53 protein-coding genes, 3 tRNA genes and 1 pseudogene (2 of these 57 only partly in view) are annotated in these 55707 nt (G+C 62.7%); 25 read left to right on the top strand and 32 right to left on the bottom strand.

The features are described from left to right. The 14 genes from NJLHNGOC_RS06215 to rfaD all read right to left on the bottom strand — a co-directional run. Positions 1-148: the 5' portion of a 23S rRNA (pseudouridine(1915)-N(3))-methyltransferase RlmH gene (locus tag NJLHNGOC_RS06215; protein WP_206059727.1), read on the bottom strand. The gene continues 305 nt to the left of window position 1, outside the view; the window shows 148 of its 453 coding nt (coding positions 1-148); the start codon lies at positions 146-148; the stop codon falls past the left edge of the window. A 15-nt stretch (positions 149-163) separates the two neighbouring features. Beyond that, positions 164-649: a ribosome silencing factor gene (gene rsfS, locus NJLHNGOC_RS06210; protein WP_110527671.1), complete on the bottom strand. Its 486-nt coding sequence runs from the start codon at positions 647-649 to the stop codon at positions 164-166. A 93-nt stretch (positions 650-742) separates the two neighbouring features. Further along, entirely contained in the window at positions 743-1369 is a 627-nt protein-coding gene (locus tag NJLHNGOC_RS06205; protein WP_113595584.1) for a nicotinate-nucleotide adenylyltransferase, read from the bottom strand. A 9-nt stretch (positions 1370-1378) separates the two neighbouring features. Then, positions 1379-2686: a glutamate-5-semialdehyde dehydrogenase gene (locus NJLHNGOC_RS06200; RefSeq protein ID WP_113595583.1), complete on the bottom strand. Its 1308-nt coding sequence runs from the start codon at positions 2684-2686 to the stop codon at positions 1379-1381. Positions 2687-2748: 62 nt separating this feature from the next. Further along, a complete protein-coding gene (gene ychF / locus NJLHNGOC_RS06195) occupies positions 2749-3843 on the bottom strand; it encodes a redox-regulated ATPase YchF (protein ID WP_113595582.1) in 1095 nt (364 codons plus the stop codon). Between the two features lie 4 nt (positions 3844-3847). After that, positions 3848-4420: an aminoacyl-tRNA hydrolase gene (gene pth, locus NJLHNGOC_RS06190; protein WP_110527680.1), complete on the bottom strand. Its 573-nt coding sequence runs from the start codon at positions 4418-4420 to the stop codon at positions 3848-3850. A 31-nt stretch (positions 4421-4451) separates the two neighbouring features. Further along, positions 4452-5069, bottom strand: coding sequence for a 50S ribosomal protein L25/general stress protein Ctc (locus NJLHNGOC_RS06185; RefSeq protein WP_113595581.1), 618 nt, complete (start codon positions 5067-5069; stop codon positions 4452-4454). 146 nt (positions 5070-5215) lie between these two features. Next, positions 5216-5806 carry a histidine phosphatase family protein gene (locus tag NJLHNGOC_RS06180; protein WP_110527686.1) on the bottom strand — a complete coding sequence of 197 codons (591 nt, stop codon included), beginning with the start codon at positions 5804-5806 and terminating at the stop codon, positions 5216-5218. Between the two features lie 122 nt (positions 5807-5928). Next, positions 5929-6912 (bottom strand): ribose-phosphate pyrophosphokinase, encoded by a 984-nt coding sequence (locus NJLHNGOC_RS06175; protein WP_113595580.1) that lies wholly within the window; start codon positions 6910-6912, stop codon positions 5929-5931. 198 nt (positions 6913-7110) lie between these two features. Beyond that, complete coding sequence (locus tag NJLHNGOC_RS16140; RefSeq protein ID WP_206059725.1) at positions 7111-8607, bottom strand: hypothetical protein; 1497 nt, start codon at positions 8605-8607, stop codon at positions 7111-7113. Positions 8608-8641: 34 nt separating this feature from the next. Then, positions 8642-9442, bottom strand: coding sequence for a peptidoglycan editing factor PgeF (pgeF, locus tag NJLHNGOC_RS06165; RefSeq protein WP_239021365.1), 801 nt, complete (start codon positions 9440-9442; stop codon positions 8642-8644). 11 nt (positions 9443-9453) lie between these two features. Then, complete coding sequence (locus NJLHNGOC_RS06160; protein WP_113595578.1) at positions 9454-10542, bottom strand: class I SAM-dependent methyltransferase; 1089 nt, start codon at positions 10540-10542, stop codon at positions 9454-9456. Continuing rightward, positions 10542-11396 carry a prolipoprotein diacylglyceryl transferase gene (lgt, locus tag NJLHNGOC_RS06155; protein ID WP_113595577.1) on the bottom strand — a complete coding sequence of 285 codons (855 nt, stop codon included), beginning with the start codon at positions 11394-11396 and terminating at the stop codon, positions 10542-10544. Before lgt ends, NJLHNGOC_RS06160 begins: the two co-directional genes overlap by 1 nt. Before the next feature lie 90 nt (positions 11397-11486). Then, positions 11487-12467: an ADP-glyceromanno-heptose 6-epimerase gene (gene rfaD / locus NJLHNGOC_RS06150; RefSeq protein WP_113595618.1), complete on the bottom strand. Its 981-nt coding sequence runs from the start codon at positions 12465-12467 to the stop codon at positions 11487-11489. Positions 12468-12691: 224 nt separating this feature from the next. Between rfaD and NJLHNGOC_RS06145 the strand changes: the two genes are divergently transcribed. From NJLHNGOC_RS06145 to NJLHNGOC_RS06125, 5 genes are all read left to right on the top strand, one after another. After that, entirely contained in the window at positions 12692-12985 is a 294-nt protein-coding gene (locus NJLHNGOC_RS06145; RefSeq protein ID WP_113595576.1) for an accessory factor UbiK family protein, read from the top strand. 233 nt (positions 12986-13218) lie between these two features. Next, complete coding sequence (locus tag NJLHNGOC_RS06140; protein ID WP_110527696.1) at positions 13219-13722, top strand: type III secretion system chaperone family protein; 504 nt, start codon at positions 13219-13221, stop codon at positions 13720-13722. Then, positions 13722-14552: a pyrroline-5-carboxylate reductase gene (gene proC, locus NJLHNGOC_RS06135; protein ID WP_113595575.1), complete on the top strand. Its 831-nt coding sequence runs from the start codon at positions 13722-13724 to the stop codon at positions 14550-14552. The genes NJLHNGOC_RS06140 and proC overlap by 1 nt, the downstream gene beginning before the upstream one ends. A gap of 123 nt (positions 14553-14675) precedes the next feature. Next, entirely contained in the window at positions 14676-15332 is a 657-nt protein-coding gene (locus tag NJLHNGOC_RS06130; RefSeq protein ID WP_113595574.1) for a TetR family transcriptional regulator, read from the top strand. 100 nt (positions 15333-15432) lie between these two features. Then, positions 15433-15507, top strand: a tRNA-Gln gene (locus NJLHNGOC_RS06125). Between the two features lie 3 nt (positions 15508-15510). Here NJLHNGOC_RS06125 and NJLHNGOC_RS16135 read toward each other — a convergent pair. After that, positions 15511-15771 carry a hypothetical protein gene (locus NJLHNGOC_RS16135; protein ID WP_206059724.1) on the bottom strand — a complete coding sequence of 87 codons (261 nt, stop codon included), beginning with the start codon at positions 15769-15771 and terminating at the stop codon, positions 15511-15513. A 921-nt stretch (positions 15772-16692) separates the two neighbouring features. Between NJLHNGOC_RS16135 and dosP the strand changes: the two genes are divergently transcribed. Further along, positions 16693-19251 carry an oxygen-sensing cyclic-di-GMP phosphodiesterase DosP gene (gene dosP / locus NJLHNGOC_RS06120; RefSeq protein WP_113595573.1) on the top strand — a complete coding sequence of 853 codons (2559 nt, stop codon included), beginning with the start codon at positions 16693-16695 and terminating at the stop codon, positions 19249-19251. Positions 19252-19317: 66 nt separating this feature from the next. Here dosP and NJLHNGOC_RS06115 read toward each other — a convergent pair whose 3' ends face one another. Next, positions 19318-20361, bottom strand: coding sequence for an alpha-E domain-containing protein (locus NJLHNGOC_RS06115; RefSeq protein ID WP_113595572.1), 1044 nt, complete (start codon positions 20359-20361; stop codon positions 19318-19320). Further along, positions 20343-21815 carry a circularly permuted type 2 ATP-grasp protein gene (locus NJLHNGOC_RS06110; RefSeq protein ID WP_113595571.1) on the bottom strand — a complete coding sequence of 491 codons (1473 nt, stop codon included), beginning with the start codon at positions 21813-21815 and terminating at the stop codon, positions 20343-20345. Before NJLHNGOC_RS06110 ends, NJLHNGOC_RS06115 begins: the two co-directional genes overlap by 19 nt. A gap of 258 nt (positions 21816-22073) precedes the next feature. On the opposite strand from NJLHNGOC_RS06110, the gene NJLHNGOC_RS06105 reads away from it, so the two are divergent. The 3 genes from NJLHNGOC_RS06105 (at position 22074) to NJLHNGOC_RS15615 (ending at position 24631) form a co-directional block, all read left to right on the top strand. Beyond that, positions 22074-22997 carry a transglutaminase family protein gene (locus NJLHNGOC_RS06105; RefSeq protein WP_239021364.1) on the top strand — a complete coding sequence of 308 codons (924 nt, stop codon included), beginning with the start codon at positions 22074-22076 and terminating at the stop codon, positions 22995-22997. Between the two features lie 75 nt (positions 22998-23072). Continuing rightward, a complete protein-coding gene (locus tag NJLHNGOC_RS06100) occupies positions 23073-24149 on the top strand; it encodes a zinc-binding metallopeptidase family protein (RefSeq protein WP_113595616.1) in 1077 nt (358 codons plus the stop codon). A 203-nt stretch (positions 24150-24352) separates the two neighbouring features. Continuing rightward, on the top strand, positions 24353-24631 hold the full coding sequence (locus NJLHNGOC_RS15615; RefSeq protein ID WP_133258674.1) for a hypothetical protein: 279 nt from the start codon (positions 24353-24355) through the stop codon (positions 24629-24631). 75 nt (positions 24632-24706) lie between these two features. Here the strand turns inward: NJLHNGOC_RS15615 and NJLHNGOC_RS06090 are convergent, their stop codons facing one another. Beyond that, positions 24707-25645, bottom strand: coding sequence for a LysR family transcriptional regulator (locus tag NJLHNGOC_RS06090; RefSeq protein WP_113595569.1), 939 nt, complete (start codon positions 25643-25645; stop codon positions 24707-24709). Positions 25646-25748: 103 nt separating this feature from the next. Here NJLHNGOC_RS06090 and NJLHNGOC_RS06085 point away from each other — a divergent pair, with 103 nt between their 5' ends. The 3 genes from NJLHNGOC_RS06085 to NJLHNGOC_RS06075 are packed head-to-tail and all read left to right on the top strand — an operon-like array spanning position 25749 to position 28476. Then, positions 25749-26492 (top strand): (Fe-S)-binding protein, encoded by a 744-nt coding sequence (locus tag NJLHNGOC_RS06085; RefSeq protein ID WP_113595568.1) that lies wholly within the window; start codon positions 25749-25751, stop codon positions 26490-26492. Continuing rightward, positions 26489-27895: a lactate utilization protein B gene (locus NJLHNGOC_RS06080; RefSeq protein ID WP_113595567.1), complete on the top strand. Its 1407-nt coding sequence runs from the start codon at positions 26489-26491 to the stop codon at positions 27893-27895. Before NJLHNGOC_RS06085 ends, NJLHNGOC_RS06080 begins: the two co-directional genes overlap by 4 nt. Then, a complete protein-coding gene (locus NJLHNGOC_RS06075) occupies positions 27892-28476 on the top strand; it encodes a LutC/YkgG family protein (protein WP_113595566.1) in 585 nt (194 codons plus the stop codon). Before NJLHNGOC_RS06080 ends, NJLHNGOC_RS06075 begins: the two co-directional genes overlap by 4 nt. 74 nt (positions 28477-28550) lie before the next feature. Here NJLHNGOC_RS06075 and NJLHNGOC_RS06070 read toward each other — a convergent pair whose 3' ends face one another. The 3 genes from NJLHNGOC_RS06070 to NJLHNGOC_RS06055 form a co-directional block, all read right to left on the bottom strand. Then, a complete protein-coding gene (locus NJLHNGOC_RS06070) occupies positions 28551-28820 on the bottom strand; it encodes an HU family DNA-binding protein (RefSeq protein ID WP_110527733.1) in 270 nt (89 codons plus the stop codon). Positions 28821-29243: 423 nt separating this feature from the next. After that, entirely contained in the window at positions 29244-30614 is a 1371-nt protein-coding gene (locus NJLHNGOC_RS06060) for a hypothetical protein (protein ID WP_165837856.1), read from the bottom strand. Between the two features lie 247 nt (positions 30615-30861). After that, positions 30862-32910: an NAD(+) synthase gene (locus NJLHNGOC_RS06055; RefSeq protein ID WP_113595563.1), complete on the bottom strand. Its 2049-nt coding sequence runs from the start codon at positions 32908-32910 to the stop codon at positions 30862-30864. A gap of 235 nt (positions 32911-33145) precedes the next feature. Here NJLHNGOC_RS06055 and NJLHNGOC_RS06050 point away from each other — a divergent pair, with 235 nt between their 5' ends. Next, positions 33146-33322: a DUF1328 domain-containing protein gene (locus NJLHNGOC_RS06050; RefSeq protein WP_003617451.1), complete on the top strand. Its 177-nt coding sequence runs from the start codon at positions 33146-33148 to the stop codon at positions 33320-33322. Here the strand turns inward: NJLHNGOC_RS06050 and NJLHNGOC_RS06045 are convergent. From NJLHNGOC_RS06045 to NJLHNGOC_RS06015, 7 genes and pseudogenes are all read right to left on the bottom strand, one after another. Continuing rightward, a complete protein-coding gene (locus NJLHNGOC_RS06045) occupies positions 33279-33764 on the bottom strand; it encodes a disulfide bond formation protein B (RefSeq protein ID WP_113595562.1) in 486 nt (161 codons plus the stop codon). The two genes, NJLHNGOC_RS06050 and NJLHNGOC_RS06045, sit on opposite strands and share 44 nt — an antisense overlap. A 28-nt stretch (positions 33765-33792) precedes the next feature. Beyond that, positions 33793-35145 (bottom strand): alpha,alpha-trehalose-phosphate synthase (UDP-forming), encoded by a 1353-nt coding sequence (locus tag NJLHNGOC_RS06040; RefSeq protein ID WP_113595561.1) that lies wholly within the window; start codon positions 35143-35145, stop codon positions 33793-33795. Continuing rightward, positions 35133-35885, bottom strand: a complete 753-nt coding sequence (gene otsB / locus NJLHNGOC_RS06035; RefSeq protein WP_113595560.1) for a trehalose-phosphatase — start codon at positions 35883-35885, stop codon at positions 35133-35135. The genes NJLHNGOC_RS06040 and otsB overlap by 13 nt, the downstream gene beginning before the upstream one ends. Positions 35886-35991: 106 nt before the next feature. Further along, entirely contained in the window at positions 35992-36654 is a 663-nt protein-coding gene (locus NJLHNGOC_RS16595) for a DUF2155 domain-containing protein (RefSeq protein WP_113595559.1), read from the bottom strand. After that, positions 36651-36911: a hypothetical protein gene (locus tag NJLHNGOC_RS06025; protein WP_165837855.1), complete on the bottom strand. Its 261-nt coding sequence runs from the start codon at positions 36909-36911 to the stop codon at positions 36651-36653. Before NJLHNGOC_RS06025 ends, NJLHNGOC_RS16595 begins: the two co-directional genes overlap by 4 nt. A 2-nt stretch (positions 36912-36913) precedes the next feature. Beyond that, positions 36914-37507: an outer membrane lipid asymmetry maintenance protein MlaD gene (gene mlaD, locus NJLHNGOC_RS06020; RefSeq protein ID WP_113595558.1), complete on the bottom strand. Its 594-nt coding sequence runs from the start codon at positions 37505-37507 to the stop codon at positions 36914-36916. A 58-nt stretch (positions 37508-37565) separates the two neighbouring features. After that, positions 37566-37943: pseudogene (locus NJLHNGOC_RS06015) on the bottom strand (NADH:ubiquinone oxidoreductase subunit NDUFA12); the annotation flags it as partial. 206 nt (positions 37944-38149) lie between these two features. Here NJLHNGOC_RS06015 and NJLHNGOC_RS06010 point away from each other — a divergent pair. The 5 genes from NJLHNGOC_RS06010 to NJLHNGOC_RS05990 all read left to right on the top strand — a co-directional run bounded on the left by NJLHNGOC_RS06010 (position 38150) and on the right by NJLHNGOC_RS05990 (position 44747). Continuing rightward, positions 38150-39739, top strand: a complete 1590-nt coding sequence (locus tag NJLHNGOC_RS06010; RefSeq protein WP_113595557.1) for a TSCPD domain-containing protein — start codon at positions 38150-38152, stop codon at positions 39737-39739. Positions 39740-39793: 54 nt separating this feature from the next. Continuing rightward, positions 39794-40261, top strand: a complete 468-nt coding sequence (locus NJLHNGOC_RS06005; protein WP_110527768.1) for a RidA family protein — start codon at positions 39794-39796, stop codon at positions 40259-40261. Between the two features lie 87 nt (positions 40262-40348). Further along, entirely contained in the window at positions 40349-41515 is a 1167-nt protein-coding gene (locus NJLHNGOC_RS06000) for a GNAT family N-acetyltransferase (RefSeq protein WP_165837854.1), read from the top strand. A gap of 282 nt (positions 41516-41797) precedes the next feature. Further along, complete coding sequence (locus NJLHNGOC_RS05995) at positions 41798-42784, top strand: zinc-dependent alcohol dehydrogenase family protein (protein WP_113595613.1); 987 nt, start codon at positions 41798-41800, stop codon at positions 42782-42784. A gap of 184 nt (positions 42785-42968) precedes the next feature. After that, positions 42969-44747: a DEAD/DEAH box helicase gene (locus NJLHNGOC_RS05990; RefSeq protein WP_113595556.1), complete on the top strand. Its 1779-nt coding sequence runs from the start codon at positions 42969-42971 to the stop codon at positions 44745-44747. A 286-nt stretch (positions 44748-45033) separates the two neighbouring features. Here the strand turns inward: NJLHNGOC_RS05990 and NJLHNGOC_RS05985 are convergent, their stop codons facing one another. Then, entirely contained in the window at positions 45034-45516 is a 483-nt protein-coding gene (locus NJLHNGOC_RS05985) for a hypothetical protein (RefSeq protein ID WP_113595555.1), read from the bottom strand. Between the two features lie 407 nt (positions 45517-45923). Here NJLHNGOC_RS05985 and NJLHNGOC_RS05980 point away from each other — a divergent pair, with 407 nt between their 5' ends. The 6 genes from NJLHNGOC_RS05980 (at position 45924) to NJLHNGOC_RS05960 (ending at position 50223) form a co-directional block, all read left to right on the top strand. Then, positions 45924-46139, top strand: coding sequence for a hypothetical protein (locus tag NJLHNGOC_RS05980; RefSeq protein ID WP_110528474.1), 216 nt, complete (start codon positions 45924-45926; stop codon positions 46137-46139). Positions 46140-46155: 16 nt separating this feature from the next. Continuing rightward, positions 46156-46821, top strand: a complete 666-nt coding sequence (locus tag NJLHNGOC_RS05975) for a helix-turn-helix transcriptional regulator (RefSeq protein ID WP_113595554.1) — start codon at positions 46156-46158, stop codon at positions 46819-46821. Between the two features lie 95 nt (positions 46822-46916). Then, positions 46917-48722 carry a translation elongation factor 4 gene (lepA, locus tag NJLHNGOC_RS05970; RefSeq protein WP_113595553.1) on the top strand — a complete coding sequence of 602 codons (1806 nt, stop codon included), beginning with the start codon at positions 46917-46919 and terminating at the stop codon, positions 48720-48722. A gap of 133 nt (positions 48723-48855) precedes the next feature. Then, a tRNA-Ser gene (locus NJLHNGOC_RS05965) sits at positions 48856-48946 on the top strand. A gap of 74 nt (positions 48947-49020) precedes the next feature. After that, positions 49021-49170: a DUF6538 domain-containing protein gene (locus tag NJLHNGOC_RS16675; RefSeq protein WP_408890611.1), complete on the top strand. Its 150-nt coding sequence runs from the start codon at positions 49021-49023 to the stop codon at positions 49168-49170. A gap of 696 nt (positions 49171-49866) precedes the next feature. Further along, complete coding sequence (locus NJLHNGOC_RS05960; protein WP_113595552.1) at positions 49867-50223, top strand: hypothetical protein; 357 nt, start codon at positions 49867-49869, stop codon at positions 50221-50223. Between the two features lie 489 nt (positions 50224-50712). Here the strand turns inward: NJLHNGOC_RS05960 and NJLHNGOC_RS05955 are convergent, their stop codons facing one another. The 3 genes from NJLHNGOC_RS05955 to NJLHNGOC_RS05945 all read right to left on the bottom strand — a co-directional run bounded on the left by NJLHNGOC_RS05955 (position 50713) and on the right by NJLHNGOC_RS05945 (position 53965). Then, the gene (locus tag NJLHNGOC_RS05955) at positions 50713-51279 is read right to left on the bottom strand and encodes a DsbA family protein (protein ID WP_206059723.1); all 567 of its coding nucleotides are present in this window, start codon (positions 51277-51279) and stop codon (positions 50713-50715) included. Between the two features lie 355 nt (positions 51280-51634). Further along, positions 51635-51709, bottom strand: a tRNA-Thr gene (locus NJLHNGOC_RS05950). Positions 51710-51793: 84 nt separating this feature from the next. Continuing rightward, the gene (locus NJLHNGOC_RS05945; RefSeq protein WP_113595550.1) at positions 51794-53965 is read right to left on the bottom strand and encodes an AsmA family protein; all 2172 of its coding nucleotides are present in this window, start codon (positions 53963-53965) and stop codon (positions 51794-51796) included. Between the two features lie 198 nt (positions 53966-54163). On the opposite strand from NJLHNGOC_RS05945, the gene ilvD reads away from it, so the two are divergent. After that, positions 54164-55707, top strand: the 5' portion of a protein-coding gene (gene ilvD, locus NJLHNGOC_RS05940; RefSeq protein ID WP_113595549.1) for a dihydroxy-acid dehydratase. Its footprint extends 319 nt past the window's final position; 1544 of the gene's 1863 nt are visible here — the first part of the coding sequence; its start codon is at positions 54164-54166; the stop codon falls past the right edge of the window.

The following is a 55707-nucleotide window of genomic DNA, read 5'->3' as shown; positions in this document are numbered from 1 at the left end:
GGGCCTGCCCCTCCCGTCGCTTGATTTCCGCCGTCGCCCCGCGTCCCTCAGGCAGTTCCGTCAGCCTGAGGCGCGGCGAAAGACGTTCGGCGTAACGACTGAACAGATCCTTTTCGACCCGATCCTTCATCCGCCCGATGGCGATCATGTGCAGCAAGGCTACCTAGCCCAGCGGTTCGGCAGATTCCTCTGGCGGGACATCCAGTTCCTTGCCCCACATCCGTTCCAGGCCATACATGGCGCGGGCTTCGGCCTTAAACAGGTGGACAATGATGTCGCCCGCGTCAATCAGCACCCAGTCGGAGCCATTCGCGCCCTCGATCAGGACACGCTTCAGCCCTACCTCGCGCAGCTTGCGTTCGATATGGGAGGCCATGGCCGTGATCTGACGGTCGGCAAGGCCGGTGGCGATCACCATCCGGTCGGCAAACGCGGCACGCCCCGTCAGGTCGAGCACCACGATATCCTCTCCCTTATCATCGGAAAGGCTGTTCGTGATGATTTCCAGATAGGTATCGACCATCGGATCATTCACCGGCTCGCGCCGTCCGGATGCGACAGGACCTGCGACGGCCGCTTTCTTGCGTGGGGTTCCCGGCGCCGTAACCGCGCTGCCCAGGGGGGCAACCGATGCGCCTGCGGTTTTCATGCCCGTACGGCGTTTTGCACCCGTTTCGGCTGAAGGCTTCCTGATGATGGCTCTCACTCCTGTCGGGGTGCCTGCGCATGTCCCCGGACATGATCAGGCCGGGCCTCGGCCCGATGCACGTATTTCTGTCGCTGATATAGCGTTCTGCGGCGCGGGAAGAAAGACCCATACGCATCCTCCCTGCCGCGCCAGTACCGGCGCCTCGCGCGCGGGACGTCGCCACGATGCCATGTACCGCGCGACCCGCCCGTGCAATGCCGCCGGATTGTATCCGGGCCGGGGCAGGATCGCGATCGGCACCAGCTTCATGATGCGTTTCCATCGCCGCCAGCGCGCCATCTGCGCCAGTCCGTCCGCCCCCATCAGCCATACAAAGTGCGCGCGGGGAAAACGTTGCCGCAACTGTGTAATCGTATCGACGGTATAGCGGGTTCCCATGCGGCTTTCGATATCCGTGGCGATGATCCGTCGCCCGAATGGCGCGACACGCCTGCGGGCCTGTTCCAGCCGCTGCGATGCCGGCGCCATGCCCGCCACCGGCTTCAGCGGATTTCCCGGCGACACCAGAAGCCATACCTGATCGAGGCCAAGCTGCCGCAACGCGCGACAGGCCAGCTGTATATGTCCCTCGTGAATCGGGTTGAACGAACCACCCAGCAGCCCGATACACGCGCGCCTGCGGTCGCCATGCACGGGAATCGTGGAAGAAGACGCCCCCATCGGAATGTATCAGGGACGGACCTGTCCGTTGCCGAACACCTCGTAACGGAAGGTGGTCAGCTGCTCCAGCCCGACGGGACCACGGGCATGGAAACGGCCGGTCGCAATCCCGATTTCCGCGCCGAAGCCGAACTCCCCCCCGTCGCAGAACTGGGTGGAGGCATTCCACATGACCACCGCGCTGTCCGTTTCGTTAAGGAAACGGGTGGCCACGGCTTCATCCTCGGTAATGATCGCCTCGGTATGGGAACTGCCATAGCGCACGATATGGGCCAGCGCATCGTCCACCCCGTCCACCACGGCGATGGACATGACCGCATCCAGCCATTCCGTGGCGAAATCCTGCTCCGTCGCGGGGGGCAGGTCCGGCACGATGGCGCGCGCGCGCGCATCGGCGCGGAACGTGCAGCCCTCTGTCGCCAGATCCTCCACCAGTCCGGGCAGCAGGACCGGCGCGATCGCGTTATCGATCAGCAGCGTCTCCGTCGCGCCGCAGATCCCCGTGCGCCGCATCTTGGCATTCAGGACAATGCGCCGCGCCATTTCCAGATCGGCGGCGGCATGGACATAGGTGTGGCACAGCCCTTCGGCATGGGACAGGACCGGCACCCGGGCCTCCCGGCAGACACGCTCGACCAGTGACTTGCCCCCGCGCGGGATCAGCAGATCGATCAGGCCCGATGCCGCCAGCATGTCCGCGACATGGCGACGGTCGGTGTCGGGCGGGATCTGCACCGCATCGACCGGCAGGCCCGCCGCGCGCAGGCCCGCCTGCATCGCCGCATGGATCACGCGCGCGCTGTTGATGCTGTCGGATCCGCCACGCAGGATCACCGCGTTCCCCGACTTGATGCACAGGGCGGCGGCATCCGCGCCGACATTGGGGCGGCTTTCATAAATCATGCCGATCACCCCCACCGGGGTGGCGACACGCCGTATCTTCAGTCCGTTGGGCCGCGTCCATTCCGCCAGGACCCGTCCCAGCGGGTCAGGCAGCTTCGCGACATCCTCCAGCCCCCGGGCCATGGCCTCGATCCGGGCTTCATCAAGGATCAGCCGGTCGCGAAACGACGCAGCGCCCGAAAATGCCGCAACATCACGCGCATTCGCCGCCAGCAGTTCCGCCCTGGCATCGCGCAGGGCCGTCGCCGCATGGCACAGGGCTGCATTACGCTGTTCCGCGCCGGCATGGCCCAGCACGCGTCCCGCGACGCGGGCACGCCGCGCCATGTCCGCGACCGCCGTTATCGCCGTATCCGGGGCCGCCGGGACGCGGGGGGCATGATCCACCGGCGTGGATGTTACGGATGCGCTCATGCCCTTGGTTCCCTGTTCATGCGGTGTGCCGGCAACCGGCGCCGACAGCCGTAACCGCCGGATCAGACGTTGAAACGGAACAGCAGGACATCGCCATCCTGCACCACGTAGTCACGTCCCTCGATTCGCAGCTTGCCCGCCTCTTTTGCGCCGGCTTCGCCATTGCACTGGATATAATCGTCATACGCAACGGTTTCGCAGGCGATGAAGCCGCGTTCAAAGTCATTGTGAATGACGGCGGCCGCCTGCGGGGCGCGCGTCCCGGCCGTGATGGTCCATGCGCGCGTTTCCTTCGGGCCGACCGTGAAATAGGTACGCAGGCCCAGCAGGCGATATCCCGCCGCGATCACACGATCCAGCCCGCTGTCGCTCAGCCCCAGCCCCTCCAGGAACTCGACCCGGTCTTCGGGGCCAAGCTGGCTGACTTCGGCCTCGATCGCGGCGGACACGACCACCATGGCCGCGCCTTCCGCCTCGGCCCGCGCACGGACTCGTTCGGAAAATGCGTTTCCGGTCGCAGCCGATCCCTCGTCCACGTTGCAGACATAGAGCACCGGCTTGGACGTCATCAGGTTCAGACGGCGCACCGCCTCTTCCTGACCGGCCGGAATGGCCGAACGCGCGGGCTTCCCCTCCCGCAGCGCCTCGATCAGGGGTTCCATCAGTTCGACCTGTGCTGCGGCCTCGCGGTCATTGCCACGCGCCTTTTTCTGGAGCGCGACGATCCGCTTCTCCAGCGACTCGAGGTCCGCCAGCATCAGTTCGGTTTCGATGATCTCCGCATCGCGGATGGGATCGACCCCGCCTTCGACATGCGTGATATCGTCATCCTCGAAACAGCGCAGGACGTGGATGATGGCATCCACCTCGCGGATATTGGCAAGGAACTGGTTCCCCAGCCCCTCCCCCCGCGACGCACCGCGCACCAGCCCGGCGATATCGACGAATTCAAGGCTGGTCGGCAGGATTTTCTGGGACTTGCCGATCTGCGCCAGTTTTTCCAGGCGCGGATCGGGAACCGCCACGCGCCCGACATTCGGTTCGATGGTGCAGAAGGGATAATTCGCCGCCTGTGCCGAGGCCGTTTCGGTCAAGGCATTGAACAGCGTGGACTTGCCGACATTCGGCAGCCCCACGATCCCGCAGTTGAAGCCCATATCCCTATTCCCCCGTGTGGCTGGCCATTCTGGTCATGAACAGTTCCGGCTGCCCGTCCGCAAGGAGTGCTGCCGTATCCGACAGCGCGTCGAGCATGGGATCGAGCCACAGCCGGTCATCGCGCGAAAAATCGCCCAGCACATGTCCCGTCACCCGTTCGCGGCTGCCGGGATGGCCGATGCCGATCCGCACGCGCCAGTAATCCTGCGCGCCGAGCATGCGATCCATCGACCGCAGCCCGTTATGTCCCGCCGCCCCGCCACCGCGCTTGACGCGGATACGGCCGGGGGCAAGGTCAAGTTCGTCGTGAAATGCCGTAATAGCATCGATCGACAGCTTGTAAAAAGCCGCCGCCTGCTGAACGCTTTCACCTGAAAGGTTCATATATGTCAGCGGTTTGAGCAGAAGCACCTTGTGCCGTCCGATCCGTCCCTCACTGACTTCGCCGCGAAAGCGCCTGCGCCACGGGGCGAACCCGTGGCGTTCGGCGATCCGGTCAACGGCCATGAACCCGACATTATGGCGATTCCGGCTCATCCCCGGTTCGGGGTTCCCCAATCCGGCCCAGAGGAGCATGGCATCTCTCCAGTCGTATCAGGTTCCGTGATCAGTCGGCGGCCGGGGTTTCGGTTTCTTCCACCGTTTCCTCGACATCGACGGTCGGCGCCGCGATCGTGGCGATGACGAAGTTGGGGATGTGCTGGACCGGGGTCACGTGTTCCGTGCCCTTCAGGTCTTCCCAACGCACGTTGTCATGGATGTCGAGCTTCGACAGGTCCGCGCTGAAGCCTTCGGGCATGTTGGCGGGGTCGGCCACGACGTCCACGGTGTGACGCACGATGTTCAGCACGCCACCACGCTTGATGCCGGGGGAGGTTTCTTCGCCGGTGAAGGTGATGGCAACTTCCACATGCACCTTCTGCCCTTCGGCAAGGCGCTGGTAATCCACATGCAGCGGGGCATCGGACACCGGATGCAGCTGGATTTCACGCAGAAGGGCGTGTTCCGTCTTGCTGCCGTCGATGGAGATGTCATAGATGCGCGAACGCCAGCCCGGCTTGTGCAGTTCGCGCGCAACGATGCGCGGGTCCAGCGCGATCAGCGCGGCTTCCTGCTTGCCACCATAAATAACGCCCGGCACCAGCCCGGCACGTCTCGTCGCCCGCGCTGCCCCCTTACCAGCCTTCGCGCGCGAAGAAACATCGATTTTCGTGAATTTGGTCACTTGTCTGCTCCTGAAACACAAGGCGCGTCGGCCTCCAGGGGTGCCGAACGCGTGCGCGGCCTTTAACGGAAAAGGCCGGCGGATGCAACGCCGGCAATCACTTTTACCGCCCCGCCCCCGCGCGGACAGGCTTCAGGCAGCGGGGTTCAGGAAACGGCGGTCAGGTCCCACGGCTTCCCGTTACCGGCGGGCTGCGCCCACATCGGGGTCGCATTGGGCAGACGCACGTTGGGCTTCAGCCCCATCGCCGCGCGCAGGGCGCGGAACATGCCGCCATGACATACCACCAGCGGCGTGCCGGGGGCCTCCGTCGCGCGATTGATGGCCGATACCGCGCGCTCACGCAGCTCGGCAAAGCTTTCCCCGTCCACCGGGGTATATTCACCGGCGATCCAGCTATCGTACCAGTGGCCCATCGGCTTGCCTTCCTGGTCGCCGAAACAGACTTCCTTCAGCCCGTCATCAAGCTGCACCTGAAACAGCGGCGCACCATGGGCGGCCATGACCTCGGCCACGATTTCGGCCGTCCGGCGCGCGCGGCCCAGCGGGGAGGAGACGATGCGCGCGATCGGATGTTCCGCCAGATGACGCACCAGCACCAGACCGGCCTGCCGGGCCTGTTCCACCCCGGTGGAATTGAGCGGGATGTCGGTCCGGCCCTGCGAACGCCCCTCGGCGTTCCAGTCCGTCTCTCCATGTCGCAGATACCAGTATGGCCGGGCGAGCAGGTCCGTCATTAAATGACTCCTTCTTGATTGGCTTTCCCGGCGATAGCCGCGACGGGCCACAGGGTCAATCCCGCGACACACTATGACATAAATCGGGGAACCCGTAAGTCCCCGGCCCGTCACGCCGGATTTCAGTCAAACAGCGACGACACCGAACTTTCGTCCGATACCGCGCGCATGGCGCGCGACAGCAGGTTCGCCGTGCTGATCTGGCGGATGTTGTGCGACTGGCGCACGTCTTCCGTCTTTACGATGCTGTCGGTCAGGGTAAGCATCTGCAGCGGCGACTGTCCGATGCGGCTGACCGCGCCGCCCGTCAGGACGCCATGGGTGACATAGGCCTCCACCGCCGCGGCGCCATGGCGCATCAGGGCCTCGGCCGCATTGCACAGTGAACCGCCGCTATCGACGATATCATCGACCAGGACGCAGTACCGTCCCCGCACGTCGCCGATCACGTTCATCACTTCGGATACGCCCGCGCGCTCGCGCCGCTTGTCGATGATGGCAAGGTCCACATTCAGGCGCTGCGCCAGTTGCCGCGCGCGCACGACGCCGCCCACGTCGGGGGAGACGATCATCAGGTTGTGCGGGCCGCCGGGGATGTTCATGTCCGGCGCGTCATAGGGCAGCGGTGCCTCCAGCCCCATGCGCCCCTTGATGTCGCGCGTGAACAGGGGGGCGGCGTACAGGTTGTCGACGGGAATGTCGAAAAAGCCCTGGATCTGCATGGCATGCAGATCCATCGTCAGGATGCGGTTCGCCCCGGCCTCGACCAGGATGTTGGCGACTAGCTTCGCGCTGATGGGGGTGCGGGGACCGGATTTGCGGTCCTGCCGGGCATACCCGAAATAGGGCATGACCGCCGTGATGCGCCGTGCCGACCCGCGACGCAGCGCATCGAGCATGATCAGCAGTTCCATCAGGTTGTCATTGGTGGGCGAACAGGTGCTCTGGATGACAAAGACATCCTCGCCACGCACATTTTCATGGATCTCGACAAAGATTTCCATGTCGGCGAAGCGACGCACGGTCACGTCGCACAGGGGCATTCCCAGTTCGACCGCAACTTTTTCAGCAAGGGGCAGATTACTGTTACAGGCGACGATTTTCATCTTGCGACGTTCCCAGACGACATGAGGCGAAGCGACCGTGGATGACCACTTCCATTTCCATGGACCGGGCGCGTTCTAGCAATCGCGCCAGTTCCTGTCACCACCACACCGCAACGAACCACCACCCGAAGACGTCAGGGCGGACCTGCGCGGGACACACGTGCCCGCGACGTGTCGTGACGGCCACACCCTGTGCGTTCATGACCTGCGCGGCGGCAGCGTCACGCCCGGCAGCTTCCTGCGTACCGGCGTCGTTGCGGGTGCGGCCTCGGCAGCCGGCTGCTGCGGGACAATATCCTGTGGCGGGGCCGAAACGGGGCGCGCGGCGACAGATGTGGCGGAAGACGAGGCCACCGCCGGGGCCGCAGGAGCCTGTGTCGAAGATGGAGACGACGGCATCGTGGACGGCGCGCGCGCGACTGACGGCGTGGCGGCTACCGACGACGCAGTCCCGACAGGCGCGGATTCCACGGCTGCGGCAGGCGGGGCCTTTACTACTGGCGTCGCCACCGCGGGAGACGGGGATGGCGGCGGGACCGATGCGGTGGATGTCGTGACGGGCGTTGTTGTAACGGGTGACGTCGGAACGGACGATATCGGGGTTGGCGGTACCGGAGAGGTTGATACTGGAGATGTTGATGCCGGGAATGTCGATACCGGGGCGGACGACACGGCCGCAGGCGCATGCGACAGCGGCGCATTCCGGCTCAAACGGGCATCGGAAGCGTCAGAGGCCGGCATGACGGCAGGCGCCACGGCAGCCGGCGCGGCCGATTTTACCCCCGCCGGTTTCGATGCCTGCGCCGGCGCGGCAGTAGCAGTGGCGGCCAGTGGCACATTATCCCGCCCTGAATAACGCGAAATGATCTGGCGGACGCCGCCCGCGGCTTCCTCGCCCGCGGCTTCGGCCGCGTCACCCCATTTGCCATCAAGCGTATGGGCCGCGATATCGTGGATCTGCGTGGCGGCACCCGCTTCCTTGCCGTGGGAATCCACCACGCGCCATGTCAGCGTCAGCCGCTGTCGCGCGGGACCCGATGCCGGCAGCTGCGTCACGACAACCGTACATCCGACCGAAAAATCGGCCCCTGACTGCGAATGCTGGATCTGGTCATGCGCATCGCGCAACGATGCGACGAACGCCCGCGACAGCATCGCGTTCCCGTCGCCCGGCGCGCCCTTCACCCCCTGGAAAAACACATGGGCCGGACGGTTCTTCAGGCTGTGGGGATCGCTCTGCATCTGGGCGGCCTGAATGCCGGTCAGCAGGGCTGCGACCTCGGGCGCGGCCTGCATGGCGGAGGCCTGCATCACCGCCTCCGTCCCGGCGGACCATGACGCGGCGGGTATGGGCGCGCCCGTCGTCTCGCCGCGCACCTCGCCCTTGGGGGTGATGACGGCATAGGTCGGGATGACCTGATTCCCCTGCAGGGTGGCGGTCATGCGCAACCACCAGTCGCCACTTTTCGCCGGTTGCCCCACGGCGGGTACCGACTGGTCCAGCATGGCGGCGACCATGTCCTTCTGCCATGTCTGCGCGGCCATGCTGACCAGCAGCGCCTGCGTCGGCTGCGGCACGGCAAGGCGGGCGGGCGGCGCATTGGAAAGCTGCGACAGCCCCCTGCGCTGGAATGGATGCGGCACGTCAAGGCACCCGGCAAGAAGACACAGGCCCGACATCGTCAGGGCCATCATGCTATGCCTGAAAAACTTTCCCCTCATGCCGGCATCATACATGGGCGCATGAAATTACCGAAATCTGGTGGCCGATCGCCCCCCCGCCCGCCAGCGTGCGGCGACGATGGCTGAAAAACCGTTCCTCGTCCCCAAGCGTATCCACGCCCAGCGCCGTGGCCTGTCCCACGCCCGCGCGCCGCAGGCGCGCGACGCAATAGGCGGGCAGGTCGAACTGGTAGTGCCCGGCCCTGTGGCCGGACGTGAAAAACGGCGTGGCCGCATCATCCAGCGCCAGCACGGCGTCACGCATGTCGGCCCCCACCTCGTAACTGTCGCGCGTGATGCAGGGCCCGACGACCGCGCGGATATCAGATGCAACGCCACCCAGTTCGACCATCGCGGCCACCGTGGCCTCCAGCACGCCCGCCGCCGCCCCGCGCCATCCGGCATGGGCGGCCCCCACCACGCAACCACGCCCGTCGGAAAACAGCACCGGCGCGCAATCGGCGGTGATGACGCCCAGCGCCAGTCCCGGACGGGCGCATACCATGGCATCGGCGCGCGCGCCCTCGCCCGACGCCCACGGGGCGGTGACACGGACCACCTCCGTGCCATGCACCTGCGTCACGCCAAGCAGGCAGTCGGGGGACATCCCGATCGCCCGCGCGACACGTGCCCGGTTTTCACGCAGCGCCGCCGGATCGTCGCCACTGCGCATGGAACAGTTCAGCGAGGCATAAGGCCCCTGCGACACGCCCCCCAGCCGGGTGAAAAACCCATGTGGCGCGGCATGCAGCGCCCCGGCCCGAAGTATCGGTCCCTCCAGCTGATCCTGCCCGTGCTTCTGCGTCATCTCCATCCGCGTCACCCTTCCCCTGCCCGGTCGCGGTGTTGTCCCATGCCGGCATGATCGGGGGCAAGCGGGGTCACGCCCTCGAACCCCGCGACCTCCTTCACATCCGGCGCTGTCATGGCCATGACGCGGAACAGTCCCCCCATCCGGTCCGGGGCCGCAAGGCGCTGCGCCGCCTCGCTGATCTGGCGGGCCACGTCCCCGGGCTGGTTGCGGGCCAGTTGCGCCGCGCGTGGAAACAGGCCCAGCGCGGAAAGGAACGCCCCCTGCGTCACGCTGCCCCATGTGGCGCATCCCCCTTCGCGCGCGGCAATCGCCAGCGCGGCGAAATCCACATGCGCCGTCAGGTCCGCCATGCCCGGTCGCGCCAGCGGCCATGCCGGACGCCCGTCGCACAGGGCCTGCAGCGTGTCGCCCCATCCGGGGCCATCATACCCGTAATCGATGAACAGGGCGACGCCATCGCCATGCGACAGCCGCGCGCCAAGCTGCCGCGCGATGGAAAGTGCTCCTTCGCAGATTTCCAGCACCTCCCCCTCGGGCACGTCGCGGGTGGCAGGCGGGCCGGAAGCGGGAAGGTCCGTGGCGGGACGTGTCACGAACACCTCCCCCGCCACCATGCGTTCGTCCCAGCCATCGGCGGTCCGCACGAACTGCCGGATGGGCAGGGCGTCAAGGAATTCGTTGGCGATGAAAACCAGCGGACCGGGCGGCAGGTCGGGGACGGCATCCAGCCAGACGGGTGCCACGACATCCGCATGCGCCGCCAGCGCCGTGGCCTGCGCCTGTCGCAGCCGGGGCGATGTTTCCACCATATGCACCCGCGCCGCCGCGTAACAGGCGGGCGCCACACGTGACAGCAGGCGCAGCGCGTCCGCCATCAGCGTCCCGCGCCCCGGTCCCGCCTCCGCCAGAATGAAAGGATCGGGCGCGCCCATGCGCTGCCATGTCACCGCGACCCACGCGCCCAGAAGCTCCCCAAACATCTGCGAAATTTCAGGGGACGTAATGAAGTCCGCAAAGGGATCACGGCTGCTGTAATACGCCGCGTTCGCGCGGGCCATGAAATGGTCGAGCCTGATGGCGGCATCCCGCGTCATCAGGCCGCCTCCTCCTCATCCATGGCGAAATCCGGGGGCATCAGTTCCGTGCGGGCCGGACGCAGGCAGGCATTGAGCATCAGGCCCAGCCCGCCGATCGCCATGGGAATGCACAGCACCTGCCCCATCGTCACGCCGAAAGGCAGGAAGCCGATAAAGGAATCCGGTTCGCGGAACAGTTCGCAGATGCTGCGCGCGATGGCATAGCCGAACAGGAACAGCCCGGCGAGGAAGCCGGGATGTTCGCGCACCTTCAGGCTGCGCGATACCACCCACATCACCGTAAAGAGGACCAGCCCCTCGGCGAATGCCTCGTACAGTTCGGAAGGATGCCGCGGTATCGGTCCTGCGTCGGGAAAGATCATCGCCCACGGCAGGCTGGCCGGGGCCTCGCGCCCCCACAGTTCGCCATTGATGAAATTCGCGACCCGTCCCAGCCCCAGACCGATCGGCACAACGGTGGTGATACGGTCCGAAAAGCCAAGGAAGCTGAGGTTGTTGCGCCATGTAAAGACAATCAGCGCGATGATGACACCCGCCGCCCCGCCGTGAAACGACATTCCCCCATGCCAGACCTGAAGGATCGCCAGCGGGTGGGACAGGTAATATCCCGGCTGATAGAACACGATGTATCCCAGCCGCCCGCCCAGCACGACGCCCAGCGTCGCCCATGTCAGGAAATCATCGACCTGCAGCGCGGTGGCAGCACGCGGCGGCAGCGCCACCAGACGCCGCGCCACCCGCCATCCGACCACCAGCGCGACGATGTACGCCATCGCGTACCACCGCAGGCCGAACGGCCCGAAATGCACCATGACCGGGTCAAATTGCGGAAACATCAGGACAGGCAGCATGAAGCGACTTTCGCAATCGGGAATTTCCAGGCACGGGGCATGGACCCGCCCTGCGGCGGGGCATCACCCCTTTACGCGTCGCCTCAGGCTTTAGACATATGGATCATCGGCGGCAAGGTAGTCATGGATATAGCGCCTGACCCCCTCTTCCAGCGTGACGAAGGGCTGGTCGTATCCCGCCGTGCGCAGCCGCGCCATGTCGGCACAGGTATAGGACTGGTACTGTCCGTGCAGGGCGGCCGGCATGTCGATGAATTCGACCCGTCGCGCGACCTCGGCCGCGTCACAGACCGCATAGGCCAGATCCAGACAGGTCCGCGCCACGCCCGTCCCGCAGTTGAACACGCCATGTACATGCTGGTGATCCAGCAGCCACAGCATCACCGCGACCGCGTCACCCACCCAGATGAAATCGCGCGCCTGATGCCCGTCGGGCAGGCCCGGCCTGTCGGAACGGAACAGGCGGGGTGCCCGGCCGGCGCGCACGTCCTCGTACTTCCCGTGGACGAGGGAGATCATCGGTCCCTTATGATATTCATTGGGGCCATAGACGTTGAAGAATTTCAGTCCCGCCCATGACAGTCCCTGCAGGTCCCCCTGCGCCAGCCGGCGCATCAGGGTGCAGTCAAAGGCGTATTTGGACCACCCGTACAGATTGAGCGGCCGCAGCCCCTCCAGCCGGGCGGGATCATCGGAAAACATTTCCATCCTGTCGGCCGCGCCATAAGTGGCGGCGGAAGAGGCATAGATGAAACGCACCTCCTCGCGCGCGCACCATTCCATCAGCCGTATCGAAAGGTCCACGTTGGTCCGCCACACCAGGTCCCCGTCGGTGGCCATGGTCTCGCTGATGGCACCAAGGTGGAAGACCGCCGTGACGTCCGGACGGCTGGCAAGGAAGGCATCGAGGTCCTGTGGCGCGATCAGGAAATCGGGCACGTGCTTGCGCAGGTTGCGCCATTTCCCGACATTTCCCAGGGAATCCACGATGGCTGTCTGCTCACCGCGCGCATGCAGCGCCTTGTGCAGGCATGATCCGATGAAACCCGCGCCACCCGTAATGATAATCATGAACCCCAAAATCCCGTACGTCCGCGAAACGACGCCAACATGCCACAAACATGCAAATGCAAGGGAGACAAACTTTGTCACATCGTGCTGCATTGCGTGACAGCCGCGCGGGAATGACGCGTGTGGATGGCTCTGGCGCGTGGATGCGTCTATACTTGCGCGCCACACGTCGCGACGCGGCGTGCCAGTCCCATTTCCGGCCCATGCCCAAGGAGTTACGCGCGATGTCCGTCCGACCACGCATTTTTGATGATCTTGCCGGTGTTGCCGGTGGTGCCTTTTCCGCCCTGTCCGGCGTGCGCGAGGAAATCGGCGCGATGGTCCGCGCCCGCGTTGACGAGGCCATGGCGAACCTGAACCTTGTCCGCCGCGACGAATTCGAGGTGGTGCGCGAAATGGCCACGCGCGCGCGAATCGCGCAGGAAGCGACCGACAGGCAGATCGCCGCCCTTGAAGCCCGCATCGCCGATCTTGAGGCGAGCATGACAACGCCGTCCGCCACCTCCTACAACGGCTGAATGCACCAGCACGGGCAGGCTGGCGGGCATGCCCGTGGGAGCGGCGGCATCGCGCGCCCTCCCGACCGCCACGATGCGTAATTCGTCCCCACCCGTCGCCACAGGCTTGCCACCACGGCCGTACCAGCCATAGGGTTGCCGTTACGTCTCCTCCCACAGGGGGAGGCGGGTTGCAGACGCCCGGGATCCGGAAATACCGGATTCCCTCCACGACGGCTTCGGGGAGTCCCACAATGCCTGCCTTGAATTTCACGACATCGCCCAAGGACTCCAACCCGCTCGATCTGATGGAACAGATCGTGGGGGGCTATGAATGGGCATTCGATCGCCGCAACGATTCGGAAATGGCGGCCGAGGCACCGGGAAAATGGTGCGATTACGGCCTGTTCTTTTCCTGGTCGCGCGAAGTCAGCGCGATGCATTTCACCTGCACGTTCGACCTGAAGGTTCCACCCGTGCAGCGACGCAACCTGTTTGAACTGGTCGCACTGGCCAATGAACGCCTGTGGATCGGGCATTTCGGCATGGACCTCGACAATGGCATGCCGCTGTTCCGCCATGCGGTCCTGCTGCGCGGGGCGCCGGGGGCCTCGGTCGAAAGCCTTGAGGACATGATCGATATCGCCCTGACGGAATGCGAACGTTTCTACCCCGCGTTCCAGTTCGTCCTGTGGGGCGGCAAGTCCCCCACCGAGGCGCTGGAGGCCGCGATGCTTGACTGCGCGGGAATGGCCTGATGGCAGCGACGGATACGCCCCCCCTTCCCTCCATCCTGCTGATCGGATGCGGGAAGATGGGCGGCGCGATGCTGCAGGGATGGCTGGCGGAGGGGCTTGCCCCCTCCGTCATCGTGGACCGCCACCGCGACAGCGTGCCTGCGCCGCACCGGCTGGTCCGCGACGTGACGGACCTGCCCGCCGATTTTCAGCCCGACCTCATCATCCTTGCCATGAAACCGCAGAAGGTGGCGGCCGCCCTTGCCGCCATCGCCCCGTATGCCCTGCATGCGCCGGTCCTGTCGGTGCTGGCGGGCAGGACGGTTCATGGCCTGACGGAAGGGCTCGCCGCCCATATGCCGCCCGGCGCCCGGCCGCTTGTCATCCGTTCCATGCCCAATACCCCGGCGGCGGTAGGCGAAGGGATGACCGTTTCCTACGCGCCGCCACAGGCAACGCCACGACAGCGCGCCATGTGCGACCGGGTCCTGTCGGCCGTTGGCGAGACCGCATGGGTGGAACATGAAGACCAGATCGACATCGTGACCGCAATTTCCGGCAGCGGTCCGGCCTATGTCTTCCTGCTGGCGGAACTTCTTGAAGACGTTGGCGTAGGAGAGGGGCTGCCGCCCGCCCTTGCCCGGCAGATCGCGCGCAAGACGGTGTCCGGCGCGGGCGCGCTGATGCAGCAAAGCGGGACGGAGGCCGCGCAGCTGCGGCGCAACGTCACCAGTCCCGGCGGCACCACGCAGCAGGCGCTGTCCATCCTGATGGCGCCCGACGCATGGCCCGCCACGCTGCGCGCGGCGATCCGCGCGGGGACGAAGCGGGCGCGCGAACTTGCATCCTGAAGCACGCGGAATATAACGGCGGCATACCCGGCGGAACCTTTCGCCACCCCAGTCTGCGCCTGTCCCGCGTTTCGCGGGCGTGGTGCGCCTTGGCAACAAGACATCCGGAAGATCGTGATTTCCATGGACAACGACCAGTTTGACGATGCCCTTCTCCGCTCTGCCATGGAGCGTGCCGCGCTGTATGGATGGCGACGGCTGACGGTTGTCGATGCCGCGCGCGACGCGGGGCTGAGTCTGGATGTCGCGCGCAAGCGTTTTCCGTTCAAGGCCAGTATCCTGCTGACGCTCGGTCGGCTGGCGGACGAGGCTGCGCTGGTTGATGACGGCTCCACCGGCACGCCCCGCGAAAAGCTTTTCGATCTGCTGATGCGGCGGCTGGACGTGTTCCAGCAGTACCGCGCCGGCGTCCGCGCGGCCCTGCGCGCGCTGCCGTTCGATCCGCCGCTGGCACTGTTGCTGGGTGGGGCGACGATGGAAAGCATGAAATGGATGCTTGGCGCTGCGGGACTGGATATCAGCGGCGTGGCAGGCGCGCTGCGGGTTCAGGCGTTGCTTGGGGCATGGACCGTGACATTGCGGGCATGGGACAAGGACGACAGCCTGGACATGGGCACGACGATGGCGGCACTCGACAAGGCGCTGGACAAGGCCCTGCGCTTCAGCGCCCTGCCAGGCATCGGCAAGGCCGCGGCGGCATCGGGCGAAACGCAGGCACCTGCCGGGCACGATTTCTCCACCGATCCGAGCGTGGATCTTCCACTCGAACCCCTGGCCTGAAAAACGGATCTTCTGGTCCGCCAGAATGCTGTTGCCCCTTTACGGGAGCCCTCGTCCCGCTCTAGAAGGGCGGCAGCAGCCACGAATCGGCCGTGACAGTTGGGGCGTAGCCAAGCGGTAAGGCAGCGGATTTTGATTCCGCCATGCGGAGGTTCGAATCCTCCCGCCCCAGCCAGCATCAGCGCCATGCGTGGCGGTTTTTCCATTCCAAAAATGCATTATGACAGGCGGCTGACCATTCTCCGCTGGGCATTTCTTTCGCGTATCGTTGCAGGCCCGACATGCATGTTCCGACGTGCGGCCATGTCGCGATTTGGCATCGTTCAGGCTGATCCAGTAATGCGCCAGTAAAGAGGCGTAATGTCATACCGGATATCATCGCATGGATCAGGATTTTCCACGTCATGTCGTGCGAAGAAAATGGTGTTTTTCCATACATGCGAAACCCTGTTTTTCAGGAAATCCAATGCGGGATTACCGCTCAGGTTTTTCCGCCATCGCGGTCATGTCCTGAATAATACAGAAGACACGACTTACAATATTGATCGTATCATTTCAGCCCGACAAAGCTGAATGGTTCAGGCATGCCGTTCCTGTCCGCAGGAAAACATGAATTTGAAATTCATGTAATAGGATGGAGATGGGGTTTCCCGGTCATGGAAACCGGCTCTGCTGGCTCTGGCCGCGTCCCGCATCTTCGAATCGTAACAGGAATGATGCCGTGCCGTTTGTAGGAACCGTTTCCTATCCCCCGGATATTCCCCCTATCCCGGCCATCGGAAACGCCTCTGTCTGCCCATTTTGACATTTCAGACATTCACTTATGGCATTGAAATTTCAGGCGTTCACATTCTTTCTCCTGCAATGCCACCAATCCGCAGATCCCGAAATATCCAGTCATATCATGCCCCGTACAGGTATTCGGGGTCCGTTGAATGGACCGCAGGGGAAAACAGGAAGGGAAAGGTCCGTCGGGCCAGAAATGATATGACAGACAGGAATCACTAAATCGTGATTTAATTTACTTCTGGCAGTTATTAAGGTTTTTTAAACTTATGCAGTAGATGATAAGTTTTTGATAATATTTCATGAATTTCAAATCTATCCTGTGGCGCCATGACAAAATCACCCTGCCGGATGCCTGCCCGTGGCTGCCGGCATCTTACTGCCCGTTCATGGATGGCGAATGTCCCTGCCGGATCCGAAACCCATGCGGAATAGGCATGTACCGGACATGACCCCCCTTTCCCCCGCATTTCATTCCAATTGTGCATACCTGTCGGGATTCCTTCTTCCGTGGCAGGAATTTTTTACATTTTCCGCATGTAATCTGGTTCGTATCTGAATTCTGGAGTTCGCCATGCCTCGGGACACCCTCGATGACACGCAGGTCACGGTATTACCTGCCCTTGAACAGACCATTCTGGGTGTCGTCCTGATTGATGAGACCAATACGGTCACATTCTTCAACAGCGCCGCCGAACGCCTGTGGCACTGTTCACGTTCGGAGGTGCTCGGCCGCAACGTCAACGTGCTCGTCCCGCGCAAGATCCGCCCGTCCCATGACGACCTGATCAAGCATAACCGCGACACCGGCATCAACAAGATCGTCGGCACCTCACGCGAGGTGCAGGTGGAACGTTTCGACGGCACCACCTTCTGGGCCGAACTGTCGCTGTCGCGCATTTCGGTGGGGGGCAAGATCGGGTACATGGCGCTGATCCGCGACATCTCGCAGGAAGTCGCGGACCGCGAAAAAATCCGCCTGCTGTCGCTCGTGGTGCGCGAAACCGATCGTGGCGTGGTCATCCTCGATCCGGAATTCCGGCTGATTTACGTCAACCGCGCCTTTACCGACATGTTCGGCTATGAACCCAGCCACGTCATCGGCCACGGTCTGTCGGTCATCCTTGCGGGGGATACGACCGACATCAGCACCCTGAACCAGCTTCATGCCGGCGCGCAGAACGCCAAGGGCTTTCACCTTGATATCCGCGCGCGCCACAAGAACGGGCGTGACATCTGGGTTTCAGCGGCGATGAACCCGATTTTCCACGATCATGGCGATATCGAAAACATCGTCGTGGTCCTGACGGACATCACTGAAAACCACTTCCTCGAAACGCTGCAGCGCGATGCGCTGGAGGCGATTTCCAGTGACCTCAGCCTGCGTGAAATCATGGATTTCATCTGCCGGCGCATCGAAAATAACGGCATCGACGTGATGCCCGCCATCTTTACGGTGGATAACAATTCCAAGCTGAAATGCGTGGGCCGCGCCAGCCTGCCGCTGTCGCTGGTGGAACTGTTCGATTCCCTGGAAATCGGCCCCGATGTCGGCAGCAGCGGCGTCGCCGCCTACAAGGGGGAAACGGTCACGACCCCCGACATCGAAACCGACCAGAAATGGCTGACGCTGCGCACCCCCGCGATGCGCAATGGCATCCGCGCCGCGTGGGCCACGCCCATCATCCTGCGCGGGGGGCGGGTGGCCGGCGTTTTCACGCTGTATTTCCGCACCAAGCGTGAACCGCAGGCCTGGTGCCAGAAGGCCGTCAATGCCAGCCTGCATCTGTGCACGCTGGCGCTGGAACGTTACGAGGCCAAGGAACATATCGCCAAGCTGTCGCATTTCGACACCCTGACGGGGCTGCCGAACCGGCTGTGGCTGCGCCAGCATCTGGACAAGATGCTGCGCCGTCCGACGCGTGGCAATTTCATGCTGCTGTCGCTGGGACTGGACAATTTCAAGAACATCAACGACGTCTTCGGCCATGCGGCGGGTGACGAGCTGATTTCCTATATCGCCACCCAGCTGCGGGAGGCGATCGGCATCGACGATACGATCGTGCGCTCTGGCGGCGACCAGTTCACGATCATCACCAGCGGCGCCCAGCAGCATGCGTCGTCCCTGTCGGAGATGATCCTGCGCCTGCTGTCGCAGCCCACGCAGGTGGGCGATGTTTCCGTCACATTTTCCGCCAGTATTGGCGTCAGCGTCTATCCCGAAAATGGCGAAACCGGCGAGACGCTGCTCAAGCATGCCGAAACGGCGATGTTCCAGGCCAAGGCGCATGGCGGGGGCAATTACTGCTTCTTCAGCCCCAAGATGAACCAGCAGGCCACAGATCGCCTCATCCTGGCGGCGGCGCTGCGTGACGCGATCGCCCATGATCGCCTGCGCCTTGTCTATCAGCCGCAGGTTCATGCCCGCACGGGCAAGATGTACGGGGTGGAAGCACTGTCGCGCTGGATCGATCCGACCCTTGGCTTCATTTCTCCCGCGCGCTTCATCGCGGTGGCCGAGGAAACGGGACAGATCGAGGCCATCGGCAAATGGTCGATGCGCGCGGCCTGCCGCCAGATGGCGGAATGGATCCGCAACAAGGTGGATATCCCCACCGTTTCGGTCAATCTGTCCCCGCTGCATTTCCGTGATGAAAAACTGCCGGAATTCGTGGCCGAAGTGCTGGAGGAAACCGGCATTCCCCCACGCAGCCTGATGGTGGAAATCACCGAAAGCACGATGATCGACAATTACGAACGCACCATCAAATCCGCGCAGGCTTTGCGCGAACTTGGGGTCGGGATGTCGATGGACGATTTCGGGACCGGATTTTCCAGCCTGTCGAACCTGGCGGGACTGCCGGTCAACGAAGTGAAGATCGACCGCAGTTTCATGAACGGGCTGGAAACGGTGGACAAGGTGCGTTCGGTCGTGACAGCCGTGATCCGCATCGGGCAGAGCCTTGGCATGACCGTCGTCGCCGAAGGGGTGGAGCACGAGGAACAGCGCCAGATCCTCGTCAACATGGATTGCGACGTGCTGCAGGGATACATGTTCTCCAAGCCGCTACCGGCCGAAGATCTGGCCACGTGGCTGGCGAACTATACCCCCAAGGAAATTGAACCCGCCTGATCCGGCCCCGTCAGGCAACATGCCGGGCCGATGGGCAGAGGAAATGTCCGTCGGCCCGAACGGGGGTTATTGCACCTGTATCGCAGATGACACCGGAGAGGGCGGTGTTGCCGGCCAGAAGGCCTGCGTGATTTCCTCCTGGATCTGGCGTAACTGGCACTGGATCCATTCCATGTATTCATGCAGCCCGCGCAGGATGATTTCTTCGGCAGTCTGTTCCACCAGCGTCACGCGCAGTTCCTCCACCCGTTCCAGGATATGGCTGCCGTGGCGCAGGCGGTATTCCCCCGCCAGCAGCCCCAGCGCCGAATGGACCTGCCGCAGGCTGGTGGACAGGGATCGGGGAAAGCCGTCATTCTTCAGCAGGAATCCGACGATGTTCACCGGCGTCATGCCCGATGGCAGCACGCGGCGGAACGCATGATAGGCTGCGGCCGATCGCAGGACGGACGTCCACTGGCTGATGTCGATGTCCGACCCGATATCGGCACCCGGCGGCAGCAGGGTATGATACTTGATATCCAGCAGGCGCGTGATCTGGTCGGCGCGCTCCAGATGCTTTCCCGTGATATAGAACAGCCATGCCTGATCGCGGTACAGCGTGCCTTCGGTAATTCCGAAATGGGTCTGGCATTCCTGTTTCAGGCGGGTACAGATGCCCGACAGGCTGCCCGCGCGGATATCGCGGGGGGTCAGTTCACGCACCCATTTGGTAAAGACATTCAGGTGCATCCACATCTCGGTCGAAATCAGGGGACGCAGGGCGCGCGCATTTTCGCGCACCGCCTCCGCCATTCCGGCGATGGATCCGGGATTATCACGCTCGGTAATGTAAAACGCGACGACCTCATGCTCTGATGCCTGCTCATGGGTCGCGAAGAAGCGCGCCTCGTCCGCGTTGATCTGCAACAGCGAATCCCACCCGGCACAGACATTGCGGGGCCGAACGAAAGTGCCCGTCACCTCGATCAGGCGCGCGAGGTTTTCGATCCGCTCCATATACCGCGCCAGCCAGGTCATGCTTTCGGCATAGCGTGAAAGCAGGTTGTGCAGGCCCGGCAGGACCGGCGCGGGGAAAGCCGAAAGATTCGTCATGACGCAAGCACCCATGTGTCCTTTGATCCCCCTCCCTGAGAGGAATTGACCACCAGCGATCCCTTGCGCAACGCCACGCGCGACAGGCCGCCGGGCAGTACCCATGTCTCCTTCCCCGTCACGGCAAAGGGGCGCAGGTCGACATGCCGCGCCTCCAGCCCGGCGGAACACAGCGTGGGCGAAACCGACAGGTTGATGACGGGCTGGCTGATGTAATTCGCGGGATCGGCCAGAAGGCGCGCGCGGAAATCGTCCAGTTCGGCGCTGGTGGCATGCGGACCGATCAGCAGGCCGTACCCGCCGGATTCCCCGACAGGCTTGACCACCAGCCGCTCCAGGTTCGCCAGCGTGAAATCCAGTCCCTCCTTCTCCGCGCAGATATGGGTTTCCACATTGTCGAGGATGGGATCCTGATCGAGGTAATAACGGATGATCCGGGGCATGTAGGCATAGATCGCCTTGTCATCGGCGACCCCTGTCCCGATGGCGTTGGCAATGGTGACGTTCCCCCGGCGATAGGCATCCACCAGCCCCGGCACGCCAAGCAGGCTGTCGGGATTGAACACCTGCGGATCAAGGAAATCGTCATTGAGGCGACGATAGATCGTGTGCACCGGCGACAGGCCCGCGACCGTGCGCATGAAGACGCGGCCGTCGATCACCACCAGATCGCGTCCCTCCACCAGGGGGATGCCCATTTCACGGGCAAGGAAGACATGCTCGAAATAGGCGGCGTTATAGATGCCGGGCGACAGCAGCACGACCTGCGGATCGGCCACCCCCTCCGGGGCGGTTTCGGCCAGTGCGCGATGCAGCCGCAGGCCGTATTCGTCAACAGGGCGGATATCCACCCCCGAGGCGAGATCGGGCATCATCCGCAACATCATGTGGCGGTTTTCGATCACGTAGGAAACACCCGACGGCGTGCGGGCATTGTCCTCCAGGATCAGGAAACGCCCGGCCGGGTCGCGGACAAGGTCGGTACCGTTCACATGGACATACACGCCCCCCGGCACATCAAGCCCCACCATCGCGGAACAGTAATTCGCGTTCCCCAGCACCATCTCCGCGGGCACGACGCCATCGTTCAGGATGTGGCGATCGTGATAGATGTCCCACAGGAACAGGTTGATCGCCTGCACGCGCTGGCGCACGCCACGTTCGACATGGTCCCACTCCCCGGCGGTCAGGACACGCGGCACCACGTCGAAAGGCAGGATGCGATCGATCGCCTGATTGTCGGTATAGACGGTAAACGTGATGCCCAGCTGATAGAGCTGTGCCTCCACCGCGGCGGTGCGGCGGCGCAGTTCATCCAGGTCGAAATGCGCCAGACGGTCACGCACGCGGCACAGGCCCGGGGAAGCAGGATCGGCGCGGTTCATCAGTTCGCAAAAGGACGTCGGCACGTCATATGTCGCGAACAGTCCAGCGCCCTGCGTCTGGCCGCGCCCTACCGTATCATTCATGCCCCTGCTCCCGTGCCCTGGTCGGAAGGAGGATCAGGCGTGACGGAAACATGCCCACCCACCTGCCTTATTCATTACGCTTCCATCTTCAGCGGAGCAAGAAAACACGTCCTTGCCAAGGAGGAATCTGCATCGGGTTTCCTTTTTTCGTCATTCCTTCAACGAAATGACACCCGCGTATGGCGCTGGCCGCGAACTCATGCCATGCATGCAGGTCATGCGATTGACATCCTGCGCGCATGCCGGTCCGGGAACCTGATGCCTTCTTCTTGTACGACATGCCTTCATGAAAGCGATCCCGTGATGACCCCCCATGTCACACTGGTGCACCGGACAAGCTACCGTTATGACCGCCCGGTCTTTCTGGGGCCGCAGACCATCCGCCTGCGGCCTGACGCAGCATGCCGCACGCCCATCGTGTCATATGACATGGACATCCTGCCATCGGGACACCGGCACACATGGCGGCAGGACGATTTTGGCAATCACGAGGCCCGCGTCACCTTTGAACACCGGGTCACCCGTTTTGACATCACCATACGCCTGACGGCCGACCTGTCACCGATCAATCCGTTCGACCTGTCCCTGTGCGACGCGGGGCGCCGGTGGCCCGTGGCCTATACCCCCGCGCAGGCGCGCAGGCTTGCCGGTTTCATGACGCCCCTGCCGGCGGGGCCGCATCTGCGCGCCTTCCTTGCGGATGTGGCGGGGCTGGAACATGGCGGCACGCTGGACCGGCTGGTGGCGATCAACCGCCTGATCGCAGCACGCATTGCCTATCGCACCCGCATGGAGGCCGGCGTCTGGAGCGCGGAGGAAACCCTGGGCCAGAGGACGGGTTCATGCCGTGACAGCGCGTGGCTCCTGATACAGGTGCTGCGGCATATGGGCATGGCGGCGCGGTTCGTATCAGGCTACCTGATCCAGGACGGGGCGGACGGGACGACATGCGACCTGCATGCCTGGGTGGAAACGTGGCTGCCGGGGGCGGGATGGGTCGGTTTCGACACCACCTCCGGCCTGCTGACGTCGCAGGGACATATCGCGCTTGCGGCGGCGGTCCGGCCCGATCAGGTCGCGCCGGTCACGGGAATGCTGGACAACTGCACCGCGACGCTCGACGTTTCCATGACGATCCACCATCCCGCGGATGCCGACGTGAAAAAGGACTCCCGGACCTGACACGGGGATGTCATATCCTGAGCCTTCCGGATAATGGAATCATGCCCCCCTTCGCGTTATGGAAAGCAAACGGCCTTGCAACTCTTTTCCTGTCAGTCATGCGGTCAGGTCCTGTTTTTCGAAAACACGGCCTGCGAACGCTGTGGGCATAAACTGGGTTACGTGCCGGACATCAACAGCCTGTCGGCACTGACGCCCGATGAAAACGGCGATGGATGGCAGGCCCTTGATCCGCGCGCCACGGATGCTCCCTACCGTTTCTGCGCCAATCATGCACATGACGCCTGCAACTGGCTTGTTCCCGCCAGCCAGCCGGAGCAGCAGTTCTGCGTCGCATGCCAGTTCAACCGCACCATTCCCAACCTGTCGGTGCCGGGGAATCTGGAACGGTGGTGCAAGATAGAAATCGCCAAGCATCGCCTGTTCTACACCCTGCTGCGTCTGCGCCTGCCGATGCATACCCGCAGGCAGGACCCGCAGAACGGGCTGATGTTCGACTTCCTCGACGATGGTCCCGATGGCAGCACGGTCATGACCGGCCATCAGAACGGCCTGATCACCATTGCCCTGCGCGAGGCCGACGACGCCCAGCGTGAGCGGATGCGCATGGAAATGGGAGAACACTACCGGACCCTGCTGGGGCATTTCCGGCACGAAATCGGGCATTATTACTGGAACCTCCTGGTGCGCGACGGACACCGGCTGGAGGAATGCCGGGCCATTTTCGGCGATGACCGCATGGATTACCAGCAGGCCCTGCAGCGCCATTATGAAAATGGGCCGCCCACGGGATGGCGCACGCAGTACGTCAGCGAATACGCCACCTGTCACCCGTGGGAAGACTTTGCCGAAACGTGGGCGCATTACCTGCATATCGTCTCCACCCTGGAGACGGCATGGGCCTATGGCATGACCGTGCGCGAACAGCCGGGCAATCCGAAGGCCCTGCGCGCCATGATCGCCGACAATCCCTATGACGTGGAAACATTCGACACGATTTCGCAGGGGTGGCTACCGCTGACCTATGCCGTCAACAGCCTGAACCGTTCAATGGGACTGGCTGATTTCTATCCTTTCGTGCTGACGCCCACCATCCTGCGAAAACTGGCATTCATCCATCAGCTGGTGCGTGCGGCACGCGGGAAACAGTAAAAATCCGCATTCATAAAACAAGACCCTGGAATAACTCCACCGCATATCTCTGGCTGGCGAATTCTTGTTCTTTCTTGATTTTTCCTGCATGGGAAAGCACTTTACATTATTTTAACAATTCCATATGAAACATTCGTACACATTAAAGACACTACAAGGTCGTGTTGTACGTGCCTTACCATGTGTCAGAGGAGGTACTTTTTATGAATTTCAAACGTTTCATGCTGGTTGCTGGTATCGCTGGGGCTCTGGGCGCTTATGGCGTTCCGGCAATGGCGCAGGACACCCAGAACAACAATTATGATCATCATCATGAAGATGGCCAGAACCACGATGAACACCATGACGAACATGGTGAGCATGGTGACCACGACTGGAACCATCATGACAATGACAGCAACAGCAGCAGTGACGAGCATCATGGCGAGCATCATCGCAGCCATGGCAAGCATCGCCACCACAAGGAAGACAGCAGCAACTGATCCGGCATGACCCCTTTCATATCGGGGTCGTGACGTCAGGAGGGGGCGCTTTCCATAAGGGAAGCGCCCCCTTGCTCATTTCAGGGGGTCGATATCGGGATCGTCCGTGGGAAGAAGCTGCATGTCACGACATGCATCGCGCAGGATCCCCACGAAATGCGAAATCAGCGGGGAATGCTGGCCCACGCGCATGGCAATCGCCAGATCGGCCCGCGGGGCGTTCGGCCCAAGGGAATGGTAGGTCACGCCCCCTGAATGGATCTGGTGCAGCGATTGCGGCACCACCGAAATGCCAAGTCCTGCCGCGACAAGTGGCACGGTGGAGGCGATCTGGGGCGCCTGCTGTCCCATGCGGGGGGTAAATCCCGCGTTCTGGCAGGCGGACAGGATGGCATCATGAAATCCCGGCCCCAGTTCGCGTGGAAAGATGATCAGCGGCTCATCCGCCAGCATGTCGAGTTCCAGACGCGGACGCGACGCCAGCGCATGCCCCTTGGGCAACGCGACCACGGTCGGTTCCGCCAGCAGCGGGGAGACAATCAGCCCCTCCTCCCCATCGGGGACGGGCGGGCGGACAATCGCGATATCAATCGCCCGGTCATGCAGGGCCTTGCGCAACGCCGGGGTATTGCTTTCCTCGAGCGAGATGGTGACATCCGGCCATTCCTCGCGAAAGCGCCGCACGGTCTGGGGGATCAGCGGCAGCAGGGAAACCGCCCCCGCCAGCCCGACACGCAGGTGCCCCCGTTCGCCACGGCCCAGACCCGCTGCAATGGACATGAACTGCTGCTGCATGCCAAGAATGGCCTTGGCCTGATCCATCAGCACCGCGCCCACGTCCGTCAGGCGCACCCCACGCGTCAGGCGCTGGAACAGCAGCACACCCAGTTCATTCTCGAACTGCTTGATCTGCTGGCTCAGCGGTGGCTGTTCTATCCCCAGCTGTTCGGCAGCGCGGGTAAAACTGCCATTTTCAGCAACGGCCACGAAATAGCGCAGATGTCTTAAATCCATTTGGCATATAAATAATATATGGAAAACTAGTTCAATATATATTTGACGCCATAACATGCCATGCGCCACGTTCCCCCCATCTGGTAAGGATGAGAGCTCCCTGATGAAGATTGGCCTGTTTATTCCCTGTTATATTGATGCTTTCTATCCGCAGGCAGGCATTGCCACGCTGGAATTGCTGGAGAAACTGGGGCTGGATGTCGAATATCCGCTGGATCAGACATGCTGTGGCCAGCCAATGGGCAATTCCGGCTGCAATTCCGACGCGGCCGCGGCAGAGGCGCTTTTCGTGCGCAACTTCGCCCGCTTTGACAAGATCGTCATGCCATCGGGAAGCTGCACACATCATGTGCGCGACAATTTCGACGCCATCCCACAGACCGACGAAGTCCGCCATGTGCGCGAAAACACCTATGAACTGGTGGAATTCCTGCATGACATCATGAAGGTGGAGGAATTCCCCTGGGCTGAATTCAACCATAGCGTCGGTTTGCACAACAGCTGCGGCACCCTGCGCGCGCTGCGTACCGCCAGCATGTCGGAACTGGGTGAAAAGCCCTTTTCCAAGCCGATGGACCTGCTGTCGAAGGTCAAGGGCATCCGTTTCGTAACCCCCAAGCGCCCGGATGAATGCTGCGGATTTGGCGGCACGTTCTCCGTTACCGAAGAAGCGGTCTCCGCGCGGATGGGTCTGGACAAAGTGCGCGACCACTATCAGGCGGGCGCGGATTACATCGTCTCCGCGGACTCCTCGTGTATGATGCACCAGCAGGGCTGCGCCGAACGCGCCGGGATTCCGATCCGCTTCATCCATATCGCACAGATCCTGAACGGAGCACGGGCATGAGCAACAGGCCGGTCAACCACGCCAGGGCCGCCGAAAGGTTCCTGGAGGACGCCCCCCACCTGAAGTTCCATGATGAACGCCTGTGGGACATGCGCCAGAAACGCGACGAGCAGATGCACATGCTGCCCGAATGGCAGGAACTGCGCGCCGAGGCCTCGCGCATCAAGGAACACACGCTGTCGCGCCTGCCGGAATATCTGGAACAGTTCGAGGAAAACGCGAAAAAGAACGGCATCCACGTTCACTGGGCGCGTGACGGGGCGGAACATAACCGCATCGTGGGCGAGATCCTCAAGGCGCATAACGCCCGCAGCCTGATCAAGAGCAAGTCGATGGTCACCGAAGAATGTGACATGCGGCCCTATCTTGAAAAACGCGGCGTCACGGTGACCGAAACCGACCTGGGCGAACGCATCCAGCAGCTTGACGATCAGTTGCCAAGCCATATCGTCGTCCCCGCCGTGCATAAGCTGACGTCTGACGTGGCACGCATCTTTGCCAAGGATTACAAGACCGATCCGGGCATCCGCGACCCCCACCTTCTGGCGGAGGCGCAGCGTCAGGCCGCCCGCCCGGTCATCCTGCACGCGGATGCCGGCATGACGGGCGCCAATTTCGTGGTGGCGGAAACCGGCACGTTCGTCGTATGCACCAACGAGGGCAATGCCGACCTCAGCGCGACGGTGCCCAACCTGCATATCGCGACCATCGGCATCGAACGCCTTGTTCCGCGCATGGCCGACCTTGGCGTTTTCATACGCCTGCTGTCACGCAGCGCGCTGGGATCGCCCATCACGCAGTACACCTCGCATTTCCGGGGGCCGCAGAAAGGCGGCGAAATGCATGTCGTGCTGGTTGATAACGGACGTTCCGCGCGACTGGGGATGAGCGATTTCTGGACCTCGCTGAAATGTATCCGCTGCGGGGCATGCATGAATACCTGCCCCGTCTATCGCCGTTCGGGCGGGCTGTCCTATGGCGCGGTCTATTCCGGGCCGATCGGCGCGATCATCGACCCGACCTTCAACGAACGCAAATACAGCACCCTGCCCTATGCCTCCACGCTCAATGGCAGCTGCACGAATGTCTGTCCGGTCAAGATCAACATCCATGAGCAGCTTTACAAATGGCGGCGCGTGCTGGTGCAGCACCACGAAATGCCCTTCGTCAAGCGCGAGATCATGCACATGGCCGGCAAGCTGATGGGGCAGCCGAAACTGTATCGCGCCGCCATCAGCACGACGGAAACGTCACTGAGCACGCTGCCGCGCTTTGCGCTGTACAACTGGCTCAACCCATGGGGCAAGCACCGCGAAAATCCGCATCCGGTCAAACAGACCTTCCATTCATGGTACAAGGCCAACCGGACGAACAAGACCAGCAAGAGCGGGGGGACACAATGAACGCGCGCGAAACAATCCTTCAGGCCCTGCGTACCAACCGCCCCTCGCCCGAGCAGTATCCCCTGCCGCCCGTGACGACGCTGGGCGATCTGGATGCGGGCCGTGAACGTTTCATCACCTCGCTGAAAATCCTGGGTGGCGACGTGCTGGAACCCCAGGGTGACGAAACGCTGGATGCCGCCATCGCACGACGTTTCCCGGATGCGAAAAACGTGTGCTCCGCCGTGCCGGAAACCAACGGCACCATGCGCGCCGAAACCCTGAAAACCCCGCAGGACGCCAAGGACGTGGACATTGCCGTCGTGCGCGCGGCCTTTGGCATCGCGGAAACGGGTTCGATTTTCCTGAGCGAGGCGCAGCTGCCGCTGAATTCACTGGCCCATCTGGCACAGCATATCGTCGTGCTGCTTTCGCCGGATGAAATCACGGCGAACATGCACACCGCCTATCAGAAACGCCCGGAATTCCGTTCCGCGAAATACGGCGTGCTGATGAGCGGACCTTCGGCCACGGCGGATATCCAGGGTGTCCTGATCCGCGGCGCGCAGGGCGTGCGGACCCTGAGCGTCTGGTTCGGCTGAAAGGCTTTTCAGGTTTCCTGACAGGTCATTCGCCCGCCTGCCCCCTTTGGGGATGGCAGGCGGGCGAAATCGTATCAGACAGCCTTTTTCAGATTGGGGCTCGCCTTGAAACGGACGGTCTTGCCGGCCTTGACCTTGACCGGCTCGCCCGTACGCGGGTTCAGGGCCTTGCGGGCCTTGGTCTTCTTGACGGTAAAGGTACCGAATGACGGCAGGGTAAAACCGCCCTCGCGCTTCAGTTCCTTGATGATCGCTGCCATCAGGTCCGAAGCAGCCTGGTTGGCGGCCACACCAGTGCAATCGATCGAATCCTGAATCACTGCGGCAATAAAGGCTTTGCTCATCGAGACTGTCTGCTCCTTTCAAACCATGCTGTATAAAATAACGCCATGTCCTGATCCCGACATGAAGGGGCATGGACCATCATGATCAGGCGGTCGCGGCTTGTAACGCGGCATGTGAACTTACGCCAGAGGTTTTTTGTCATTACATGCCAATGTTGCTGTTCCAGTCAGCAAAAGCCGCCGCCCTTCCCGAATTTCCCGATATGATACAGACTTTGAGGAAGCTGCAATCAGTCATATCGATTCTGTATCATTATTTCATATGACTGTCATCTTTCCAGATCGGATGGCCGGGCATTTTCCCTGTGGCTGGTTTCCCCATTCCTGATGGATACAAAAAATCCGTCCCGCCCATTCATTGGCCGGAACGGATCATGCGCGGATTGTCCGCCCGCGACAGGCCATCAGCCCACGGACCGTGGCTTACGGCTTGAAGTTCTGGGTGCTCAGGTCCGTTACGCCAACGAATGTCACATGCGTATGGTCCGACAGGGAAATGGTCGTGTTCCCACCCGCGACCGTCGCATTGGCGATCATGTCCTGCAGGGACGCCTGCGTCATGTTGTAGCTCGACAGGTCCACGATATTGCTTGTGGACTTGCCAAAGTCCTTGATGATGTCCTGACCGCCCGCATGGCCCTTGATGAAGACGAAATCATTGATGCCATTCGCACCCGACAGCGTATCGTTGCCACTGCCACCGATCAGGGTATTGCTGCCGCTGCCGCCGATCGCGTTGATGTCGCCCGTCGAATTCGCGCCATTGAACAGTTCGCTGCCCGATCCCTGGCTGCCATCGAAATCGGTATAGGTATCGTCGCTGGCGGTAATATTCAGCGCATTCTCGCCCGCCGCGCCGTAAATCGTGCTGCGCCACGCGCTGACGGTGGCACTCCCGCGGGCATTGAGGAAACTCAGGCAGCCATCGACGCTGATGTCCCCGCCGGTGGAGTTGTTGACCGTCAGGAAGCCGCTGGCGGAAATCGTATCGCCCGTCCCGCCGGACAGCGACTGCTGCTCCACCAGATCCTCAAGGCCGTACAGGCCTTCCTGATTGTCGAAGGTGATATGTTCATCCGTGCCGCCATTGACGACGCTGCCGCCGTGTACGGTCACGTAATTGCCGGATCCGGAATCGGTCAGGTTGGCCTTGGCGCCAAGGTCCAGGCTCGCACTGCCCGAAACGGAACTCTGCGTTTCCAGATCGACGGTCTGCGCGCCCGTATTCTGCGCATAGACCGTATCAGCCCCCTGCAGGTTCAGGGTGTTATTCGCTGAATCGAGGTAGATCGCGGCCGCCCCGCCCTGTCCGGCGTTGATGGTGTCCTGACCGCTGCCGGTGCTGATGGTGTCGCGTCCGCCCCCGGTATTGACGACGTAATCGCCCGACCCGCCCTTGAAGACATCATTGCCTGACGACGCCGTAAAGACACCCGACTGGCTGCCGGCGGTATAGGTCACGCTTCCCACGTCGCCCGCGATGACGTTGACGGATGTCGTGATGCCGGTCCCGTCCACGTTGACGGGCTGGCTGAGCGTCTGGCCGTTGGGGCCGCCAATCACGACGCCGGCGTCGCTCCCCTTCAGGGTATAGGTGCCACCGGCCGTAATATCGGTATAGGTATTCGCGACGGTGGCGGTATTCATGCCCGGCGTCGCATTGACGATGTAATCGTTTTTCAGCGTGGCGGTAATCTGTCCCGCGTACTGCTGCGCAAGGCTGGTGACATATGCGCCGCTGGTCGCAACGGATACGGTTGAACCTTCCGCACCCGTGATGGTTACAGCTCCCATGCTTTCCGCTCCCTGTTCCATGTTGCGGGCATGGGCTGTGCGCCCCGCCACCAACCAGTTCCAATCCGAAGCGGAAGATGCGCGCGTCCCCAAACGCCCACGCATACCCCGCTCGCAATGGAATCGTCAGCGCCGCCAGCAGCGGACGCCCGATCCCGCAGGAACGAATACACAGATGGAGGTTAACAATTCTCGAATGTCCCCTGACTTCCGTAACGGTTCTGCAGGGGCGTCATTGCGGGGAACGTTATTTTTCGGGAATGGTGCGCTCGATTTCCTCGATCCACAGCCGGGCATTCCCGTCCGACGGCGCGCGCCAGTCCCCGCGCGGCGACAGCGCGCCACCGGCAAGGACCTTTGGCCCGTTGGGCATCGCGGACCGCTTGAACTGGCTGAAACCAAAGAAACGTTCGACGAAAACCAGCAGCCAGCGCCGTATCTCCGCCAGGTCATATTCCGTCTTGCGATCCTCGGGGAAGCCGGGCGGCCACGCCCCGCGGGCGCGATCCCCCCATGCATGCCATGCCATGAAGGCAATCCGCGACGGGCGGAAACCATGGCGCAGGATATAGTACAGGTTGAAATCCTGCAGGGCATACGGGCCGATTCGGGCCTCCGTGCTCTGGATCGGCTGGCCTTCATGCGCGGGGATCAGTTCGGGCGAAATCTCCGTATGCAGGATGTCGCGCAGGATATCGCAGGTCCGCTCCTCCTCGTCCCCGTGGGACATGACCCAGCGGATCAGGTGCTGGATCAGCGTCTTGGGCAGGCCCCCATTCACGTTGTAATGCGACATCTGGTCGCCCACGCCATAGGTACACCACCCCAGCGCCAGTTCCGACAGGTCGCCGGTGCCGATCACGATGCCCCCCGACTGGTTCGCCAGCCGGAACAGGAAATCGGTGCGCAGGCCGGCCTGCACATTTTCAAATGTCACGTCATACACGGCCTCCCCCCCGGCAAAGGGATGGCCCATCTGTTCAAGCATCATCCGCGCGGTCGGCCGGATGTCGATTTCCTTCGCGCTTACGCCCAGCGCCTCCATCAGGGCCAGCGCGTTGGAGCGGGTTTCCGTGCTGGTGCCAAAGCCGGGCATGGTATAGCCCAGCACCGAATCACGCCCCAGCCCCAGCTCATCTGCCGTCCTGACCGCGACCAGCAGCGCATGTGTGGAATCGAGGCCGCCCGAGATGCCGATCACCATCCGTCGCGCGCCGGATGTCTTCATCCGCTGCTTCAGGGCGGATACCTGAATGGTAAAGGCCTCGTAACAGTCCTGCGCCAGCTGCTCCGGCGCGGACGGCACGAAGGGGAAACGCGCGATTTCACGCCGCAGCCCCAGATCACGCATTGGCGGGTCAAGGACGAACTCCACCCGCCGCCACTGCGCGTCATGCACCTGCGTCGCGCGGCGATTGTCGCCAAACGTTCCCATCCGCATGCGTTCCTGCCGCAACAGGTCCAGATCGATATCCGCCACCGCCCGGACGGGCCCTGTGGGGAAACGGTCGCTCTGTGCAAGCACGCCACCATTTTCGAATACCGAGACCTGCCCATCCCATGCCAGGTCGGTGGTCGATTCCCCCTCGCCCGCCGCGGCATAGACATAGGCGCACAGACATCGCGCGGAATGGGCCTGACACAGCAGCGTCCGGGTCTGTGTCTTTCCCACGGTGATGTCGCTGGCGGACAGGTTCGCGATCACCGACGCCCCGGCCAGGGCTGCCTGCGTGCTGGGGGGCTGGGGCACCCATATGTCCTCGCAGATTTCAACCGCCAGCGTCAGGCCCGCAACATCGTGCGCCGCGAACAGGAGGTCGGTCCCGAACGGGGCTTCCTGCCCGCCGACGCGGATATGTCCCCCGCGCATCCCCGCGCCGGGGGAAAACTGCCGCGCCTCGTAAAACTCGCGATAATTGGGAAGGTAGGATTTGGGCACCACGCCCAGCACGCGGCCACGATGGATCACGACGGCGCAGTTGTACAGCCCGTCCCCATGCCGCAGCGGCGCGCCGACAATCATGACAGGCAGCAGGTCGATGCTGCCCGCCGCCAGTTCGGCCACGGCCGCGTCCACCCGGTCCAGCACAACGTCCTGCTGGCGCAGGTCCTCGATCGCGTATCCCGAAAGCCCCAGTTCGGGAAACACGCAGATCGCAACGCCCTCGTCATCGCAGGCCTGGGCCTGCTGCAGGGTGCGCAGGACGTTGGCCTGTGGATCGGCAAGCGCCACCGGCAGGGTGCAGGCCGCGACCCGCGCGAAACCATGACGATAAAGCGCGTGAAAATCGGTCATGAAAACTGCCTCTCCCTGCTCCGCCATCTCCTGCCGGATGCCCGCCAGTGCCCGTGGATGGGCAGGCCGGCACGACACCAGATGTAATCGCGCGCGCCCCGACCTACAAATTACGGCGCTTCACGATATGACCATCGCGATGAACTTCACCTGTCCTGAAACATTCATGACAGTAGATGGTGGCGTACCGCCCGCGGGCACCCCATTGCAAAACACCAACTGAAGGAGTGCGGACATGGACCTGTTACGCTGGACCATCACCTTCCTTGTCCTGGCCCTGATCGCAGCGGTCTTCGGCTTTGGCGGGATTTCATCGACCTTCGCCTATTTTGGCAAGGTCCTGTTCTTCATCTTCATCATACTGTTCGTCATTGGATTGTTTTTCGGCCGCGGCCGCGGAAGCGTCCCTTGACCTTCAGGCCCCGGGGCACCAGCGGCAGCAGGGCAAGGGCATAAAGGCCGCTCATCGCCGTCATCGACACCGGCAGCCACGCAATAAGGTACGTCGGGGCATCACATGGCTTTGCCGGGCGGACAGGCATGGACGCCAGCCGCTCGGCAAAAGTGCCGCCATGGAACGTGGGGGCCATGCATTCCGGCAGGGGACTGGGCCACCATCCCTGCTCCACCCCAACATGCAGCACCGACAGCCCGCATGAAACCAGCAATACGGGCATGCAGCACCACAATGCGGTACGGGCGGCGTCACGCGGCAGGACCATGGCGCCCAGACCCAGCATGATCAGCACGCGATAGGGCCAGCGTTCCCACAGGCACAGCCCGCAGGGGACATGCCCCAGCCCATGTTCCGTCCACCAAGCCAGCGCCAGCGCAAGCGAACCCGCCAGCGCCATGACAAATCCTGTACCTCTCATCATCCCCTTACGAAGAGACGGAAACAGGTGCCCCGTCAAGCGCCCGCAGGAAATCATTGGCCCAGCTGACGGCCGTCGTGCGGCAGACTTCCTTTTCCAGCGCGGTCCAGCGGGTCTGACGTTCCGGACGCTGCATCGTCAGCGCCTGATGCAGGGCATCGGCGATTTCATCGGTATCATAGGGATTTACCAGCACCGCCTCATCCAGCTCGGGGGCAGCACCGGCGAAGTGCGACAGGATCAGCACGCCGGGATCGGCCGGATCCTGCGCCGCGATATATTCCTTCGCCACAAGGTTCATGCCATCGCGCAGCGGCGTAATCAGCGCCACGTCCGCCATGCGATAGAAACCGGCAAGGACATCGCGCGAAATCGGCCGGGTGATATAGCGGATCGGCGTCCAGTCGAATTCGGAATAGGCGCCGTTGATCCGCCCCGTCAGTTCGTCCAGCTGACAGCGCAGCTGACGGTATTCCTCGACATTGCCGCGTGAAATCGGCGCGACCTGAAGGAAGGTGACCTTGCCGCGATGTTCGGGATAACGCGTCAGCAGCGCCTCATACCCCTTGAAACGTTCCGGCAGGCCCTTGGAATAGTCCAGCCTGTCCACACCCAGCACCAGCGCTGCGCCACGCAGGCTGTCGCGCAGGCGGCTGACCTCCGTCCCCTTCATGCTGGCTTCGGCCTGCGTGCGGAATTCCACCGGGTCGATGCCGATCGGGAACGCCTGCGCCCGTTCGGCCATGTTGTTCATGCGCAGCGCATGGTTGAGGTTTTCCGCGTCCTCGGGCGTCTGCACGCCCACCAGATCATAGGCCTGCATGTCCTCAAGCAGCAGCTCCGCCCCCGGCAGCGCCCGCACGAGGCTCCACGGTGGAAAGGGGATATGCAGGAAAAAGCCGATCCGGCACTTCACCCCAAGGTCACGCAGCGCCTGTCCCAGCGGGAACAGGTGATAGTCATGGATCCAGATCGTATCGTCGGGTCGTAGCAGCGGACGCAGCGTGCGGGCGAACATGGCATTGACACTGAGGTACATTTCCCAGTCCAGCCGGGAATAGTTCATCAACCCGACACGGTAATGGAAAAGCGGCCACAGGATGCCGTTGGAGAAATTCTGGTAAAACCCGGTATGCTGCGCCGTGGTCAGGTCAATGGTGGCATAGGTGACATTGCCCACCCGGTCGATCGCGGGCGTCGGATCACCCGACATTTCCGGCACCTGACGGCCCGACCACCCGAACCACAGCGCATCGCCCTGACGCAGGGCATCCTTCAGCCCCACCGCCAGGCCACCGGCGGGCTGGTTACGCTCCCTTGGCGCGGGAACGCGGTTTGATACGATAATCAGACGCCCCATACGTCGTTCCCCCCGCCCGACAGGGCCGCAAGCCATGCCCGCACCGCGGCGGGATCAGGGAAATCGCGCGGGATGCGAAAACCCATCCCGCCCAGCGCGACCGCCGCGCGGATCCCGTCCTCGTCCGTCACGTCGTCACCGATGAAAACCGGGTAACGCCCCACGAATGGCGCCGCCGCCATCAGGTCGCGCACCGCATGCCCCTTGTCGATGCCCGCAGGGCGGATTTCCCACGCCATCTTGGCTTCCTGGATGTGAAAGCGCGGATCCGTCGCGACCCATGCCTCCGCCGCGTGGCGCAGGGCCGGACCGGCGTCGGGCGCGCCACGGAAATGCAGAACGACCGCCGCCTTCTTCCGTTCGATCCGCACGCCGGGATATTTCGCCGCAAGCTCGTCCGCCTGCTTCAGCCACGCGGCCGGCACGGCGGGCAGGTTGGCGCGCTGGATCGGCGCGCCCGGACTGCGACGGATGGCAATCCCATGCTCCCCCGCCACGGCATAGGGCACGTCGCCAAGGAAAAAGTCGATCTGGTCAATGGGACGTCCTGAAATGACCGCCACCGCGTTTCCGCATTTCCTGCGCAGCCGCCGCAACGTCGCCAGCAGCCCTGCCTGCACCTTGACCGATTCGGGGGTCGGCGCGATTTCCACCAGCGTACCGTCGAAATCCAGCAGGAAAGCCGTCCTGTCAGGAGGGGGCAGATCGCCGCTTCTGGGCAGGAAAGACATCAGGCTCATAATGGTTCAGACCTCCGGGAAACCGAACGGACGGAAAAAAAGACATGAACGCGCGACAGCAGGAGCCATCTCACCCGTTCATATCGTGTCGGACCATGCTCACATATCAATGCAGCAAGAGTGGGGCAGCCCCGGAATTATTATCCTCGGGCGGGGACGCGGGGGGTATGGGCGGCGGCGCGGCCGGATGGGCCGGTGGGGGCGAAAGGGGCACGGGCGGCAGTGGCGCATCCGGTGACGATGGCGACGCGGCCTGCGCCGGCTGCCCCGGCGTGGCGGGAACGGGGGCGTCGGGCGATGCGGCCTGCTGCTGCACCACGGCAAGCGGCGGTGGCACGGGCGCGACATCGTCGCCGCCACATCCGACCACCTGCACGTCGTAAAGCGGGTTCTGGAACACGCCGATGGCGGGTTCCTGCGTCAGCATCCATCCATCGAATGCCACCATGCCCTCATGCGCGTCATGCACCGTCAGTGACGCCGCCGTATCCGCCGCAAGGGTGGGGGGACGTTCCAGACAGGCACGGGCATGCAGTGTCAGGCTTTTGTAAGTCGCATCCTGCCCGGCGGGGATATTGATCACCTGTACATGCGCATCGAGCTTGTCGAGGATGCGCACCACCGCGACAGAACGTCCCTTCCATGTATCGGGCGGATACATCGGGGGCGGTGCCAGCCACTGCGTATCGGCCAGCGCGGGAAACGGAACCACGGCCATCCCGCCCATCAGGGACAGCACACAGGCGACGGCACGCATCCGCCGCATCATGCGTGGGGACTCCGCATCCTGCCGACCAGTTCAATCAGGATACGCCGCATCTGCGCCTCATCCACACCCATCAGGATCGCATCCTCGAACGCATCGCGCATGACATCATGCAACTCGACATAATTTTCCCGCAGGACCACCAGCTTCTCCCGACATGACACGGGTTCCCCATCCGGCTGGGGCCAGATCACGGGCACCGCATCATCATCACTGTCACCCGGACCGCCGTTACCCTGACCACCGTTACCCTGGGCCATGCTTACGGTCCCTCATGCGCGGCGGGGGCGGCGGACGCGCCATCCGGCGACGCGGGATTGGCGGGCGCGTTGCTGCCGGCGGGGGCCTGCTGCTGCGCATGGGCGCGCGCCTGATTGGCCTGCGTCAGCGTATCGGTGACCGAGAATATGAACTTGCTGAGCAGCTGTTCCAGACTGATGGAGCCCTGCGTTTCGCCGATCGTGGCCCCCGGGCGCAGCATCTTGTCATCCCCGCCGGGGGAGAGCGCGATATACTTGCCGCCCAGCAGGCTGTCGCTGGTGATGATCGCCGCCGTATCGTCAGGCAGCTTGATGTCCGGCCGCACCGTAAAGGTCACGCCGGCGGAAAATGTCCGCGGATCGACATGTTCATCGACCACCTGCCCCACGGTGATGCCGGCAAGCCGCACATCCGACCCGATGGACAGGCCATCGATATGCCCGAACGTCGCATTCAGGCGATATCCGCTTTCGGCAGGGCGGCCCTTGTCGATCACGGCGTAGGCCAGAAAGCCCCCCAGCAATGCGAGGATTGCAAACCCCGCCACAAGATCCGCCGGTTTCCGTTCCGGACGTGCTGAAACCGCAGCCACCATAACGCGATGCTTTCCCAAAATCGATCGGCACCACCCATAACAGGTTATGCCGAACGTTTCACCCTTCGGGGAACCATGCCTCATAATCGCTGGTGGTTGAAGCCCGCTGGCCGCCGCGATAATCGCTGCCGGGGGGGCGATAGGCCTCCGGCGTGCCGGTCTGGTTGGGCTGGTAGGGGATCTGCCACGACTTGCGCGCGCTTTCGGGCAGGGGGGCGTCATCAATGTGATGCAGCCAGCCCCACCATTCCGGCGGAACGGCGGACGCGTCCTCCCCCTTGTGATAGATGACCCAGCGTTCGTGCCGCTTCAGACCTCCACCGGTCCGGTTGGCCGTGCGGGCCTCATAATAGCACCGGCCATCGGCATCCTTGCCAACCAGCCGGCCCTTGAATCGGGTGTATATACGGGTGCCGAGATTTGCCATGCCCCATAGCCTAGTGGCATTTTCGCCGAACGCGGCGTCACATCTGCGGGATCAGGAACGCCCGCGTCACGCGCATGGCGTCACACCCCGCACGCATCGCGCTTCCACTTCACGCAAAGTTATCCCCCATATCCACGATATACAGTGGAATGTATAGCGCCGACTCCCGCCCGGACGGGTTCCGGCGGCACGTCGCGGGGGGATAAAATGCCCCCATGACAGCACGAAGCCACTGGAACGGCGTTCGCATGCGCACCGTGCAGGCCGCCGCGGACCCCGACGATGCACCACGCACCGTTACCCTTCCCGCCGACTGGGACGATACGGCGGCCGAGGCGCTTGCGCGCCTGACGCCGGGCCACCGTCCCGTCGACCTCGCGCAGGAGGCGGCGCGGTGGATCGACGACCTGTGCGCGGGCGATATCGCGCGCCCGGTCATCGAACCGGTCGCGCGCTCCCTTTCATGCCTGCTCCTGCTGCGGCAGGCCGCCCCGAGCGAGGCCCTGTGGCACGGGCATTTCGACCGGCGGGCGGGGTTTGTCGTCAACCTGGCGGCATTCGTGCATCCCGACATCGGATTCCGCGCCGACGATTTCGTCGCGGCCCTGCGCCTGATCGCGCGCGTCCTGCGCACCATCGCCCGGCAGAAGGCGGGCCAGCGCAACGGGGAACTGCCGCTGGGTGATGGCGCGCTGTCCGCAACGAACGTCCCGGCGACCGATGACGTGGCATCGGGGCATGCGATGGTCGCGGGGGAAATCCTGCTGACCAACCTTGACGCCTGCCTCGCGGGGCTGGGGCTGGATTATGACAGCGAGGGCGCGCGCGACGCGGCATGCAGCCTTGTCGCGCTGGCGACGCTGGTCGCCCACGCGGGCGAAGGCGCGGATGCGCTGCCCCTGCCCCCCGTGCGCAGTGTCGTGCCCGGCGTCAACCAGATCGCGCGCGCCGTCTGGCAGGATGCGGCGGTGGAAACCGAACACCCCATGTCGCGCGTCGAAACCGGCTTTTCCGCGCCCGGGCCGATCGACGCCCTGCTGGGGGTGGAGGCGTGTGGCCTTGCGCCGGCCTTTTCCCCCCTGCGGCCCGACGGGCGGCTGGCGACCAGCACGCTGGCGCGTCTTGCCTGCCGTGGCCTGACGCTGGAGGCCGCCTTTGCCGCCATGCTGGCGGGCGAAACCGTGCTGCCCCTGCCCGATGCCGCCTCCCACCAGGCGATGTACCGCGCGCTGGCGGGGTTCATCGACCGCATGCCGCCGCGCCCCGATTCCGTGCGCGATACGTTGCAGACCCGCGCGGCGCTGGAACGCGGCGTCCGTCGCCCCCTGCCCCCCCGCCACGGTGGCTTCACGCAGAAGGCCAGCGTCGGTGGCCACCGGCTGTACCTGCGCACCGGCGAGTATGAGGACGGGACGCTGGGCGAGATTTCCATTACGCCCACGCGCGAAAGCCCGATGACGCGCGGCCTGATGGACAGTCTGGGACAGGCCGTCAGCATCGGGCTGCAATATGGCGCACCGCTGGAAATCTATGTGGATGCCTTTGCCTACAGCCATTTCGGACCGGCCGGAACGGTGGAAGGCGACGCGGTTGCATCCTATGCGACATCCATGCTGGATTACGCGTTCCGGGCATTGTCCGATGCCTATCTGGGGCGCAGGCTGCCTGATGCCCCGCATGAGGACGACCTGACCCCGGCGCCATCGCCGATGCTGCCGCTGGACCTGCCGGCGCGGGCGCATTCGGGCGATGACAATGACGAAACCCCGCCACCGCGCCGCGGCAGGCTGCGGCTGGTTGTATAAGGGGCGTTCGCGCGCCCTGAACATTCGCGCCACGAAAACCCACGGAGAAAGCCGATGTCCGCACATACCCCCGAAGAACGCCTCCGGCAGCTGGGCATTGTCCTGCCGACGCCGGCGGCCCCCGTCGCCAATTACGTCGCCGCCGTCATCAGCGGCTCCTCCCTGATCGTCTCGGGGCAGCTGCCGCTGGTGGACGGACGGCTGTATGCCAGCGGAAAGCTGGGCGACAGCGTCGCGGTCGAGGTCGCGGTCGAGGCCGCGCGCTACAGCATGGTCAACGTGATCGCGCAGGTAAAGGCGGCGATTGGCGACCTCTCGCGCGTGCGGCGCGTGGTGCGCCTGGGCGGATTCATCGCCTGCACGCCCGATTTCACGCAGCATGCGAACGTCATGAACGGTGCATCCGACCTTGCCGTCGCGGTGTTCGGCGATGCGGGACGCCATGCGCGCTCCACCGTGGGCGTGCCGTCCCTGCCGCTGGATTCGGCGGTCGAGGTCGAGGGCCTGTTCGAAATCGCCTGATCCACGCCCGCGGCGCCCGGAAGAGATGCCGGATACTACCTATCCGGACAGATCGGGCGCCGCGGCACAGACATGCGGGAAAATGCGATGTCTTCCTCCGCCCCGAGCCTGAGCCTCCATCGCCGTATCGCGGACATCCCGGCGGCGCAGTGGGACCTGTGCGCGGGCGACGACAATCCGTTCGTCAGCCATGCCTTCCTGTCCGCGCTGGAAGACAGCGGCTCGGCCGAGGCGCGCACGGGCTGGCTGCCGCAGCACGCCGCCGTGCATGCGGCGGACGGGTCACTGCTGGCGGTTGCCCCGATGTACGCGAAATCGCACTCCTTTGGCGAATATGTCTTTGACCAGCAATGGGCGCGCGCCTTTGAACAGGCGGGCGGGGAATATTATCCCAAGCTGCAGGTCGCCGTCCCCTTTTCCCCCGTAACCGGGCCGCGCCTGCTGGTTCGCAGGGACATGGGGGAGGAGGAAGCCAGGACCAATGCCCGCATGCTGGCGGGTGCACTGCGGCAGGCATGCGGGGAACTGGGCCTGTCCTCCACCCACGTGACGTTCTGCGAACGTGGGGAATATGAACTGATGGGCGGCGAAGGCTGGCTGCAGCGGCTGGGGGTGCAGTATCACTGGGACAATCCCGGCTACGGCAGTTTCGACGATTTCCTGGCGACCCTTGCCTCGCGCAAGCGCAAGACGCTCAAACGCGAACGCCGCGACGCCCATGGTTGCGGCCTGACGTTCGAGGCCGTGCGCGGTCCCGACATCACCGAAGAACTGTGGGACCATTTCTACCGCTTCTACCTCTCCACCGTCGATCGCAAGTGGGGAAGCGCCTATCTGCGGCGCCCGTTCTTCTCCCTTCTGTCGCAGCGTCTGGGCGATCGGGTCGTGCTGATGATCGCGCGACGCGACGCAACGCCGGTGGCGGGCGCGCTGAACCTCATGGGCCGCGATACGCTGTATGGCCGCAACTGGGGCTGCGACCGGGGGGACTGGCCCTTCCTGCATTTCGAGCTGTGCTATTATCAGGCGATGGAATTCGCCATCGCCCACGGCCTGCGCCGCGTGGAGGCCGGGGCGCAGGGGGAACACAAGCTGCAGCGTGGCTATCGTCCCTGCCTGACCTATTCCACGCACTGGATCGAACATCCGGGCCTGCGGAATGCCGTGGCCGAATTCCTTGAACATGAACGCGCCGCCATCATGGGCGAAATGGACGTGATGAACGCCATGACGCCCTACCGCACGCAAAGCTGAGAGGCTGTCTGAAAATAACCTGCTGATGAAGAACAAAAGTTTCCGGGCATCGCCTGTTTTCAAAAGGGCGGCATCTTTCGAAGCTTTTTTGCAAAAGCTTCACCAAAAACTTTTATGATTTCAGGATATTATCGGACCGATATTTCAAACAGGCCCTGACGGACGCAATGCGGCGATTTGTGATGCAGGTCATGCGTTCTTGGGCCGCATGATGGTAGGATGTTCCCCGACACGGCGCCCGTGACAGCAGGCGCTGATGACGACAAGGGAGGAACACCCGACATGCATGCCATGAGACTGAACGCCCCGCACACGCCGCTGCAATGGACGGAACTGCCGGATCCCGAACCCGGTCCGGGACAGATCCGGGTCAAGGTGGGCGCGTGTGGCGTCTGCCGCACCGACCTGCACGTGGTTGATGCCGACCTGCCGTTTCCGGGTCATTCCCTGACGCCGGGGCATGAAATTGTCGGGCGCATCGACGCCATCGGCCCGAACGTCACCGACCTGCATATCGGGCAGAGGGTGGGCATCCCGTGGCTGGGCCATACATGCGGGCACTGCCATTACTGCGAAACGGGGCATGAAAACCTGTGCGATCATCCGCTGTTCACCGGCTATACCCGCGATGGCGGATACGCCACCATGGCCGTGGCGGACGCGCATTTCACCTTTCCCCTGCCGGAAGGTACCGATGACGTCGCCACTGCGCCACTGCTGTGCGCCGGGCTGATCGGATGGCGTTCGCTGGTGATCGCGGGCAAGGAGGCGCAGACCGTCGGCCTTTACGGTTTCGGGGCGGCCGCCCACATCATCGCACAGGTCGCGCTGTGGCAGGGGCGCAAAATCTACGCCTTTACCCGTCCCGGCGACACCAGGACACAGGATTTCGCCCGCAGCCTTGGCGCGACATGGGCAGGCGGGTCGGACGAACTGCCGCCCGAACAGCTGGATGCCTCCATCATCTTCGCCCCGGTGGGCGCGCTGGTGCCTGCCGCGCTGAAATCCGTGCACAAGGCCGGACGCGTCGTATGCGCGGGCATCCACATGAGCGAAATCCCCGCCTTTTCCTACGACCTATTGTGGGAAGAGCGTCAGCTTGTCTCCGTCGCGAACCTGACGCGGCAGGACGGCGTCGATTTCCTTGAGCTGGTTCCGCGCGTCGGAATCCGCACAAAAACAACCGCTTACCCCCTACGTGAGGCCAACCGCGCGCTTGATGACCTGCGCCATGGCCGCTTTGAGGGGGCAGCCGTTCTGGTTCCCTGATACGCGCGCGCCATTGGCGCGCGCGACCCCGGACGGAAAGAGGATGATCAGAAGGGGGCGTCATTATTGCTGGTATTTCGGGCCATCTTTCTTTATGCACCCCCTTCCCCCATGACGCATGAACGGCCGGCGGCCTCTCCTCCTGCGTCGCCTTATTTACGTTTATGCCCGGATTGCTTCATATATGTCGTTTCCTGAAACCCATCCCGCACTTAAACGCGCGCTGGACGAACGGGGTTATGAAACCCCCACCCCCGTCCAGACCGCCGTTCTCGACGTCGCCGCCGATGGGCGCGACCTCCTTGTCTCGGCCCAGACCGGGTCGGGCAAGACGGTCGCCTTCGGCCTTGCGATGGCCGATACGCTGCTGGGCGGTGCCGAACATTTCGGTCCTGCCGGCGCGCCGCTTGCGGTCATCATCGCCCCGACGCGCGAACTGGCCATGCAAGTCACGCGCGAACTGACATGGCTGTACGCGCCTGCTGGCGCGCGTATCGTGTCGTGCATCGGCGGCATGGACGCCCGGCGGGAAGCCCGCGCCCTGCAGATGGGCGCACACATCGTCGTCGGCACGCCCGGACGCCTGTGCGATCACCTGTCGCGTGGCCGCCTGGTCCTGTCGGACCTGCGTGTCGTCGTGCTGGACGAAGCGGACGAGATGCTGGACCTCGGCTTCCGTGACGAGCTGGAACAGCTGCTGGACGCGATGCCGAAAACCCGGCGCACGCTGCTGTTCTCCGCCACGATCGCGCGTGAAATCGCCTCCCTTGCCAAGCGTTACCAGAATGACGCGCTGCGCATCGATACCCTGTCGGGCGCCAGGCAGCATGCGGATATCGAATACCGCGCGCTGCTGGCGGATGGGCGCGAGATCATCCCGGCGGTCGTCAACGTCCTGCGCGAAACCGACAGCCCGACCACGATGGTGTTCTGCGCCACGCGCGAACTGGTGCGCCACCTGCAGTCCGCGCTAGTCGAACGGGGCTTTTCCTCCGTCGCGCTGTCGGGTGAGCTGGGACAGGCCGAGCGTACGCGCGCCATCGACAGCCTGCGCAAGGGACAGGCCAGCGTCTGTGTCGCGACCGACGTCGCCGCGCGCGGCATCGACATCCCGGCGCTGGCGCTGGTGGTGCATGCGACGCTGCCGACCGATCCCGCCACCCTGCTGCACCGTTCGGGCCGCACGGGCCGCGCGGGACGCAAGGGGGTCTGCGCCCTGATCGTGCCGGTCTCGCAGCGCCGCCGCGCCGAACGCCTGATGATGGGCGCCAAGATTTCGGCCACGTGGTCCCCGGTCCCCAGTGCCGAGGAAATCCGCGCGCTTGACGCGCAGCGCCTGCTGTCCGACCCGGCCCTGTCGGAAGAGGTGCCGGCGGCGGACCATGAGCTGATTTCCCGCCTGACCGAAGGGCATTCCCCGGAACAGCTGGCGGCCGCCCTGCTGCGCACCTATCGCGCGCATCTGCCCCAGCCGGAAAATGTGCGCCAGATCACGCCCGACGCCCGCCCCCCGCGCGCCGAGGGCACCCGTCCCGTGCGCGAGGGTCGCGACCGCGCCCCGCGTGAGCCCGGCGCCTGGTTCTCCCTCAGCGTCGGGCGGCAGGACAAGGCCGATCCGAAATGGCTGGTGCCGCTGATCTGCCGGCTTGGCGGGGTGCGCAAATCCGATATCGGGGCCATCCGCATCGCGGACACGCAGACCCTGTTCGAAATCGCCCCCGACACGGAAGAGAAATTCCGTTCCTGCATCGCGGCGATCGACAATGACGAGGTGCAGATCGCACCTGCATCGGCCCCGGCGGGGGGAATGGGCCCGCGCCGTTCGTCCGGCCCGCGCGGCCAGGGCCGTCCGCCGGCAGGGGCACGTCGTCCCCGCACCTTTGGCGGGGGCGGTCAGGGCCATGGCGGCCCGCGTGGCGGTGCGACCGGATCGTCGCGCAAGCGCAGCCCGCGACCGGCCTGATCCACGATTGGGGACGACAGGCCACAGATACGGCCTGTCCCCTTCCCCATCAGCAACCGGGACAGGAAGACAAAAGGACTGCCTGAAAAGGCGGTCCCAATAATCTTCTGAAACTACAGAATTTTTTGGTGAAGCTTTTTCCAGAAAGCTTCGAAAGACGTCGCCTTTTAAAAAAAGGCGACACCCGGAAACTTCTGTTATTCCTGATTGGCAGGCTGTTTTCAGACAGTCCCCAAGGGCGCGTGAACCGGCAAACCCGGATCACGCGCCCTTATCCGCATCGGGATTACTGACCGCCACCAAGCAGGCTGTCGACGTCCGAGCGGGTCTGGTTGCGCATGTTGTTCCAGTTCTGCTTTTCCGCATCCCCGGCCGAACGGATCTGGTCCAGCTTCTGCTGCGGGGCATTGCGGATCGCATCCAGACGGTCGCGGCCGTTTTCAAGGCGCTGGTCAAAGTTGGAACGTGCGTTCGTCAGCTTCTGCTCCTCCGCCTCACGCGCGCGGTCCAGCCGTCCGGTCGTGTCGTTGCGCAGGGTGTCCTCGCGATCCTTCAGGGCCTGTTCACGCTGCTCGATGCTGTTGTGGGCCTTGTCACGATAGGATTGCAGGCGGTTGTTGGCACAGTCGCCGGCCTGCGCCGCGCGATCGAGCACGTCCCAGCTTGGCGTCGACTGGCTGTTGTCGCAATCCGTGGCATGTGCCGCGGGCGACAGGGCGCAAACGGCACCGGACAGGCTCGCTACAATAAAAAACCGATTGAACTTCATTATTACCCTCATCAAATGCAAGATAATCCAACCTGGCTGGAAACAACCACGGACATATGGCCGCATTGGGACGGACCTGTGACAAAACCCATCCTGCGCTGTTTCACGTTGACATAATGATCCACGGACGCATGGATAAGGTCGTGCAGCACATGGCTGCCTTTTCCCTGGCACAGGCTTTTCCTTGGCATGGGGGAAATTATGGCCTATCCGGTTGTGCTGGAAAAAATAGTATATTTGTTAAAATATTGTGATGATATAATATTGATGACATACGTATTGAACGCCTGACAATTTCTTATCGACATTCATGATGATACGCCCCCCATGTGGCCACCGTTACCGAACCTGTGGTCCCGGCCCGTCCGGCAGCCCCCGGGCTGTCCGGGGATGGACGGACTGACGCCATGTGGGACGAACCTTATCTGGAGACATGCTGCCGTTCGGCGCTGCACCGCCTGTATCTGAGCGGACAGGCAGGTCGGCCCGAAGGAATGCCCGACACCCCCTGCCTGGAACGGCTGGTGGAGATGGGGCTGGCCCTTCGGCGTCCGGACGGTCGTTTTGCAATTTCAGCGACAGGAACCACACGGCATTGCAGCGAAATCCTGAAACGGCCCTGACTGAAGCGGCCCCCCCATGATCAGCCACGAGGATATCTGGCGCGCGCTGGATCTTCTGGCGACCGAACGCGGCATGACGCCTTCGGGCCTGGCGCGGGCGGCGGGCCTGGACAGCACCACGTTCAACCCGTCCAAACGCATGACATCGTCGGGGCGGCCGCGCTGGCCGGGGACCGAAAGCCTTGCGCGCACGCTGTCGGCCACCGGCATTTCGCTGGAGGGTTTCGGGCGGCTGATGAACGGGCATGGGGAAAAACCTTCGGCCACGCATCATTCCCACCTGAAAATCGTCTCCTTTTCGGAACTGTGCCAGCCGGATCTGTTCGATGACGCGGGCCTGCCCTGTGGCGACAGGTGGGAGACATGGGATTTCCATGGGCTGGCGGATCATCATTCCTATGCCGTCCTGGTGGATTCCGACAACATGGAACCGATCTTCCGCCGCGGCGCGGTCGTGGTCGTTTCCCCCACCGCCGCCATCCGCGAACATGACCGGGTGCTGCTGCATGGTCCCGATTCCCATCCGTGCTGCGGCATCGTGACCGACAGGTGGCACGATGCGCCAGCCACGGCACCGCTGCATGAACGAATCCGCATTCGCGGCGTTGGCCGGATGGAGGGGGAGATCATCGAAATGGATGGCGCGTCACGCGTTCACCGCATCGCGCTGGCCTGTCTGTAGGCCGCCCGTGTCCCCGGCGTGACCGGTGCGCGAAAACCGGATCAATTCATGATGTTCCGGCTGACTTTTGGCAATTTTTACCTTATGTCTCGCGCATGACCGACACACCCCTTTCCCTGATCCGCAATTTCTCGATCATTGCCCATATCGACCATGGGAAATCCACGCTGGCGGACCGCCTGATCCAGGCGTGCGGCGCGTTGACGCAGCGTGAAATGACGAACCAGGTCCTCGACAACATGGACCTGGAGCGCGAGCGCGGCATCACGATCAAGGCGCAGACCGTGCGCCTGACCTATCCCGCCAAGGATGGAAAGACCTATGTCCTCAACCTGATGGACACGCCGGGCCATGTCGACTTCGCTTACGAAGTCAGCCGTTCGCTTGCCGCGTGCGAGGGGTCGCTGCTGGTTGTCGATGCATCGCAGGGGGTGGAGGCACAGACGCTGGCCAATGTGTATCAGGCCATCGACGCCGATCATGAGATCGTGCCCGTCCTGAACAAGGTGGACCTGCCCGCCGCCGACTGCGAGCGCGTCAAGGCGCAGATCGAGGAAGTCGTGGGCATCGACGCCGAAGACGCGGTCGAGGTTTCCGCCAAGACCGGACTGAACATCGAGGCCGTGCTGGAGGCGCTGGTGACGCGCCTGCCGCCGCCCAAGGGCGATGCCGAAGCACCGCTCAAGGCGCTGCTGGTCGACAGCTGGTATGATCCCTACCTTGGCGTCATCACGCTGGTCCGGGTCAAGGAAGGGCGCCTGAAGAAGGGCATGCGCATTCGCATGATGTCCACGGGCGTGGTCCATAATGTCGATCAGGTGGGCGTATTTGCCCCGCGCATGACGCCGGTGGACGAGCTGGGTCCGGGCGAAATCGGCTATATCAACGCGGCGATCAAGACGGTGGCCGATTGTAACGTGGGCGACACCCTGACCGACGACCGCCGCCCGGCGGACAAGCCGCTGGCCGGGTTCAAGCCATCCATTCCCGTTGTCTGGTGCGGCCTGTATCCGGTGGTCGCGGATGATTTTGAAAAGCTGCGTGACAGTCTGGCAAAGCTGCGGCTGAACGATGCCTCCTTCCATTACGAGGCGGAGACGTCCGCCGCGCTGGGCTTCGGGTTCCGCTGCGGGTTCCTCGGGCTGCTGCATCTGGAAATCATCCAGGAACGCCTCAGCCGTGAATTCAACCTCGACCTCATCGCGACCGCGCCATCGGTGGTCTATCGCCTGTGGCGGACCAACGGCACGATGGAGGAGCTGCACAACCCCGCCGACATGCCGGACGGTTCCCTGATCGAACGGATCGAGGAACCGTGGATCAGGGCGACCATCATGGTTCCAGACGAATATCTGGGCGCGGTCCTGACCCTGTGCACGGAACGGCGCGGGGTGCAGCTGGACCTGACCTATGTCGGCAACCGGGCGATGGCGGTCTATCGCCTGCCGTTGAACGAAGTGGTCTTTGATTTCTATGACCGTCTGAAATCCGTCTCCCGCGGGTATGCCAGCTTCGACTACCAGATGGACACGTATGAGGAGAGCGACCTGGTCCGCATCTCCATCCTTGTCAATCAGGAGCCGGTGGATGCCCTGTCCTTCATCGCCCACCGTTCGGCGGCGGAAACACGGGGACGCGCGATCTGCGCGAAGCTGAAAGAACTTATCCCCCGGCAGCTGTTCAAGATCGCGATCCAGGCCTCCATCGGAAGCCGCATCATCGCGCGCGAAACGCTTGGCGCCATGTCCAAGGACGTGACCGCCAAATGTTATGGCGGCGACATCTCGCGCAAGCGCAAGCTTCTGGAAAAGCAGAAGGAAGGCAAGAAGCGCATGCGTCAGTTCGGCAAGGTGGAAATCCCGCAGAGCGCCTTCCTTGCCGCGCTGAAGATGGATCACTGAGGACCGGCGCACGACCATCATGATTATCCCGCCAAGGGGTGGGATAATCATGATCTTACCCCTTGCGCTTGCATGAATTGCTGCTATGTTCCGCACCCATCAGGCGGGATTGCGTGCCCGTTCCTGATCGGCAGGAGAGATGGCCGAGCGGCTTAAGGCGCACGCTTGGAAAGCGTGTGTACGTTAATAGCGTACCGTGGGTTCGAATCCCACTCTCTCCGCCACGACTTGCAAGTCCTTGATTTTGCACCAAATTTTTTTGGCTTCCCGCAGTGTTACACACGCATGTGGAACACTTATGGCTACGCTTTATATGACCCGACGACGAGCTTGCTGGTATCTTCGAGTAAGGATTTCGTCAGACCTTCGACCTATGCTCAGAACGCATCTGGTCCGCACCCTTCGCACTTCTGACAAAAAATCGCACAAAGTAGGGCGCTCGGTCTGATGCCTGTTTTGTCGGACTTATGGGGCGAAATGCGAGAAAAAGTTATTCAGGCTATCACGGCCTATCGAAACGAAGAGATATCAGCAACTAAGCTGAGAGACTTCTTCAAAGAAAATATATCAGAAATTAACAAGCTTCCGCAGGAAAACCTTCAAAAAAGTCACTGACTGGATGAATGCTCGATTCAACCTCATGGAATATACCGTTCGAAAAGAACGAGAACAACGCGATATTCTTATGCTCAAGACTCATTCTTTGAGGCAGAAGATGAAGCTTGCTGCAATCTGGATTGCGGACATGAACGTATGAGCGCACCGGTCGTATCTGGTCGCAACACGTCGCCAGCCTTTCAACTTTGCGAACATGTTTTCGGNTAAGGTGGCGCTTTTTATACAGGTGCCAGTTGTAAGATGGCTTTGATTTCCGGTTCTTCCTCGGTGGAATGCAGGCGGTAATGTTCCGTTCGACAAGATNATCGTCTGATCCGGTTGCTGTCATAACCCCGATCCCCGATGACCTCTTCTGTTTCTTAAATAAGGTCGGACTCTGTTTGATTCATGTGGTCAAGCATCTAACCCAGCTTGGACGAACACTCTCACGACCCCAAAATATGAGCGTCATATATACAGAACATATGTTCTTGAAATGTATTTCATATGTTCTTATTGTGGCATTCTTAACTTTAAAGAGCATGTCATGGCAGTTCGATTCTTCACCGTATCTCCAAAATCTCTTTTAGATGAGTTTAATAAAAGGCTTTCTCAAAGTGAAGAGAAAGGCCGGATAAACACATGGAAAAGAAGTAATGATAAAATATATTATACTCACTCCTCCCAGCAATGGGGGTCATTAGCTTGGTTTAAACCTGAAATATATGAAGATAGATTAACTTTTAATATTATTAAGCCGAAAAACAGAAACATAACAACTACTGTTTATGGATTTTACCACGGTCATTTGATAGAGACATTCTTAAATCACTTTGATAATTTATTTACCATAGGAGCAGGCACAGCAAAGCCAACAGATAAAGACCTAATATCAAATAATTAGAGATACATAGAATTATTTAACGATTTCTGTTCGTATTTTTCCACACGAGTGAGTAGCCACAAAAAAACTCTGTGACTTTTCACTCATGTGCTATACTGTCGTGAAACACTGTATGTAAACCAATATTTTGTGGTAATTAGTTTTATATAGTCAATAGGTTGTAGATGAACTGGCTCTTTCTTCCACTCTCTCCGCCACGACACCTCCTCGAAATGATTGCCTGAATTCCTGTGGTCGTGCCTCCGTCAAGGACGGTGGAACATGGGACATAGGAATGAAGACCCCCAGCCCATGGGGGATGCCGTCTTTCAGGGAATGTTCACGAAATACCGTGTCATCATAAGGAAGTTTTTGGTGAAGCTTTTTGCAAAAAGCTTCATGAAGACGCCGCCTTTTTGAAAAAAGACGGCACCCAAAAACTTTTATTACTGTTACCGGAAGATTATTCAAACGGTCCTTCGGAGAAAAACTGACAACTTTTCCGTTCGGTCAGTCCGCGAAAATCCGCGCCATCCAGTCCTCGACCGTGTCGCCACTGCTGATGGCAGGATCGATCAGCCCATCAACCATGAAGGTCGGCGACACATGAATGCCGTTCTGCCGCGCATATTTGCAGTGCCATTTGATCGCCGCCTGCAATTCCGGCACCGCAAAGGCCTGCGCCAGCGCGACGCCGCTATAACGTTCCATGCGACGGATGATATCATTGGGCGTGGCGTCCATGTTGGGACCGGCGCAATGATGCAGGAATTCAAACTCCTCCCGATGGGCACCCACGGCATTCATGACGGCACGCGCCGTTTCCTTGCCGCCCTCCAGCGTAGAGGCCGCCAGAATGGCGCGCACGATCACGCCCGAAAACATGTGCCACGGCTGGGACTGGAAACGGATCTTGATCGTAATCCGATCCTCGCCCGCCTGCTGCAAAAGCGCATCGAGCTTGCCCATGGCGCGGACGGAAAATGGGCAGGTCGGTTCGACAAAAATCTCGAAAATCCTGGGTCCATGTCCCCAGACAAGCGGATCAACGCGATAGGATGAAGGCATTCTGGACATGATGCATGTTCCTTCTTCTGTATGGGGCAGTCACGCTATCGAATTTTCAGGACACGCATGACGGCCTGCTGTCCATGACAGGGGGCCGACCGCCCGTTACGTACGCCGGCACGATCATTCCATCGCCGCGGCATGGTTGGCATCCATTTCCCGCATTTCGGCAAAAGGGTGCGCGCGATACTTCAGGATTGAAGCATGTCCGGAATACTGATCGCACGTAAACCACATCGTGTGCATGCCCCCGAAGGTGGCATACCCCGACAATACCGGGAAAATGGCCGACGCATGGATGAAGGGATTTTTACCCGACGGGAAAGATCCCGAAAAGCAACAGCATCCTGTCGCAAAAAAGCTATGGTGCCGGGTGAGGGATTTGAACCCCCGGCCTTCGGTTTACAAAACCGCTGCACTACCGCTGTGCTAACCCGGCAATAGCCGTCTCCTTTTGCCCATATCGCCGCGCAGGGTCAAGCGGGTATTGGCCCCCGGTGATGGGGGCCGGCGACGCTTTTCCTCAGGAATGCTGGCCCTTCATCCTCTGCGTCCATACATCCCTGATACGCGCCCGTTCCGCCGCACTCAGACGGCCGGTCGTCGCGGGATGCGACGTGGGGACGCGACGGGCCGCATGCCCCTGATGGCGGCTTATACGCCGTGGACGTCCCGCGACCGGCACCTGCCCCGATGCGGGATTGTCGCGCATCTGGCGGATCGCCTGCGCGCACAGGGATTCCTTGCCCACCCCGGCCTCGATCGTCGGCAGCAGGGCGACAGGCGTCACCACCCCCAGAAGGACAGTTCCCACGGCACGGGCGATCGTCTCCGTCCCCGGCATGATGGACGGCTTTTTCAGCAGCCCGGTAATATGCAGCGTTCCGGGAAAGGATCCGACCGCGAAATGGCGGGAATCCGTCATCAGGGCGTAATCGATCGTGTTGTCGCGGAAATTGATGTCCCCCTTGCCCACCGTGCGGGTATCCCCCGTTTCGATCAGCAGCGTGCGCGTTCCCAGTATCCCCTGACGCAGCGGCATGTCGGCAATCACGCATTTCAGGTCCGTCTCACCCGGCAGGCCGAGAAGCGAAAGCAGCGCCTTGCCCAGTTCCAGCCCCAGCAGGTCCGGCAGCACGGCGGAAATATCGCCCCCCTGATCCAGCGCGACGGTCATGCCGCCATCGCCATTGCCCACGATGGCCGCCAGCGAATTGCCGGTCCCATGGATCGCCAGATGCCCGCCGAACACCCCGTTGCCATGAAACCGTCCGGTTGCCTGCATCAGGCGCGACAGGTTGATGCGCACCATGTCGATGCCGATCCGTGCCTCCACCGCGTCACCTCGGGGCGTAAAGGTGCCGCTGCTGGCCAGCGTGCCGGAACCCACGGCAAAGTTGAGGTGATGGACATCGATCACGCCATCGCGGATATCGGCCAGCACATCGATATTATCCAGCGGCGTATGCCGGTTTTCGATATGGTCGCCGTGATAGGCGAAATGCACATTGGTCGCCCGGATCTTGGGCATGTTGATGGGCGTGCTGGGCAGGACGGCATTGCTGCTGGCATGGGCGCGGGCTTCTTCCTGCTGCTGCGCGGTGGAGGGTTTTTCCCCCGGCGTCGCCCCGAAAAATCCGCCAAGATCGGCAAGGTCGACGCGACGGGAATGAAGTTCGGCATCCACGAAGGGCACGGCCTGATGGGGATCGATCGACAGGTCGCCGCCAAGGTCGCTGGAACCGACATGCCCATCCAGATCGCGAAAGCGGACATGCGCGGCGGTGTAGTCAAGGTTGCCCTCCACCCGATAGGGGGGCGTCTGGGGAATGACCACGCCCGTCAGGGGGTAAAGCAGCGACATGTCCGGTCCCGCCAGCGACAGGCGCAGCCGTGCCCCGGCAAAGGACAGCGGGTCCTCCACCGCGCCATGCAGCGACAGGCGCGTCTCGCCATGCCGTACCTCCAGATCGACCGGATAGGGCTGTTTGCGATCCTGCAGCGATACCAGCGTGCCGCCGGAAAAATGGCCGGTAATTGCCTGACGGACATAGGTGCCACGGGCATCCATCACCAGGCGCGCGCCTTCCGGATCACTTGCCTCGGTCGTGTGGACCTGCCCGCGCATGTCGGTATGCAGCCCGGCATGCATGACATGCAGCTGCCCGCTGACGATGCGCACCGCGCCGATCCGGGGCATGGAGGTGTTCCCCTTTTTCGGGGTCCGGTTCTCTTTCGCCGCGTCAGGATCGGAAAAATCGTAATTGCGGCTGCCGTCCGCCCGTTCCTGCAGTTCCACCACCGGCGTATCAAGCGAAATCAGCGGCAGGTCCAGCCCCCCGCCCCACAGCAACGGCCACCACCGGATCGCGACATCAAGCCGCTTCGCCGTTGCAAGCGGCGGCAGGTTTCCAAATCCCTCCGGCTGGTCGATGCGTACGTCATCGGCCCCGATCACGATCACCCGGCCGGGACGGACATGCAGGTGCGCGATGGTGACCCTGCGATGCAGCGCAGCCCCGGCCCTGCGTTCCACCATGGGAATGAACCAGTCCCATGACCACAGGATGATCAGCACCAGCAGGGCGACACAGATCGTACCCGCGACAATCGCGCGCACGGGGGGAACCGCGCGGCCCTGACGGGGGGGCGGGGGTTCGTTCCCGCGTGTAAGTGCCTTGCCTGTATCCGTCATGCCTGCCCTTTCTTCCGGATTGATGCAAACGCCTGCCACAACACAGAGTTTCGACCCCTCCCGCCCGCTTTCCCGCCGCGCGCTGGCGCAAAACCGGGAAATAACAGGGCTGGCGTGGGGGGATGCGGTCCTGTAATTGCCGTGTAGTCATACCCATCTCTTCACGGGTTGTCCCATTTACCGCAGAAAGGTTTACCCATGCCTGCCTACCGTTCCCGCACCACGACACATGGCCGCAACATGGCCGGTGCGCGCAGCCTGTGGCGTGCGACCGGCATGCAGGATGGGGATTTCGGCAAACCGATCATCGCGGTCGCCAATTCCTTTACACAGTTCGTGCCCGGCCATGTCCACCTGAAGGACCTGGGACAGCTGGTGGCCGGCGCCGTGGCCGAGGCCGGGGGCGTCGCGCGTGAATTCAACACGATCGCGGTCGATGACGGCATCGCCATGGGTCATGGCGGGATGCTCTACAGCCTGCCGTCGCGCGAACTGATCGCCGATGCGGTCGAATACATGGTCAACGCCCACTGCGCGGATGCGCTGGTGTGCATCAGCAACTGCGACAAGATCACGCCGGGCATGCTGATGGCGGCAATGCGGCTGAACATCCCCACCATCTTCGTCTCCGGCGGCCCGATGGAGGCGGGGAAGATCCTGAACGAAGGGGTCGAGCGTCGCGTGGACCTTATCAGTTCGATGGTCGCCGCCGCTGATTCGCGCATCAGCGATGACCAGTCGCAGCGGATCGAACGCTCCGCCTGCCCGACCTGCGGATCGTGTTCGGGCATGTTCACCGCCAATTCCATGAACTGCCTGACCGAGGCGCTGGGCCTTGCCCTGCCCGGCAATGGCAGCCTGCTGGCCACGCATTCCGACCGCCGGGACCTGTTCGTGCGCGCCGGACACCGTATCGTCGAACTGGCGCGCCAGTGGTACGAACATGACGACGCCACCGCCCTGCCGCGCGGGATCGCGACGCTGCCCGCGTTTGAAAACGCCATGTCCGTCGATATCGCGATGGGCGGATCGACCAACACGGTGCTGCACCTGCTGGCCGCCGCGCATGAAGGCGAGGTCGCGTTCACCATGGCCGACATCGACCGCCTGTCGCGTCGGGTGCCGAACCTGTGCAAGGTCGCGCCGTCGCGCTCCGACATCCATATGGAGGACGTTCATCGCGCCGGGGGGATTCCCGCCATCATGGGCGAACTGCTGCGCATGGGGCTGATCCATGATGACGTCCCGACGGTGCATGCGCCCACCCTCCGCGCGGCGCTGGCGAAATGGGACATCAGCGCCCCTGACGCGGACGAGGCCGCGCGCACCCTGTTCCGCGCGGCCCCCGGCGGGGTGCGCACCACGCAGGCCTTTTCACAGTCCAGCCGTTACAGCGAACTCGATACCGACCGGGCCACGGGCGCGATACGCGATAACGAACATGCCTACAGCCATGATGGTGGCCTGGCGGTCCTGTTCGGCAACATCGCGGAAGACGGCGCCATCGTGAAAACGGCGGGCGTTGCGGCCAACCTGCTGAGCTTCCGCGGTCCGGCACGGATTTTCGAAAGCCAGGATGACGCCGTATCCGCCATCCTGGGCGACAGGATCAGGCCGGGCGACGTCGTGGTCATCCGTTACGAAGGGCCCAAGGGCGGCCCGGGCATGCAGGAAATGCTCTATCCCACCAGCTACCTGAAATCCAAGGGACTGGCGGAAAAATGCGCGCTGATTACGGATGG

Origin of the sequence: Novacetimonas cocois, from assembly GCF_003311635.1 — a bacterium.
Lineage (GTDB): Bacteria > Pseudomonadota > Alphaproteobacteria > Acetobacterales > Acetobacteraceae > Novacetimonas > Novacetimonas cocois.
This window is presented reverse-complemented; position numbering and strand designations above follow the sequence as displayed.

What these genes read in the sequence shown, in the direction of transcription:
- rsfS (WP_110527671.1), bottom strand. Translation starts at nt 649, where the DNA reads ATGAAAACCGCAGGCGCATCGGTTGCCCCCCTGGGCAGCGCGGTTACG.
- NJLHNGOC_RS06010 (WP_113595557.1), top strand. Translation starts at nt 38,150, where the DNA reads ATGACAGCACGAAGCCACTGGAACGGCGTTCGCATGCGCACCGTGCAG.
- NJLHNGOC_RS06085 (WP_113595568.1), top strand. Translation starts at nt 25,749, where the DNA reads ATGAAGATTGGCCTGTTTATTCCCTGTTATATTGATGCTTTCTATCCG.
- NJLHNGOC_RS06160 (WP_113595578.1), bottom strand. Translation starts at nt 10,542, where the DNA reads ATGACGCGGGATGCCGCCATCAGGCTCGACCATTTCATGGCCCGCGCG.
- NJLHNGOC_RS06200 (WP_113595583.1), bottom strand. Translation starts at nt 2,686, where the DNA reads ATGAGCGCATCCGTAACATCCACGCCGGTGGATCATGCCCCCCGCGTC.
- NJLHNGOC_RS06175 (WP_113595580.1), bottom strand. Translation starts at nt 6,912, where the DNA reads ATGAAAATCGTCGCCTGTAACAGTAATCTGCCCCTTGCTGAAAAAGTT.
- NJLHNGOC_RS06110 (WP_113595571.1), bottom strand. Translation starts at nt 21,815, where the DNA reads ATGAATGATACGGTAGGGCGCGGCCAGACGCAGGGCGCTGGACTGTTC.
- NJLHNGOC_RS06055 (WP_113595563.1), bottom strand. Translation starts at nt 32,910, where the DNA reads ATGACCGATTTTCACGCGCTTTATCGTCATGGTTTCGCGCGGGTCGCG.
- NJLHNGOC_RS06045 (WP_113595562.1), bottom strand. Translation starts at nt 33,764, where the DNA reads ATGGCGCTGGCGGGTTCGCTTGCGCTGGCGCTGGCTTGGTGGACGGAA.
- NJLHNGOC_RS16595 (WP_113595559.1), bottom strand. Translation starts at nt 36,654, where the DNA reads ATGATGCGGCGGATGCGTGCCGTCGCCTGTGTGCTGTCCCTGATGGGC.
- NJLHNGOC_RS06115 (WP_113595572.1), bottom strand. Translation starts at nt 20,361, where the DNA reads ATGGGTGCTTGCGTCATGACGAATCTTTCGGCTTTCCCCGCGCCGGTC.
- NJLHNGOC_RS05955 (WP_206059723.1), bottom strand. Translation starts at nt 51,279, where the DNA reads ATGTCCAGAATGCCTTCATCCTATCGCGTTGATCCGCTTGTCTGGGGA.
- pth (WP_110527680.1), bottom strand. Translation starts at nt 4,420, where the DNA reads ATGCTCCTCTGGGCCGGATTGGGGAACCCCGAACCGGGGATGAGCCGG.
- rfaD (WP_113595618.1), bottom strand. Translation starts at nt 12,467, where the DNA reads ATGATTATCATTACGGGTGGCGCGGGTTTCATCGGATCATGCCTGCAC.
- NJLHNGOC_RS06140 (WP_110527696.1), top strand. Translation starts at nt 13,219, where the DNA reads ATGCCTGCCTTGAATTTCACGACATCGCCCAAGGACTCCAACCCGCTC.
- NJLHNGOC_RS06025 (WP_165837855.1), bottom strand. Translation starts at nt 36,911, where the DNA reads ATGGCCCAGGGTAACGGTGGTCAGGGTAACGGCGGTCCGGGTGACAGT.
- NJLHNGOC_RS06205 (WP_113595584.1), bottom strand. Translation starts at nt 1,369, where the DNA reads ATGGGGGCGTCTTCTTCCACGATTCCCGTGCATGGCGACCGCAGGCGC.
- dosP (WP_113595573.1), top strand. Translation starts at nt 16,693, where the DNA reads ATGCCTCGGGACACCCTCGATGACACGCAGGTCACGGTATTACCTGCC.
- NJLHNGOC_RS06060 (WP_165837856.1), bottom strand. Translation starts at nt 30,614, where the DNA reads ATGGGAGCTGTAACCATCACGGGTGCGGAAGGTTCAACCGTATCCGTT.
- mlaD (WP_113595558.1), bottom strand. Translation starts at nt 37,507, where the DNA reads ATGGTGGCTGCGGTTTCAGCACGTCCGGAACGGAAACCGGCGGATCTT.
- otsB (WP_113595560.1), bottom strand. Translation starts at nt 35,885, where the DNA reads ATGAGCCTGATGTCTTTCCTGCCCAGAAGCGGCGATCTGCCCCCTCCT.
- NJLHNGOC_RS16140 (WP_206059725.1), bottom strand. Translation starts at nt 8,607, where the DNA reads ATGATGGCCCTGACGATGTCGGGCCTGTGTCTTCTTGCCGGGTGCCTT.
- NJLHNGOC_RS05945 (WP_113595550.1), bottom strand. Translation starts at nt 53,965, where the DNA reads ATGACGGATACAGGCAAGGCACTTACACGCGGGAACGAACCCCCGCCC.
- NJLHNGOC_RS05990 (WP_113595556.1), top strand. Translation starts at nt 42,969, where the DNA reads ATGTCGTTTCCTGAAACCCATCCCGCACTTAAACGCGCGCTGGACGAA.
- NJLHNGOC_RS06130 (WP_113595574.1), top strand. Translation starts at nt 14,676, where the DNA reads ATGGACAACGACCAGTTTGACGATGCCCTTCTCCGCTCTGCCATGGAG.
- ychF (WP_113595582.1), bottom strand. Translation starts at nt 3,843, where the DNA reads ATGGGCTTCAACTGCGGGATCGTGGGGCTGCCGAATGTCGGCAAGTCC.
- NJLHNGOC_RS05975 (WP_113595554.1), top strand. Translation starts at nt 46,156, where the DNA reads ATGATCAGCCACGAGGATATCTGGCGCGCGCTGGATCTTCTGGCGACC.
- pgeF (WP_239021365.1), bottom strand. Translation starts at nt 9,442, where the DNA reads ATGACGCAGAAGCACGGGCAGGATCAGCTGGAGGGACCGATACTTCGG.
- proC (WP_113595575.1), top strand. Translation starts at nt 13,722, where the DNA reads ATGGCAGCGACGGATACGCCCCCCCTTCCCTCCATCCTGCTGATCGGA.
- NJLHNGOC_RS05995 (WP_113595613.1), top strand. Translation starts at nt 41,798, where the DNA reads ATGCATGCCATGAGACTGAACGCCCCGCACACGCCGCTGCAATGGACG.
- NJLHNGOC_RS05980 (WP_110528474.1), top strand. Translation starts at nt 45,924, where the DNA reads ATGTGGGACGAACCTTATCTGGAGACATGCTGCCGTTCGGCGCTGCAC.
- NJLHNGOC_RS06180 (WP_110527686.1), bottom strand. Translation starts at nt 5,806, where the DNA reads ATGACGGACCTGCTCGCCCGGCCATACTGGTATCTGCGACATGGAGAG.
- NJLHNGOC_RS06070 (WP_110527733.1), bottom strand. Translation starts at nt 28,820, where the DNA reads ATGAGCAAAGCCTTTATTGCCGCAGTGATTCAGGATTCGATCGATTGC.
- NJLHNGOC_RS05985 (WP_113595555.1), bottom strand. Translation starts at nt 45,516, where the DNA reads ATGAAGTTCAATCGGTTTTTTATTGTAGCGAGCCTGTCCGGTGCCGTT.
- NJLHNGOC_RS06040 (WP_113595561.1), bottom strand. Translation starts at nt 35,145, where the DNA reads ATGGGGCGTCTGATTATCGTATCAAACCGCGTTCCCGCGCCAAGGGAG.
- NJLHNGOC_RS16675 (WP_408890611.1), top strand. Translation starts at nt 49,021, where the DNA reads ATGGCTACGCTTTATATGACCCGACGACGAGCTTGCTGGTATCTTCGA.
- NJLHNGOC_RS06050 (WP_003617451.1), top strand. Translation starts at nt 33,146, where the DNA reads ATGGACCTGTTACGCTGGACCATCACCTTCCTTGTCCTGGCCCTGATC.
- NJLHNGOC_RS06080 (WP_113595567.1), top strand. Translation starts at nt 26,489, where the DNA reads ATGAGCAACAGGCCGGTCAACCACGCCAGGGCCGCCGAAAGGTTCCTG.
- NJLHNGOC_RS06145 (WP_113595576.1), top strand. Translation starts at nt 12,692, where the DNA reads ATGTCCGTCCGACCACGCATTTTTGATGATCTTGCCGGTGTTGCCGGT.
- NJLHNGOC_RS16135 (WP_206059724.1), bottom strand. Translation starts at nt 15,771, where the DNA reads ATGTATGGAAAAACACCATTTTCTTCGCACGACATGACGTGGAAAATC.
- NJLHNGOC_RS06105 (WP_239021364.1), top strand. Translation starts at nt 22,074, where the DNA reads ATGCCTTCTTCTTGTACGACATGCCTTCATGAAAGCGATCCCGTGATG.
- lgt (WP_113595577.1), bottom strand. Translation starts at nt 11,396, where the DNA reads ATGCTGCCTGTCCTGATGTTTCCGCAATTTGACCCGGTCATGGTGCAT.
- NJLHNGOC_RS06005 (WP_110527768.1), top strand. Translation starts at nt 39,794, where the DNA reads ATGTCCGCACATACCCCCGAAGAACGCCTCCGGCAGCTGGGCATTGTC.
- NJLHNGOC_RS06075 (WP_113595566.1), top strand. Translation starts at nt 27,892, where the DNA reads ATGAACGCGCGCGAAACAATCCTTCAGGCCCTGCGTACCAACCGCCCC.
- NJLHNGOC_RS06090 (WP_113595569.1), bottom strand. Translation starts at nt 25,645, where the DNA reads ATGGATTTAAGACATCTGCGCTATTTCGTGGCCGTTGCTGAAAATGGC.
- lepA (WP_113595553.1), top strand. Translation starts at nt 46,917, where the DNA reads ATGACCGACACACCCCTTTCCCTGATCCGCAATTTCTCGATCATTGCC.
- NJLHNGOC_RS06000 (WP_165837854.1), top strand. Translation starts at nt 40,349, where the DNA reads ATGTCTTCCTCCGCCCCGAGCCTGAGCCTCCATCGCCGTATCGCGGAC.
- NJLHNGOC_RS15615 (WP_133258674.1), top strand. Translation starts at nt 24,353, where the DNA reads ATGAATTTCAAACGTTTCATGCTGGTTGCTGGTATCGCTGGGGCTCTG.
- NJLHNGOC_RS05960 (WP_113595552.1), top strand. Translation starts at nt 49,867, where the DNA reads ATGGCAGTTCGATTCTTCACCGTATCTCCAAAATCTCTTTTAGATGAG.